Genomic DNA, 57,671 nt, shown 5'->3' on the forward strand with positions numbered 1-57,671 from the left:
GTTGGAACTTTAATATACCAAACATGCGAATGATATATACTATGAGGTATTAATCCAAATTTCTCTGGGCTATCCCTCTGTAAAAGGTAGATTGCATACGCGTTACGCACCCGTGCGCCGGTCTCAAAGGAGCAAGCTCCTTCTACCCCTCGACTTGCATGTGTTAGGCCTGCCGCTAGCGTTCATCCTGAGCCAGGATCAAACTCTTCATCGTAGATTTTTGATTTTTTTTGACTCGGGTTCTAGCTTAATTCTAATCTATTCAATTAGCCTTACTCTCTCTTATTTTGCTGTCAATCCAATATGTCTATGAACTTGTCTTCTCTTATTCATCCAACCTCTCTCGGTTAGCGGGTGCAAAAGTAAAACTCTTTTTTTAATTAGCAAATACTTTCGCAATTTTTTTTCGAAATCTTTTCTCTCAATCCCGAACCCCAATTCTTCCGTTTTGGGAGTGCAAATATAGAAACCTATTCCCTCTTATTCCAAATTTAAAATCACCTTTTTTTTATCTTTTTTTCTATCGGCTTGTTTCCAACTACTTACACCGCCACTTTTTTCTACCCATTACCGCAAAACAACCCTACTATGGGTTTATTCGCTGCTTTTAGCCTGCAATTCCTTTGAAAAATTCACTTGGAAAAAAGTACCTTTTGTTCATAACCGCGATTTTTTTCGTGAAATCAAGTCTGAAAAAAAGCGAACTTCTTCACTAGGTTGCCTAAAAAATGGCTTTAAAAATTGGTACTTCCCTCTTTAGCCCCGATCGAAGCGGCATCCTGAACATGGCCTCAAGCCATGGGCAGATACAGCGAAGAGCGGGAAGGTAATTCTTTAACACTATAAATGCGTGCTCCTAGAAAAAAAACTCTCCTATTATATATAAGGATATGGTTTTAATCGAATCGAATGGTTTTGGAAGGGACAATTCGGGTAATAATATAGGAAGGCAATAACAATACGATTAAACAAATGAGTATGGTCCCGACGTTGAGCGCAAGTATGTGAAGCGGATTAATGGCAACTGGAGCAACGGTGACATAATAACTTTCGGGGTTGAGATGAATGACTCCGAAAAATTTCTGTATAGACAACAGCAATAAGGCTACCCCATTCCCCCAAAGCAAACCGCGTACGATTAAATGAAAAGCATTGTAGAGGAAGATTTTCCGGATGGACCAATTGTTGGCGCCCATCGATTTTAGAATTCCAATCATTTGGGTTCGCTCTAAGATCAACACCAGTAAGGCCACCACCATATTAATGGTTGACACCACAATCATGACAATTAATATAATCAAGATATTGGCATCAAATAAGGTGAGCCAGTCAAAGATGTAATAGTATTTTTCGGTTATGGTTTCTGAATTCAAGGTAGAAGAGGTTTCGTCATAAACTTCTTCCCCTTTTTGGGCGATTTGGTCAAAATCGGATACAAACACTTCGAAGGCCCCTACTTCATCAGGACGCCAATGGTTGATGCGCTGCACCTGACGGATATCTCCAATCAAATAGGCCGAATCAAATTCTTTGACTCCCGAATTATAAATTCCCGAAACGACAAATCGGCGGGCTTTGGGCAATTTATTCTGTCCTTGAGCAAAAAAGAAGGTGTTGAATTTGCTCCCGACTTTCAATTGCAGTCGATTGGCTAGAAACTCGGAGATCAACACTTCATTGGAATAGGCGCCCGACATAGATGGAATTTTACCGGCTACTAGGTACTCTGACAACACATCCCAGCGGTAGTCTTTTCCTACTCCTTTATATATAATTCCTTCGAACGAAGAAGCGGTACGAATAATCCCGGCCTTGGCGGCAACAGCTTGGACATGATCGATGCCTTGTACATTTTTAAAACGGGGATAGAATTTTTGACGTATCGAAATCGGATCGGTACTTACATCCGACTCGTTCCCATTGAATCCAGAGATAATAATATGGCCGTTGAACGCTGCAATCTTATCACGGATTTTCTGTTGGAGTCCGACCCCCGTCGACACAGAAATCAGCATCATAAACATACCCAATGCAATTGCAATGGTTGCAATTTTTATAATTGGCGCGGAAATACTACTTTTATCCCTCTTGGAAGCCGTAAGTCGTTTTGCTATGAAAAATTCTAAATTCAATCCTATGTGTAATTGGGTGCTCAAAAATACTGTTTTATTCTTGGTTTTGCTAATGGTTTCGTGTGGTGGTATGCAGTCCAATTCACAAACAAGCAGTACAACCTCGCCAACCATAGAACAATCCAACGAACTTTTACTTACGGGAGCTGAAAACACAAAGGCTTATCTTTCGCTTTTAAAGGGAAAGAAAGTCGGAATAATTACCAATCCTTCGGGGATACTTTTTGCCAGCAATGCTGAAAATGACACCCTATCCAACGGGAAAATTATTACCGTTCATCAATTTTATCAACGTGATGAAACAGGTGGTTTTCAAAAATATAGTAAATCCATTGTTGACTTCCTTTTGGAATCCAACATAAATGTCCAAAAAATATTTGCTCCCGAACACGGTTTTCGCGGAACTGCCGATGCGGGCGAACACATTGTAGACGGCAAAGACACCAAAACGGGTTTGCCGATTATTTCTTTATACGGGAACAATAAAAAACCGAAACCCGAGCAATTGGCCGGAATTGACATTATGGTTTTTGACTTGCAAGATGTAGGCGCGCGTTTTTACACCTACATTTCCTCCTTACATTATATTATGGAGGCTTGTGCTGAAAACCATATTCCATTGCTTGTTTTGGACCGACCCAATCCGAATGGCGGTATTGTGGACGGACCTGTTTTGGAAAAAGAAAACACTAGTTTTGTGGGCATGCACACCATACCTGTTCTTCATGGAATGACCATTGGTGAATATGCCCAAATGATTAATGGAGAAAAATGGTTGAAAGACGGGAAACAATGCGAACTTACTGTGATTCCCTGCCTAAATTACAAGCGGGATATGGAATACAGCTTACCCGTTCGCCCTTCGCCCAATTTACCCAATGACCAATCCATAAATCTGTATGCAAGTTTGTGTTTCTTTGAAGGTACTAATGTAAGTGTGGGTCGGGGCACCGATTTACAATTTCAAATCTACGGTTCGCCCTTCCTCAAAAACATGCCTTTTCGTTTTACGCCTCAACCCAATTTGGGCGCCAAAGAGCCTATGCACAAAGGACAACTTTGTTATGGAGAGGATTTGTCGATGGTAAAAAAAGTGAGTCGCCTCGAATTAAAATGGCTTTTGAAAGCGTATGCGAACACGGAAGATAAAACCAAATTCTTCAATGATTTTTTCACCAAATTGGCTGGGACCAAAATATTACGCCAACAAATTGAAGCAGGACTGACCGAAGAGGCGATTCGGGCAAGTTGGAAAAAAGGTCTGGAAGCCTTCAAAAAAATACGTCAGCCTTATTTATTGTATTAGGCCAAGCGGCGTTCCATTAATTGTTTGAGGAGTTTAAAACTAAAAAACAGCGTGTAAAAAATACTAGTTAGCAATCCGAAGACGATAACCGACATGCAAAAAATTTCTAATCCAAAAGAGAACTTATTAGGATTGGGCGCATCGGTATCGATATAGGCTCCAAATAAAGTGAGTGCCAATCCTACCGCATAAATCCCAAGAAGGATAAAAACATGTCGCATAACTAAGAGTGTTTTTTACACAACGAAAACGACAGAAAAATATTACTTCGCCGGAATTCTTTTTTTCATTTCCTCGACAATATTGAAAGCAGCCGGACAAATGGACACGTTCTGCAAAGTCAAATTCGCGATTTGATAAAACTTCGTGCGATCCGTGTGCGGGTATTCCCGACAAGCTTTGGGACGCACTTCATAAATCATGCAATAATTATCCGCATCCAAAAACGTACACGGTACACTTTTCAACACATAATCGTTATCCTCATCAATGCGTAAATAGTGATCGATAAATTGCTGCGGCTTTTGGCGAAAATGCTTCGCAATTCGTTCGATATCGGCGGAAGTAAATAAAGGTCCCGTTGTTTTACAACAATTGGCGCATTGCAAACAATCCGTTTTTTTGAATTCCCGTTCATGCAATTCCTGCATTTGGTAATCCAAATCGCGCGGCGGATTCTTTTTGAGTTTATCAAAATACTTTTTGTTCTCACTCTGGCGCTCTTTTGCCAATTTCGCTAATTCGTGTAATGCTGGTTTCACCATTGTACGGTATCTTTGTGCAAAAATACAATCATGTTGGATTTATTCGGCCAAGCCATCCTCGATTTTTATACCCAAAACAATCCACAACCCTTACTTACGGAAACTTCGATTTCTGAAGAAGACGAAATGGACGTAGCGTATTTGTTTCGTACGTTTAAAAATATGCCCAAAATCGAGCAAAAAGCGCTCCAACTCGCAAAAGGTAAAATTTTAGATATTGGTGCGGGTGCGGGTTGCCATGCTTTGTATCTTCAACAAAAAGGAATGGAGGTAACGGCATTGGATCAATCTGCCCATGCTATTGAAGCTTGTCGTTTGCAAAATATTCAATCCTGCGTTCAATGTTCAGTACTCGATTACAAGCCCGAAACCCAATTTGACACGTTGCTATTACTCATGAACGGCACGGGAATTTTTGGCAAACTGAATCAAACCGCCACGTACCTCCAGAAATTAAAATCCCTTTTGTGTCCGGGTGGCCAAATTCTAATTGACAGTTCGGACCTGATTTACATGTTCGATGAAGACGAAGACGGCGGACGATGGATTCCCGATACCGGTTATTATGGCGAACTCGAATTTACACTCCATTACAAAGGGCAAAAAGAGCAATTCCCGTGGTTATATTTGGATTACAATACGCTACAAAACGCAGCCTTGGCCAACGGCTTCCATTGTGAATTGGTTGCCGAAGGCAAAAATTACGATTATCTAGCACGGTTGACGGTTTAATTTTTTGGGCAGCAATTCCGGCTTTCCGCTGTACCTGCCTGCCAGTAGGCAGGTCCCTCCACTTCGTTGCGGGGATGCCGCTTCAACCTGCCTGCCGGCAGGCTGGTCCGGGCTGCAAATCTATATTTCAATCAAATCCGTGGTTTGAATAATATCCCATAAGGCTGCATACAACGTATCCAAATCGGCAATCGTATTGTATGCATTAATTGAAAACCGCAAATACACACCATCATTCAACGGCATGACTGGAATTTGAATGTGGTATTTGGAATACAAGATTTCTTTCAACTCCATCGGTTTTGACGTACACACAGGAATACTCGCCATCTGACCCAAAAATTCTTCGGTTACGGGACAAAGGGGCTGACTATTTAACAACTTACAAAATCGCGGATATTGTTCGAGTACCATAGCACGACAGGCTTTGGCCTGCATTTCCCAATCGTTATCCTTTAAAAATTGTATCACTTGGGGCGTACATAAGTACGTTGAGTGATCATTGGTTCCTTGGTATTCGTGGTAATCCAAAAATTGACTTTCGCTAGGAAACAAACTTTCGTAGCCCCAACTCACAACCAACGGATCGAGGTCGGCTTGAAACTCCTTTTTTACATACAAAAACGAACTTCCTTTGGGGGCCAACATCCATTTGTGCAGCGTTCCTGTATAATAATCGGGGTTGAGTTCGCGCAAATTCAACGGAATATGACCCGGCACGTGTGCGCCATCAACGATAGTAATTAATCCGAGTTCTTGGGCTTTGTCACAAATTTCTTTGACGGGAAAAATGAGTGCGGTCGAACTCGAAATTTGATTGATAAAAACCACTTTCGTTTTGGAGGAATACCCTTTCCAGAAATCTTCCAGTAGTTGTTCTTTAGAAGTAATGGGTAGGGAAATGTTCTGGCGGATGTATTTCGCTCCTGATTTCTTACAATAAAAATTCCACGTACGATCCATCGCCCCATATTCATGATTGGTGGCTAATATTTCGTCACCTGGCTGCAATTGCAAACTGTGCATGATGGTATTGATGGCCTGCGTTGGATTAGGTGTAAAGAAAAAATCAGACGTATCACAACCAATGAATGCTGCCAAGGGTTCTTTGGCCGCTTTTAAATATACCGGGAGTTTCTTCTGAATAAAATGCACCGGATCGGCTTCCATCTCGCGTTGCAAATTGACTTTGGCCTCAAACACGGGTTGAGGCGTGGCACCAAACGATCCATGATTTAAAAAGGTAATCGCTGGATCCAATAAAAAGTGTGATTTCATAGCTTTTGGTCAAAAAAAATCCCAAACAAACTGTTCGGGACTTTCTTATTTTTCATGTCGTTATTATTGCATGTATTTCATCATTAACGCTTGCAAGTCCGTTTGAATATCCATCATACTCTCTTGCGACTTTTGGTTAACTTCACCTGCTTTGTCCTTCATTTTTTTACCCACTGGGCTGTTATAAAAAGCTTTCATTGCTTTGATATCTTCTTTGGTATATACTTGCATATATACTTCAGCTGTTTTTTCATTTACTTTTTTCATCAATGCATCAAATTCCACGATAAAAGCAGCGCGTTTTTCTTCAGCTACTTGGCCTACAATTTGATCACGGTATGAGTTTAACATATTTCCTGATCCGCTGGCTTCAATTACCGCTAAACATTCTTTTTTAAAAGCCTCGTCTACAGCTGGTTTGGCAGCCTCTTGAGAAAATCCTAAAGTTGATACGCAAACAAATGCGAAGGTGAAAACTAATTTTTTCATTGTATGTTTTTATTATTTGTTATAAATGTAGTGTTTTTACATTTAACTCTTTTAGTCGCTAAAAAATATTTTTTGTTACTTAATCAAATTAGATTTATCGCTTTTCTTTAAGTCTTCAATTTAAACTCAAATGGAAACTTTATTGTTATGCTTGTTGGATTCCCATTTTTTGTTGCAGGCTCCCATTTTGGCGAATTTTTTAAAACTCGTATCATCTCTGTAGCAGACTCAACATCAATAAGCTGTATGATTCGAATGTCTGTAACTTCGCCATTTTGATTAATCACAAAAGAAACCAGCATTTTCCCCTGCTTTTTTACTTTCCCAAAATCATAGTTTTGATTCACAAAATCATAAAATTTTTCAAGACCTCCTCCTTTAAATTTAGGATTAATTAGATCGCCTTGCAGATATACTTCACCATCCCCTTGAATTTGAGAAGTTACTGTAGTTGTAAACAACAATAAAATGAAAAACAAATATGGTCTCATGGTTTAATTAACCTCAATCTTAGTTGGAATAGTGATATTACCCTTTATTGTTAATTTTAATTGGAAGGGTATAACTGCAACGCACGGGCTTGCCCAATTGGTGTCCAGGCTTCCATAGCGGCGAGAGTTTTAAGACACGGATGGCTTCTTCCCCTGTTCCATAGCCAATATCTCGGAGTACTTTCAATTCGGTTAACGAACCATCTTTTTCAATCACAAAGGATACAATTACAGTGCCATTCAAACCCGGCACATCAGGAGTTCGGTAGTGCTTTGCAATCAACTTATAAAATTCATTGGGTCCACCTGGATATTCGGGTTTAGCTTCAATGCCACTAACATTATAAATGTCGTCGTCTTGTATAACATCTGTTTTTGGTACTTCATATTGGGGCATAAAAACCACTTTGCTCTGACTTTGTAATTCTGAACGATCAATACTTTCCAGTCTATACGACATCATTTTCGTTTTTACTTCCCATTTACCCGCTTTGAAGGTTAGCTTTTTTTCCACTTTTGTAATGAGGTCGGGAAACATTCCTTCTCTACTCCATTTGGGAGAAGTTGGAATAGTAGTATAAAGCTGTTGGGCAACAGCTTCGTGCATATTGTAAAGTACTATTGGATATTTGACCGAACCGTCTTCATCAATATAAAATTGAATAGTAAACCGGTATTCTAATGAAGTATCCCAAGCTACACCAGATTGTTTCTCTAAAAACTCTTCAAAGGTAGGCCAAGTCGTGGTGGGAAACACAGGCATCTTCGGCGGTTGCATCGGTTGAGCTAGGGTTACTCCCGTTACGATACACGCCAAAAACAACAATACATTTTTCATATTAGGGTATATTTAAATACTTATGTGTCTGTAAAGATACGCGCCATTTGGGATGTTGCATCACATAATCCACAATCATCGGCGTCACGATTTCTTTTTTGCTCCATTCGGGTTGCAAAAACAATACAGCATTACCATTGACTTTTTCAGCTTGTTCTTCGGCGAAAATGAAATCGTGTTTATTGTGAATAATCACTTTTAATTCGTCGGCTGCAGCATAAGCAGCATCAACCGGGAGTCGGTTTTTTTTGGGAGAAAGACAAAACCAATCCCAATCGCCTGTTACGGGATAACTCCCAGAGGTTTCAATATGCACCCGTAAATTCGCTTCTTTCAAACCTTTTGTTAACGCCGTCATGTCCCACGTTAAAGGTTCGCCCCCAGTAACCACTACCGTATCGGCATAGGATTTTGCGTTTGAGACAATCTGATCAACTGCTGTAGGCGGATGCAAATCGGCGTTCCAACTTTCTTTTACATCACACCAATGGCAACCCACATCACAACCGCCAATGCGTACAAAATAGGCAGCTGTACCGGTATGGAATCCTTCCCCTTGAATGGTGTAGAATTCTTCCATCAACGGAAGCATCAAACCTTTGTCTACGGCTTGTTGAATTTCTTTGGCTAACATAACAAACTATTTATCGCGGATGTAAATATCAATAGGCACGCCAGTAAAGTTCCAGTTTTCACGGATTTTATTTTCTAAAAATCGTTTGTACGGATCTTTTACATACTGGGGTAAATTGGCAAAAAATACAAATTGCGGCACCGGTGTGGGCAACTGCATGCAGTATTTAATTTTGATGTATTTCCCTTTTAATGCTGGTGGCGGGAAATTTTCAATTAAGTTCAACATGTATTCATTGAACTTTGACGTTTGAATGCGTTGTTTTCTGTTTTCGTAAACCTCGACAGTGGCTTCCAACGCTTTTAACAAACGCTGTTTCGTTAATGTCGAAGTAAACAAAATCGGCACATCGGTAAATGGCTCTAATTGTTTGCGAATGCGCAATTCGTATTCGCGCATGGTCATAGTTTCTTTTTCCACCAAGTCCCATTTGTTGACCAAGATGATGATTCCTTTACGGTTTTTTTGGGCCAACCAGAAAATATTTTGGTCCTGACTCTCAAATCCGCGGGTGGCATCGACCATCAATATACACACATCACTGTGTTCGATAGCGCGCACGGAACGCATTACGGAATAAAATTCCAAATCTTCTTTCACTTTGGCTTTACGGCGAATTCCGGCCGTATCCACTAAGTTAAAGTCGAAACCAAATTTGGTAAAACGGGTATCAATAGAATCGCGTGTTGTTCCGGCAATATCGGTTACAATGTATCGATCTTCACCAATCAAGGCATTGATAAACGAGGATTTTCCAGCATTGGGACGACCCACAACACAAAAACGAGGCAATTGTTCTTCTTCATCGGAAGTCTCTGGTAATTCGGGTAATACTTCTACCAATTTATCCAACAATTCTCCGGTTCCACTTCCGTTCATTCCCGAAAGGGTGAAATATTCGCCAAGCCCAAGATTATAGAATTCGTAGGCATCTTTTTCGCGGCTAGCCGAATCTACTTTGTTGACAGCAAGCAAAACGGGTTTGGTCACTTTGCGCAACAACTTGGCCACTTCTGCGTCCATGGGTGTGATTCCTTCTTCGACATCTACCACAAAAATGATGGCATCAGCTTCATCGATAGCTAATTCGACTTGTCGACGAATTTCTGCTTCAAAAATATCCTCAGAACCCTTGATGTAACCACCGGTATCGATAACCGAAAATTCTTTTCCGTTCCATTCGCTTTTTCCGTAGATACGGTCACGGGTTACACCGCTCACCGAATCAACGATCGCTTCTCTTCTTTGAATGAGTCGGTTGAAGAATGTAGACTTTCCTACATTGGGTCTTCCGACGATGGCAACAATATTGTTCATACGTATTCTAAATTGGGATGCAAAGGTAATAAAGTTGGGTGGAGCATTCTAATTTTTTGTATCTTAGTTCGTACCAATCAAACAAATAAACTATGGAAAACGAACATGCGGTCCAACTTCGGTTGCGATTTTATAAGGACGTTCCGGAGGCGGTAACGGAAATTCGCTCCAAATTTGAGCAATTCAAAACGGCATGTCCGGCCGATTATTCCATCAAAGTGAACGACACGCACATTTGGTTTCATATCGTGGGTGCGCAGAAACAATATTACTCACCCCATTTGCATTTGCAGTTAGAAGAACATCGAGAATCGGGCACGCATATTCGGGGATTGTTTGGTCCGGACCCGACATTATGGACCTTGTTCATGTTTTTGCATTTTGTGGTGGCGGGTATCTTTTTAATTTTTGGGATGATGGCGTATTCGAACTACACCATGAAATTACCCATTTTCTGGAATATCTTGACCATGGGAATAATGGTTGGCGTTTGGTTTATGCTGTATGTGGTTGCCCGACAAATACGGGAACGCGGCTTGGACCAAATGCACGAACTGGAAGCATTAATGGAAAAGGCACTTCAATAAAAAACAAAGTTTGAATTTTAGCCCCGACCCGCCTACCGGCAGGCAGGTACAGGCGAAAGCGGGAAGATACTTGAAAAATATGGGCACGTGTGCTCCTATTTTTGATTATAGCCAAAACGGCGCAATTGAAAAGCATTACTGCGCCAGTCCTTGTTGATTTTGACAAAGATTTCGAGATAAACTTGTTTGCCAAAAAACTTCTCCATGTCTTCACGCGCCATGACACCCACTTTTTTAAGGGCTGCGCCTTTGTGACCGATGATGATTCCTTTTTGGGTTTCGCGTTCGACCATGATTAAGGCTTTGATGCGAATGATATTTTCCTCTTCTTTGAATTCTTCCGTTTCTACTTCGACCGCATACGGAATCTCTTTATCATAGTTCAGTAAGATTTTCTCGCGAATGATTTCATTCACAAAAAAACGTTCCGGTTTATCGGTCAACGCGTCTTTGGGATAATACGGCGGCGAATCGGGAAGCAGGGTTAGTATGCGATCAAAGACTTCTTGCACATTGAAATTTTGCAAAGCGGAAATAGGAAAGATTTCGGCATTGGGCACTTTTTCTTGCCATAAAGCCACTTGTTCTTCGAGTTGCTCCTGATTGGATTTGTCAATTTTATTCAACAACAAAAGAACGGGGATTTTGGCGTTGATGATTTTATTGAAAAAGGCTTCATCTTTAAGTTCTTTTTCACCGATTTCGACCATATACAACAAGACATCAGCATCTTCAAAAGCGGATTTCACAAAGTCCATCATGGAATTTTGCAACTCGTAGGCGGGTTTGATGATACCAGGTGTATCCGAAAGTACGACCTGGAAATCGTCTCCATTGACTATCCCGAGAATGCGATGGCGCGTGGTTTGTGCTTTGGAAGTAATAATCGACAAACGTTCACCAATGAAAGCATTCATTAGTGTTGACTTTCCTACATTGGGATTTCCGATGATGTTTACGAAACCGGCTTTGTGTGACATGGTAATGGGATTAAATAAAAAAACCCAGCAGTTGCTGGGTTCTTAGTAGCGGGAACAGGACTCGAACCTGTGACCTTCGGGTTATGAGCCCGACGAGCTACCTACTGCTCTATCCCGCGCTGTTCGGGTGCAAATATACAACTTATATTTAAAATACAAGTCGAAATTAAAGATTTTAATTATATGATTTTTTTAAACGAACAAACCCCGTGAGACACAGGGTTTTTCGACTTGGAAATAGGGAAAAAAATTATTCTTCTTCTGCGATTGCAGTATCTCTATCAGCTTTGATGGACAAGTTAACCGCTAAACCTTGCTCGTTAATCATGGTCATGTTCATCATATCTTTGCTATACATTTTCTTAGTCACAAATCCATTGAATTTGTTGTAGGAAATATTCATAGCTGTAAGGTTGTTCATTTTTTCAATCTCAACTGGAATACGACCGTTCATTTGGTTGTCAAATAAACTCAAGGTTTCCAAAGAAGTAAGATTGGCAATTTCAGGTTTTAAGCTACCTGATAATTCGTTGCTGTTTAATTCTAGCGTACGTAACCCTTTCAAGTTGTATAATTCGGCTGGAATCTCACCAGTTAAACGATTGTTGTACAAAGAAACAATTTGCAACTGAGTTAATGTTCCGATTGAAGTTGGAATTGAACCAGTCAAATTGTTCATGAATAAGGTCAATTCTTTAAGAGAAACAGCTCCTGAAATTTCAGCTGGAATTTCACCCGACATTTTATTGAAGGACAAATTCAACACTTGAAGGTTTTTCAACTGCCCTAAAGTTGCAGGAATCACCCCTTCAATACTATTTTTAAACAACACTAAAGATTGTAAGTTTTTTAAGTCGCCTAATTTAGCCGATAAGGTCCCGGATAAATTATTATCAGAAAGATCAATGGCAACTACCTTATCATTTTCTACTTTTACACCGTACCAGTTGGCAACCGGTTTAGTCACATCCCATTTATTGGTCCACTGGGCACCATTGGTAGATTTGTTTAATTCTAATAATGCTTTTTTCTCAGAGTTGGAAACTTCAGCAAAAGCATTGACAGACAAAACTAATAAAGCAACAAGAGTAGATAATCGTTTCATGGTTATTTTGATTTGGTGATGTAAAAATACATTGTTTTGTCGTTTATAAGCAAATAAAATCGACGAAATGCATTTAAAGAATAAATTTTAATATTATAAATAGTCTTTTTCTTACAAAAATCGACAAACTACATCTTTTGTATTTTAAAATATTGTAGTTTTGGTATACTAATCAAAATCTAAACAAACTATGGAACTAGAAATGAATTGGCTAGCCATTCTATTGGCTGCTTTGTCAACACTTGTTATGGGATTTATTTGGTACAATCCCAAAACCTTTGGAAACATTTGGATGCGCGAATCGGGTGTGACCGAAGAAAAAATGAAAGGCGCCAATATGGCTTTAATTTTTGGCCTTTCCTTCATCTATGCCATTATGATTTCAATAATCCTCAACTTCCTTACTATTCACCAATGGGGTGCTGTAGGAATGATTGGCGGTAAATACAATGAAGCACTTCCTTCGTATGCCGCATTTATGAATGATTATGGAACACATTTTAGAACCTTCAAACACGGTGCATTACACGGATTCATGTCGGGCGTACTGCTTGCCTTTCCTTTGATTGCTACCAATGCCATGTATGAGCGAAGATCATTTAAATATGCATTAGTAACCAGTGGCTTTTGGATTGTGTGTTTCACAATTATGGGAGGCATCATCTGTGGTATGCCAAAATAAATCCTTAACATTTTATTATCAAACAATCGCTCTACATTTGTGGGGCGATTTTTTATTATGAGTTCGAAACTTCATTTTACTATTTATTCAAAAACAGCAGAATTGCCAACACATTGGGATGATGTGGCACAGCAGAATGCCTTCTTACAAACTCCCTATTTAAGTGTTTTAGAACAATCGGCGCCCACCAATATGGAATGTTTTTTTATTGGGATTTTTGAAGGAGAAGAACTGATAGGCGTTTCATTGGCTCAATATTTAAATGTCGATAAGCTGATTTCTTTTGGGGAACGATTGCATTGCATGAAAACCCGCGTTCGGAATTTCGCTTTTCGTCAATTTGCCTCCCATGTTTTGATTATTGGAAATAATATGATTACGGGACAAAATGGTTATGTGTTTTCCAAATCGATTGACTTCAATGACATCAGCATCCTTTTACGCGCCATGGCGGATGAAATCATTCAGTATTTTAAAAAGAAATGCATTCGCATCCATTTGGTGTCATTCAAAGATTTTTATGAAGAATGTGCAACAGAATTAAAGCAGCATCAATTTAAATCCTTGTTTGGGTTTACGGTTCAACCCAATATGATTTTTTCGTTGCGATCGGACTGGAAATCCATGGCTGATTATGTGGATTCGCTTTCCAAAAAATACCGCGACCAATACAAGCGTTCGCACAAAAAATATGAAGGAATTGAATGTGTGGAATTAACGTGGGAGCAAATTCAGCAAAATGAATCACGTCTCTACGAATTGTATTATTATGTTGCACTCAATGCCTCTTTCAATACGTTTTTCTTAGCCCCGAATCATTTTAGTACATTTAAAAAACAATGTGGCGATCGATTCAAATTATTTGGGTATTACTTTGAAGGTAAATTGGTAGGATTTCATACGTTATTGTTGAATGGAAAAACATTGGAAACCTATTTTTTAGGATATGACGCTTCCCTTCAAAAAGAGAAAATGCTGTATTTAAACATGCTCTACAACATGACCGAATTTGGGATTACCCATCAATTTGAACGCATCATCTATGGCCGTACAGCGATGGAGATAAAGAGTTCGATAGGCGCCTCACCCACACCTATGCACGGTTTTATGTACCACACCCAACCTTTAATCAATCGATGTGTGCCGCAATTATTCAAGAACTTAGAACCCCCTGTAGCTTGGGAGCAACGCCATCCGTTTAAAGAGGCTTAAGAAAAAGCCTCCAAATCCATTTGAATGGTTTCCCATTCTACTAGCAATTGATCCAATTCCCGTTTCTTTTTTTCATAGGCGCTAAAGAAATTGGCATCCTCTATATGTTTGTCATAATTATCAGCTAGTGCTTTATCATCGTGTTGAATGTCTTTCTCCAATTGCTGAATCATCGACTCTACTTTACTCAGACGATTTTGCAATGTTTTTGCTTTTTTCTGATCCTCATAGGAAAGACTCTTAACCGCTTTGATTTCGGGAGCTGGTTTGGATTCCACTTTCACCACATCTTTTTGTTCGAACTCCCGCATATTTTGTGCGTTGCGTTGTTCCAAGAAGAAATTAATATCTCCGAGATATTCTCTAATTTTTGTATCCTTGAATTCGTAAACGATATTCGCCATGCCTTGTAAAAAATCACGGTCGTGGGAAACGATCAGCAAGGTTCCTTCATAAAGTTGCAAGGCTGCCTTCAATACATTTTTGGACTTAATATCCAAGTGATTGGTGGGCTCATCCATTAACAAAACGTTAATCGGCTGTAATAACAAGCGGCATAAAGCCAAACGATTGCGTTCACCACCGGAAAGCACTTTGACTTTTTTCTCAACATCATCCCCGCGGAATAAGAAAGCCCCGAGCATGTCTCGCACTTTGGAGCGGTTAGCATCCGTGGCGGCTTCTAGCATGGTATCGAGAAGTGTTTTTTCACCATCCAAATGATCGGCTTGGTTTTGGGCAAAATATCCCAACTCCACATTGTGCCCTAATTTGATGGTTCCATCATAGGGAAACTCATCCACCATGGCTTTGATAAACGTAGATTTTCCTTGACCGTTTTGGCCCACAAAAGCAATCTTACTTCCGCGCTCCACCATTAATGAGATATCTTTCAAAACTTGCTTATCGCCAAATGCTTTAGAAACATTTTCGGCTTCAATGACCACACGACCTGGAGTTTTAGAAACTGGAAATGAGATGGCCATTACGGCATTATCGTCTTCATCGACTTCGATGCGTTCTACTTTATCTAACTTTTTTATCAGCGATTGTGCCATAGAAGCTTTAGTCGCTTTGTATCGAAAACGCTCGATTAACTTTTCTGTCTCTTCAATTTTCTTTTGTTGGTTGCGTTGTGAAGCCAATTGCTTTTCGCGGATATCTTCGCGCAATACCAAATACTGCGTATACGGTTTATTATAATCGTAAATTTTACCCAAAGAAATTTCAATGGTACGATTAGTCACATTATCCAAAAACATTTTATCGTGGGAAACAATCACAACTACTCCTGGAAATGTTTTTAAGAAATTCTCCAACCAAATGATACTTTCAATATCCAAGTGATTGGTCGGCTCATCCAACAACAACACATCATTGAACTGCAATAATAACTTCGCCAATTCAATTCGCATGCGCCATCCCCCAGAAAACGTTTCGGTAGGATTATTGAAATCTTCGCGTTTGAACCCGAGTCCGAGTAAAATCCGTTCCGTATTCCCTACATAATTGTACCCATCCAACAATTCAAATCTATGGGTATAATCCGAAAGGTCTTCTATTAATTGAGAATACCCTTCACTTTCATAATCGGTTCGTGTTGCCAACTGTTCGTTGATGGATTCTAGTTTACGTTCAACGTATTTTATCTCTTCGAATGCTTCATAAGCCTCTTCAAGCACGGTTCGTCCTTTTTCAAAATCAATATCCTGACGCAAAAATCCCAATTTAATATCGCGTTCTGTGGCAATGGTTCCGCTATCGGGTTTGATATCTCCAGAGAGAATTTTCAGCATGGTTGATTTACCGGCTCCGTTTTTGCCCACTAATCCGACGCGATCACCCGACCCTAATCGGAACGTTACTTCTTCAAACAAATAGGTTCCACCAAAGGAAACCGATAAATTATGGATATTGAGCATAAAAAATGTGACTTTAGTTACATGAGAAAGATAAGCGAAATCTTACCTTTGCTTAAAATTTTTGCAAATGTTAAAAAAAGGCTGGAAAATCAATAGTATTTTAACAGGAAGTTGTCCTCGTTGTCAAGAAGAAAATATGTATGTAGAGAAAAATCCCTACAAACTCAAGACAATTTATGATATGCATGAAGAATGCAGTCACTGCCATTTACATTATGAAATTGAACCTTCGTTCTTTTATGGTGCTATGTATGTTGCGTATGCCGTTTCGATAGCGTTTGGCGTTGCCATTTTTGTGATTACAAAATTATTTCTGGGATTGTCTACCAAAGTTTCATTCATTTCATTGGGTATTGGCATTTTGGTTTTAATGCCGGTAACCGCGCGAATTGCGAGAAACATTTATATCAATCTCTTTGTTAATTACGATAAGGATTGGAAGGAACATTCTTAACGCGCTTAATATCAATATAGGGATCCAATGGGGTCCCTTTTTCAATATGTTCAAATAAGGCTTTGGCCATGGCCGGACCCAACATGACACCGCGTGTTCCTAAACCGTTTAACACATGAAGGCGATCAAAATCGGGATGCGTCCCTACCAAAGGTCTGCGGTCTTTCACTGTGGGTCGTACGCCCGCATAGTGTTCGATAACTTCGTAATCGCATTGTAAAAAAGAATCCAAATCCTCCAGGAGTTCTTTTCTTGCTTCTTGTGTTTGGATAGCAGTTTTATCTTCCCAATTGTAGGTAGCTCCTACTTTGTATAAATCTTCCCCTACAGGTAAAACAAAAACTCCAGATTTGATGATTTGTTTTAATTTTAAATTAGGCGCTTTAATAAGCAGAAGTTCCCCTTTGGTTCCATCAAGCGGCAAATAATTGAAAAAGGGATTTTGTTGTACACCAAAGCCTTCTGCAAAAATAATGTGTTGTGCTTGTATTTCGCCATAGGTTACATCCTTTTCTCTAATTTGTAATTGAGAATAATCCAATCGTTTTGACCGGAACTGCTGGTTACTTTCTAATAATTTAATATACTCATTGACTAAAGTAGTCGTATCCACATAACCACAATGCAAGACATGACCAAATCCAAGGGGTGCATTAATATTTGAAATCTTGGTTTGTAGTAACGTTGTGGAAAGAAAAGGGGTCAAATTGGGTTTGTCAGCAGCAGTGAACCAATTGTTTTGTTCTTCAATGGAGTGAAAAATTCGAAATAATGGCAATGGAAAATCTACAGTAGTTAGTAAATCCGATTCTAATTGCTTGTAAAATGGAACCGCTAAATCAAGTTGCTCTTGCGCTTGCCAAACTGCGCTGAAGCGTTTTAAAACTACTGGATTATAGAGTCCGCCAGCTATACGCGATGAATTTTGAGATTCATCACTAATCACTATAAAGGTTTTATTATTTTGTCGACAAAACTGTGCAAAGGCGATACCCGCTAAACCTGCTCCTACTATGAGATAATCTACTTTCATGGTCAAAAAAAAACTCCCACCAAAGGTAGGAGTTTTCTATGTTGTTGATTGAAAAACTTTTTAGTAGTTCCACATATCTTGTTCAAAGTTGCGGATTTTTTCTTTCACACGTTCCGCTTCAAGAAGTTGCGTTTGTGCATTGTCTTTCATGTAATCTTGAATCGTACGGTCACCATACACGTTTTCTTCTTTGTAAATCACACCGTTAAATCGGCGCGTATTTAGCAAATGGTCAAACGTAATGGGCATTGCCGAATTTCGATCATTGAAAGCTTTTGCATCATGCAACAATCCACGTACAGATGGGAAGTATACCCAAAACAATTCGATAGGATCATTATTACCTCTCGCCTTATCACGTGCTTCTACTGCTAATGGACAAATGGCCATTAAACGGTATTTTAATTCACTCTGACGTTTGTCAAAATACCAAAATCCTTTTACTTTATAACCAGATATATCAGAGGCATCCAATTCAGTCTCATTAATAAACTGTTTATCTAATACCTTTCTACCTGATTTGTAATCATCGTAATAGTTGTTGATTTCGTCTTTACCAGCATCAGTAGTATCAATAAATTTGAACACTGATTCCATATCTTTCAACGTTTTCTTGGTATTGAAATAGTCATCACCGTAAACTTCGGTAATTTTTCCATCTTTAATACCTTTCAACAAGACAGCGAATAAAGAACGACGATCTTTACCTACGAAGGCTGTATCTACTGGATAGTATAAAGGGAAATTGATACGTTCATCCAAATCAATTTGTTCCCAAATCATTTTACCCATTAATACATCACGATCGTGAACATAACCGTAAGGTAGCGGTTTGTCATTATCGGATTCCAACTGAGCAGCCGTTTTTTTACCGATTTCATCCGGAGTTTTGGCATTCAATAAATTCGATTGCGCAGAAACTGTTGTTCCTAACACTCCGATGGCAATTAATAAAAGGTTTTTCAATTTCATTTTAATTCAGTTATTTATGATACAACGGCTTTAATCAAGCATTATTGTATTTCGTAGATTGCTGGAGCAGCAGTTTTAACATCAATTGATCCTGCACCATCTACTTTAGACTTGATATCTGAAATAGTAACTTGGTCACCTTTAGATACTCTTGCTAAAGCAGCAATACATTGTGGACTTAAACGATCACCATTAACTACGATAGAAGCTTGTCCTGGTACTTTGAATACAAATTGAGTTACACGGAATTTCAAGTCATATAAGAAGTCTGGCAATACTGCAGAAATCTGTGACGCTTGTAAACGTGATTTAGCACCTTTTTGAACACCTGGAGTACCTCCAATTGCACCTAGTGGAGCAGGGATGTTTTTGATACGGAATACTTTTTTATCTGTTACAGATTTACCGTCAGTCATTTTACCAGTAACATTGATAACTACTTCAGTTCCTGCACCTGGATTTAAATCGTATTTTCCTTTACCTAAATTTTTCAATCCAGCAGCTGTAGCTGTTACATTGTTATCCGAAATACCCGCGATAGAAATAGTCATTGGGTTAGGTAAACCACGGTAAACCACATTCATCTTATCTGCAGAAATGTTAGCATTGTTTGGACGAGGAACTACCACGTATTTCCCTTCGAAAGGTAAATTAACTGGTTTACCGTCTTCCATGAAGGTAAAGCTACCGTTTAAGTTTTGCTCACCAATGCTACCAGCTGTAGAACTGATTACTGCTTGACCGTTTACAATTTTACCAGGACCTTTGAAACTAGCTACTTTTACGTTTTCATCGTATTTACCGATAACCACTTTACCTGTAACTTGTTCTCCTTGGAAATAAACGTTTTTGTCTAAAGCAACAATTGCTTGGAAGTTTTTCAACGACATCGTTTCGATAGCCGCTTTACCTAACAAAATTTGATAGATATCTGCTTCTGCTTTTTTGATGTCATTTTGCGTTAACGCTAATTTTGATAAAGTTGCCACTGCTGGGAATCCTTTAAAGTGATAATCTAAATATTTTTTAGTTACCCCTTCACCATCTTTAACGTCTTTAGTGCTGAATTTAGCATCTAATTCGCGTACAATAGGAGTCAATTTTACATTTTCTCCCAATACCGCTTTCATGTCTGATAAATATTTAGCAAAAGCACCTACAATTTCATTTCCTTTTGGAGAATATCCATCACCTTTGAACCATTTCTCGTCAATGTTTGACTTATCCATAGCTTCATAAGGTAATTTACCTGTTTTCTCATCCAAAGGGAAATCTTTCGTGATTTCACCTTTCACAGTTTCTAAATATTCATAGAAAGTTTTTGAAATTTCCTTAACACGATTCGCTTGATCCAATGCTGCTTTAAAGTTTGCATTTTCTTCAGCTTTTGATGCTAAAACTTTCAACATATCTTCGTTGGCTTTTTTAGCACCTGCGTTAACTTCTTCAAATTTTTCGTCCATCAAACCGAACGCCGAAAGAACCTCTTTCGACATGTTCAATGCCAACATCGCGATGAAAACCAAGTACATCAGGTTAATCATCTTCTGTCTAGGGGTTAATTTTCCTCCTGCCATTTCTTCTAATTAGTTTTAATTCGTTAAAATAAATATGAGCGTTTAAAACTAATTATCGGTTGCTCATTGCAGTTAACATACCACCGTATACAGAGTTTAATGACTGTAAGTTGGATGCTAATGATTGCATTTGATCTTTTAATTTTAAGTTATTTTCAGCAACTTCGTTGTTGATTTGAGCATTTTTCTCAGCTGCTTGCAATTGAACTTGGTATAAGCTGTTCAATGTTTCTAATTGCGTAGCCGCTTTCGTCATTTCTTCAGCATATTTTTTAGTTGAAGCTACAGAATCAACTGTTGGAGAAATTGCTTTAGCAGCTCCTTCAAAGTTTTTGATACTGTTTCCTAAGCTAGCCATCAATTCACCATCGATTTTAGCTTCTTTTAATAAGTTATCCAATTTTTGAGATAACATTCCTTGAGCTTCAGTTGGGTTTTCTTTTTTCTCACGAGCTTTAGCTTGACCACCTGCTAATTCAGGATAAACTAAAGACCAGTCTAATTCTTTTTCAGGAGCATCAAAAGCAGAAAGACCGAAGATCAACGCTTCTGTACTTAATCCTACGATAAGCATCAAACTCGCACCTGGCCAGTGCATCAATTTGAATAACGCTCCAACGATTACAACAGCTGCACCCATACCATAGGTGAAATTCATAACTCTAGGTGGTAATAGTCCCATAATAATAATAATTTAGTTAGTTAAGTTTAATATAATTAAGTTAGTTAATATACAATTTTGATTAGCGTCTTCCTTTACCTGCGTTACCGGTTACTTGCGTACCCATGTAATCTTGTACTGTACGGAATCCGATGTAACTTCTGGCTGTATCTTGGTATTCGAAGTCACGTGTACCTACTTGTAGGAAATAAGCAACATCTTTCCATGAACCTCCACGAACTACCTTACGTTTGTTTGAAGTGTCCGGCACGTTAGGGTTCATCGTAGAAACGTATTCATAAGCAGCAGCATCATACGATGAATCTGTCCATTCTGCTACGTTTCCAGACATATTATATAAGTTGTAACCGTTAGGTTGGAATGATTTTGCTTCAACTGTATAAAGTGCTTGGTCAGCTGCGTAGTCTCCACGATTGGGTTTAAAGTTAGCCATAAAACAACCTCTGTCATTTTTAGCATAAGGACCTCCCCAAGGATAAGTCGCTGATTCCAGACCACCACGAGCAGCATATTCCCATTCTGCTTCGGTTGGCAAACGGAAAGAGTTTACTAAATCTCTTCCTTTTTTCTTTGACTTGATATACACATTCTTATTTAATGTTCTCCAAGCACAAAAAGCTTTGGCTTGCTTCCAGTTCACACCCACTACAGGATAATCCCCATACGCTTGGTGCCAGAAGTAGTCATTGTGCATTGGTTCATTATACGAATATGCAAAATCTTTAATCCAAGTAGTAGTATCTGGATAAACTGGCGTTTTCTCATTGCGGATGAACTTACTACGCTTACCCACTTTTGCTTTTGCAGCCGCTTGAATATCCATCCATGAATAACGGAAAACCAATTTATTCACATCGATAGTACGTAATCCATTATAAGATTCAGTCGCTGGCAAATACATAGAGTCCATTACTTCTACGTAATACTCATCTGGATATTTCTTAGTATCTGTGATTAATTTTACTTTACGATTTAGTCGTCTACCCGCATACGGATCATCAGGAGTTCCTACGCTGTAGTAATTCTCGTACATGTATTTATCGTATGGCGTCATTTTAGCAGGATCTTGATCGTTGAAAGCAAAGTCACCTATACTTCCACCGCCTTTACCTCCTTTACCAGCACCAGGCTTCACCCCTACTTCATCAGCAAGAATAGCTAAACGCACACGAATAATAGAGTCTTTAACCCATTCTACGAATTGACGGTACTCACTATTGGTAATTTCAGTTTCATCCATATAAAAGGAACGAACTGTAACCGTTTTAGTAGGCGCATCTTGTACATTGGCTAAATCGTCATCCGACTTACCCATGATATAAGCTCCACCTGGAACTAATGTCATTCCGTAAGGTTTCTCTGGATGCCATTTCTTACCCTTTACTCCTACTAATTCGCCCTTGTCACTGGACTTTCCACAGCTAGCTAACAGAGTTAATACAGATGCAAACGCAATGAACTTCTTCATATAATTTGGGTTAATTTATGTTATTTTTTTTGAGGCCGTAAACCTATCTATAATTTTTGAAAAAAACAATTATTTATTTCTTAAATTTTGATACGCAATCCAAAAATACAATTTAACTTGAATCCACAATGGGATTTTGTCGATAAAATGCATTTTTTAATCGCTAAATTGCAAAAAAGTGCTTTTTTATATTATTTTTCTTACAATTTTTATCTAAATTTACTACAGAATACTTTTTCGTTGTGCCTTCCACCAGCGTTCAGGGAATTCTTGGTTGCAAGCCGCCAAATAGTCTTCGTGTGTACAAGGCATTAACGTATTTTTATGAAGCTTATTGTGCACATTTGAAAAAAATGGAACTTCGATCCACCAACGGTCAGTTTTATTGCTTTTGAAAAACACAATTTCCTCTTCTTCGAAAGGCACTATATATTTTAAATAATGTTCTCTGCTGCCAAATGGGTACTCGTTTGATCGATAATTGGCACCTTCAATAAAATACCAAATAATTTGTGCAATCAACGGTGCTTCTTGTCGCGAAGCTTGATGATTAAAAATACCGAAAGCACTTACTTTATCGCTAATCCCCGCATAACGTGATAAGGCACAAATCTCTTTTCCATTAAATCCGTTGGGTTGGAAATTGATGAAATTTCCAGAATCAGCTGATTTCACTGCCGTCAAATCCAAACTTACCAAATCCGCATCTCTAAATACTGGCTCTGCAATGGCGATATTATTACAAACTTCGCCCAATCGATAGGCATCAAAATATAATTTTTCAACCAAATCAATTTCTTCCTGCGAATTATAATAGGTTTGAAACCCCACATTACTATAATTAAACAGATTTGTAGGTTCTTCAACAATCATTTTTGACAAATAGGATAACGCTGGAATAGTATCGTCTTGTTTTCCAAAATCGAAACGATTATCAATAGAAACCAAATTCACCATTTGTTCCAAATCGTCATACCCGCGGTAAACGGCATACGTAAGATCTTGTGAACCGCCAATTACAATGGGAATCACTTTATTCTTCAACAAACGAGAAACAACTTTACTTACCGCAAAATAGGTGTCCTCTGGAGAATTCCCCGGATTGATATCACCCATATCGGCAATGGTTTTGTTCCAATTCCCCGGAAAAAGACGGTACAACTCCATACGAATCTCCGACAAATCTTCGTGTTCTACATAAAACTGTGATCCTCTGTTTTCAGGAACTCCTACAATAGCAATGTCAACTTTTTGGATGTCGGGAAACTCTTCTTGGGTATGAAAAACAACTTTACTCGATAAATGTTGCGATGATAATCGTTTGATATCAATCACTAAATCAGTATCCAACGGAGAGAGAAAGTCAAATTCCATGTAATTTATTTCTTTTTAGCAGTTGTTTTTTTAGCTGTAGTCTTTTTGGCTGTCGCTTTTTTAGCGGGTGCTTTTTTCTCAATCATCTCTTTTACTTCTTCTAAAGACAACTTCGAAGCATCCACGTCTTTGCTTAATTCAATTTTGATTTTTCCTTTCAAAATCACAGATCGTCCCCAACGGGCTTTTTCAATACGAATGCCCTCAGCTGGCCAATCTTGCAACACCTTTTCTTCTTCTTTTTGAAGTTTGTCAAGAATTAACTCTTTAATATCTGCTGCAGATAAGTGATCAAAATTGTATTTTTTATTGACATTGATAAACATGCCATTCCATTTAATAAAAGGTCCGAAACGCCCTACTCCTTTCTGCACTGGCATTCCCTCATATTCTCCAATTGGAGCATCCGCTTGATTCTTCTCTTCAATCAAACGTTGCGCGATTTCAAATGTAGTATCCATCGGATCCATTCCTTTAGGTAAGGAAATGAATTGTTTCCCAAAACGAACATAGGGTCCGAAGCGGCCATTATTCACCTCTACCTCTTCTCCTTCATATACACCCAATTTTTTGGGAAGTTCGAATAAATTCAACACTTCTTCTAAACTCACGGTGCCAATATTTTGATCTTGACGTAAACTCGCAAACTGCTTGTTTTCATCTTCAGCATCACCAATTTGTGCCATGGGTCCGAATTTACCCAAACGAACAGAAACGGGTTTCCCTGATTTGGGATCAACTCCTAAAATGCGTTCCCCACTTTCGCGATCCGCATTTTGCTCTACATCCACTACATTGGGATGAAAATGATTATAGAAATCATTCATCATGGCTGCCCAATCACGATTACCCTCAGCAATGTCGTCAAAATCTTGTTCGACTTTAGCCGTGAAGTTATAGTCTAATATTGTATCGAAATTTTTAACCAAGAAATCATTCACAATCGTTCCGATATCGGTTGGCACTAACTTCCCTTTATCTGAACCTACATTTTCCGTTAAAGTTTGTGCCAATAGCTTCCCTTGCTTCAAGGTTAATTGCTGATAACTGCGCTCTTGCCCTTCAAAGCTTCCTTTTTCAACATAATTACGACCAATAATAGTTGAGATTGTAGGTGCATAAGTTGAAGGACGCCCGATTCCGAGTTCTTCCAGTTTTTTCACTAAAGAAGCTTCTGTGTAACGACTCGGCGGACGTGAAAAACGTTCCGTTGCTGTAATCCATTGATTCAACATGCGTTCCCCGACTTTCATAGCGGGCAACATGCCTTCTTGTTCTTCTTCATCGTCATCATGTCCTTCCAAATACACTTTCAAGAAGCCTTCAAACTTGATAACTTCCCCTGAAGCCACAAATTGTTCGGAATGGTTGTTGGCAACAATCTTAACATTGGTGCGCTCTAATTCGGCATCACTCATTTGTGAAGCCAAGGTGCGTTTCCAAATCAAATCATACAAACGGGCTTGATCGCGATCAATATCAACGGTATGACGCGACATATCCGTAGGACGAATCGCTTCGTGCGCTTCTTGAGCCCCTTTTGATTTGGTATTGAAATTTCGTGGTTTACTAAATTCAGGCCCATAAGAACGAGAAATTTCAGCTTTAGCTGCTGCCATCGCCTCTTGGGATAAGTTAACACTATCCGTTCTCATATAGGTAATCAACCCTGCTTCATACAAACGCTGTGCAATTTGCATGGTAATCCCCACCGGCAAATACAATTTACGGGCGGCCTCCTGTTGTAGTGTGGAAGTAGTAAATGGTGGTGCAGGTGATTTCTTAGCGGGTTTGGTTTCTAAGTCGCCTACTTGATAAGTGGACGCCATACTGTTTTGCAAAAACGCTTCCGCTTGTTGACGTGTAGCAAAATTTTTAGACAATTTCGCTTTTACTACTTTACCGTCTTCATTCGTGAATTCAGCGGAAATGCTATACGATGCCTCGGGTTTAAATTCTTGGATTTCGCGTTCGCGCTCCACAATCAAACGCACAGAAACGGATTGCACCCGACCCGCAGACAAACCGCTTTTCACTTTTTTCCAAAGCACGGGTGACAATTCATACCCCACCAAACGGTCCAATACACGACGTGCTTGTTGGGCGTTGACTAAATTATAATCGATTCCTCTCGGATTCTCAATCGCTTTTTGAATAGCGGTTTTCGTAATCTCATGAAAAACAATACGCTTGGTTTTGTTTTGGTCCAATTTTAATTCTTCCGCCAAGTGCCAAGAAATGGCCTCTCCCTCGCGGTCCTCATCGGAAGCCAACCAAACGACTTCAGCTGATTTAGCAAGATCCTTGAGTTTTTTCACCAATGCTTTTTTATCGGGAGAAACTTCATATTTGGGTTTGAATCCGTTACTCACATCCACCCCAATTTCCTTGGAAGGTAAATCGGCAATATGACCATAACTGGATTCCACTTGAAATTCTTTCCCGAGAAATTTTTCAATGGTTTTTGCCTTGGCAGGCGACTCAACAATCACTAAATTCTTTGCCATGCTATACTTTTATTTGGGGCAAAAGTAGCCCTTTTTTTTATAAATCTTAAAAGGCTACACGATTCAGGCCTTTTTTATTATGTGTGAAAACTAGGGAAACACCTTGAAAAACAGCATTTTTATGGTTGAAAAAATTATTATTCAAGGCTAAACATTCCTTTTTCAACTATAGAATTCAGACGGTTAAAAAAACCGAAACTAGATTTTTATTCAAAAAGATTTCCAAATGTGTCACACCTATTATATATATACAATCAAATATTAAATCGAGTTTAACACTGCCATCTTGTCATAAATTTTGATTTTAGTATTATCTTTGCAGTCCGTTTCACGCAATTGAACGGCACTACATTGATGGAAAAAGAAATTAATGAAAGCATCCAAGGTCAGAGCATGATTCTGGATGAACGAAAAGGCAACACTAAAAAAATGTTTATTGAAAGCTACGGCTGTCAGATGAATTTCTCTGACAGTGAGATTGTAGCTTCAATTTTGGCGAATGAAGGGTACAATACAACTCAGAATCTGGAAGAAGCTGACTTGGTATTGGTGAATACCTGTTCCATTCGCGACAAAGCCGAGCAGACCGTTCGCAAACGTTTGGAACAATACAATGCAGTAAAAAAAATCAATCCTTCCATGAAAGTGGGCGTTTTGGGTTGTATGGCTGAACGTTTGAAAGAAAAATTCTTGGATGAAGAAAAAATCGTAGACATGGTGGTAGGTCCCGATGCCTACAAAGATATTCCGAACTTATTAAAAGAAGTGGAAGACGGTCGCGATGCCATCAATGTGATTTTGTCCAAAGAAGAAACCTATGGCGATATTGCGCCTGTGCGCTTGAATAGCAATGGTGTGAATGCTTTTGTATCGATCACGCGCGGTTGTGACAACATGTGTACTTTCTGTGTAGTTCCTTTTACGCGTGGACGCGAACGCAGTCGGGAGCCCCAAAGTATCCTTGAAGAAATTCAGGATTTATGGAACAAAGGGTTCAAAGAAGTGACTTTATTGGGTCAAAATGTGGACAGTTATTTATGGTATGGCGGTGGCTTGAAAAAAGACTTTGTCAAAGCGACCGAAATGCAAAAAGCAACGGCTGTAGATTTTGCCCAACTCTTGGACATGTGCGCGACACAATTTCCAAAAATGCGTTTTCGCTTTTCCACCTCCAATCCGCAAGACATGCATATTGAGGTGATTGAAACTATGGCGAAACACCATAATATTTGCAAATACATTCACCTTCCTGTGCAAAGTGGAAGTACACGCATATTGGAAGCCATGAATCGCCAACATACACGCGAGGAATATATGTCCCTAGTCGATAGAATCTATGAAATCATCCCCGAAATTTCATTGTCGCAAGACATGATTTCTGGTTTCCCAACCGAAACAGAGGAAGATCATCAAGATACGCTTTCGCTCATGGAACACGCTAAATACGACTTCGGATTCATGTTTGCTTATTCGGAACGTCCGGGAACATTGGCCGCACGTAAAATGGAAGATGATGTGCCTGAAGAAGTAAAGAAACGCCGTTTGAACGAAATCATCGCGCTCCAACAAAAATTAGGTTGGGAACGCACCCGCCGTTTTGTGGGTCAAGAAGTCGAAGTTTTAATTGAAAAAGAATCGAAACGTTCCGATGCCCATTGGAGTGGAAGAAACTCGCAAAACACCGTAGTGGTTTTCCCCAAAGAAAATTACAAACCCGGCGATTTTGTGATGGTTAAAGTAACCGATTGTACTTCGGCTACCTTGATTGGTGAAGCAGTTGGCTATTCAGAAAAAATGCAATCCTAACTATGGAAATTCGCTTTAGTTATCAACCCGAACTCAAAGAAATGGCAGCCGCTACGCGGTATATGCTGTTCAACAAACCCTTGGTAAAGGTGTTGTTGGTCTTTGTTTTTGGAATGATTGGCCTGAGCGTTTTTTCAGCGATTTATTATAAAACCAATGAATACTGGGAATCGGCATTTCATGGCTTGATCTTAGTTTTTATTTGGTTAATCATCTATGGATATACCATGTGGAGTGTGAAACGCAATCTCACAGAAAATCCGAAAAACAGAGAAATACAGCATTTGACTTTTGATGAGAAAGGGATTGACCAAAAAGGAGATTCTTTTCATGTCTACCGCCAATGGTCTGAAATTCATAAAGTCAAAGAAACCAAAAGTTGGTTGTTTATTTACGTCCAACGCAATGCCGCGTTACCCATTTTTAAAAACAAATTACAACCGGAAGACATCATTGCCATTCGTCAATTGATTCAAGGGTTACCCATTAAAAAGAAATTGCTCTAATCCACTGAAGTATGGAAAGTGTTCAAAGTATAAAACAGCGTTTTGAAATTATCGGAAATGATCCGAAACTGAACCGTGCCTTAGAAAAAGCAATTCAAGTGGCGCCAACCGACATTTCTGTTTTGGTTGTTGGTGAAAGTGGTGTAGGAAAAGAAAGTATTCCAAAAATCATCCATTCCCTCTCCCATCGCAAACACGGGAAATATATCGCCGTAAACTGTGGAGCTATCCCAGAAGGTACCATCGACAGTGAATTGTTTGGACACGAAAAGGGTTCGTTTACCGGAGCTACCAATACGCGTGAAGGATATTTTGAAGTGGCAGATGGCGGAACTATTTTCTTGGATGAAGTGGGCGAACTCCCGTTAACGACGCAGGTTCGATTGCTGCGTGTATTAGAAAACGGTGAATTTATCAAAGTGGGGTCGTCAAAAGTTCAAAAAACGAATGTTCGCATCGTGGCTGCGACCAATGTCAACATGCATGAAGCGATTGAAAAAGGAAAATTTCGTGAAGATTTGTACTATCGATTGAGTACGGTCGAAATTGGACTGCCGCCTTTACGTGAACGTACCGATGACATTCATTTATTGTTCCGAAAATTTGCTTCTGATTTTGCCCACAAATACAAAATGCCGCCCATCAAATTGGAAGACGATGCGGTTCGCTATTTGGTGAATTACCGTTGGAGCGGAAACATTCGTCAGTTGCGCAATGCCGCCGAACAAATTTCGGTTTTGGAAACCAAACGCGACATCAGTGCTTCTACGTTAGCCTCTTACCTACCTTTAGACAATCGGAATTTACCAAGTGTAGTTTCAAAAAGTAAATCAGAAAGTGATTTCTCTACAGAAAGAGACATTCTTTACAAAGTACTTTTTGACATGAAAAGCGACTTAAATGATTTGAAAAAACTTACGTTAGAGTTGATGAAAAACGGGAAAAATGTGCAAGACATTAATCCGAGTTTGATTCAAAAAATATACGGCAAACCGGAAGACAATACGGTTTTTGCTGCTGAACCAGCGGTAGCGGTTTACCAACCGCATGTGGAACCCCAGCAAGAAGAATTTCATGACGACGATACGGAGCAAAACTACTTGTTTGCCGAAACCGTTGAAGAAGAGGAAGTTTTGCGCTTGGAACAAAAAGAAATCGAACTAATTAAGAAGGCTTTGGAGCGCAATAAAGGCAAACGAAAAGCCGCTGCAGACGAGTTAGGCATCTCAGAACGCACACTTTATCGAAAAATTAAGCAGTTTGACCTGTAAATTAGTGGGAATCGAAATCACTTTCTATTTTCGAAGTCCAAATCTATCTTAAATGAAAAATCTAATGTTACTTTTTGCGCTTGCAATAAGCTTTGTATCGTGTTCTAATGATGAAACTCCAATCACGCAAGAACCAACTCCTCAACTTGAAAAAGTAATCGTTTTTAAAAATACCGCTAACGAACAAACATGGAATTTTTCTGCAACGGGTCAGTTGTACGAATGTTTGAATAACGCGGGACAACGCATCGAATCGTATACCTATAACGATAAAAACCAAGTGGTGAGTTGGTCAAAATACACCAACGGTGCTGTAACGGCAACTTACAATTTCACCTACAACGCAGCAGGTATTGTTTCAAAAATCAACACCACAGACATCACATTTAATGCAAACACAGGCTACTATAGCTATACAAACAATGGCATTACGCGTGAAGTGACCTTAAATGCAGATCGCATGGCAACATTTGTAAAAGAAACCAACGGTACTGCAACCACAAATTACCAAATGCTATATACGGCAGGGAATTTAATGTCGTTTGCACGCACGTCTACTTCTTCAAATTTCACTAAAAATTACACCTACAATACAAGCGCTACTTATAAAACCAATTTAGGAGCTATGATTGCTCCTGTTGCACTTATCAAATCATTCATGGAACCTGATTTCCTTGCCAACGGATTTACTTCTATTTCTGTTCCTGAAGCTAGCCAAAACGGTAATCCAGCGGCGTTGCGTTATGAATACGGGGCCATTCCAAGCGAAAGAGCCATGTTGTTCATTGGGGAAGAATTTGTAAATAACAACCCTGGAAATTTAACATCGTACCAAGAGTATTATTACGCGAATTAATCGTTTTTTTTCAAAAAATCAACTATTTTAGCTGACTTATAATTTGACAATGAAAGCAGTTAAAATCGTCCTTTTCCTTCTACTATCGCTCAGCTTTTATGGCTGTGGGAGTTATAGTTTTACAGGCATTCAAACCGACGCAAAAACCGTTCAAGTCAAGTATTTTCAAAATACGGCTGCGATTGTCGAACCTGGAATTGAGCGTACATTTACCAACAAATTACAAGAGGCCATTCAGAATCAGACGAGTCTCGGACTCACGAATTCCAATGCAGATTTAGTGTATGAGGGAGAAATTGTGGATTACCGCATTTCGCCCATGACCGCAACAGCAAATTATACGGCATCCCAAAACCGTCTCACCATATCCGTTTTAGTCAAATTTTCCAACGCCAAAAAAGAAGAGGAAAATTTTGAAAAACGTTTTTCATTTTACCAAGATTACGAAGGTGATGCCCAACTTACAGGAAGTAAATTGACCGAAGTAGTGGACTTTATCTTTACCCGTATCACGCAAGACATCATTAATGAATCGCTAGCCAAGTGGTAAAATGAATACAACCGACTACACCTATTTAATCAACAAACCTTACGCGATTAACGAGCGTCAATTCCAAGAAATGGAGGCAATTTTGGAAAGTTTTCCTTATTTCCAAAGTGCGCGGGTGTTGCGGTTGAAACATTTGTACAATCAAGATAGTTTTCGCTACAATAATGCTTTGAAAGTAGCCGCGGCCTATACTACTGACCGTAGTGTGCTCTTTGATTTTATAACGGGAGATCATTTTGTCACGGTTGACAATACCCTTTATGATCGAAAAGTGGCCGAATTGTTAAATATGGATGTCATCGATTTGGAAATTGTCGAGCCGATTTCCATGCCTGAACAACCCCTAAATACGATTGAGCAATCTTTACGCACCTCAATTAAACAATCGGGTGAAACGGAAAAGGAAATTGCTGTATCACCGGAAGAAAAGTTAGGAATTGGAAAACCACTGGAATTCAACCCGTCGGAAAAACATAGTTTCCAAGAATGGCTACAACTATCGCGTTTAAAACCGATTGAACGGAAAGAAATGTCGCCACCAACGCCAATTCAGACTCCCGAAACGGACGAACGGAAAAAGAAATTGGACTTGATTGATAAGTTTATCGAAACGAATCCTAAGATTCCTGCAGTCTCAAAAGACAGTCTCCCTTCAGCTAAACTTGCTGAAAATGAAGATAAAAGCTACTTAATGACAGAAACGCTGGCCAAGGTGTATTTGGAACAAAAAAAATACCAGCGGGCAATTCAAGCCTATGAAATTTTAATTTTGAAATATCCAGAAAAAAGTAGTTTCTTTGCAGACCGAATTGAAGAAATTAAATTAATACAACAAAATAATAATTAATAAGTAATGAGCACATTTACAATCTTTTTGGTTTTGATTACGATCGTATGTTTTCTATTGATTATCGTAATTATGGTACAAAACCCTAAAGGTGGAGGATTATCTTCATCTATTGGCGGTGGTACACAACAATTAGGAGGCGTTCAGAAAACAACTGATTTCTTAGATAAAAGTACTTGGGTTTTAGGAGGAGCTTTGATTCTTTTAGTATTGTTATCCAGCTTAAGCTTCTCTGGAGCTGCGGGTGATAATGACAAAATTATCGATGCTAGCCAGTCGAAACCTACAACCGAAGCCGAAGCGACAGAGAAAAAAGCAGACGATAAAACTGCTACTCCAACGCAAACACCGGCCACTCCGGAGAAAAAATAATAAGAGTCCCGATTGGGACTTTTTTTTTACCCCATAATTAACTGTCAGTTCAACTGAAAAATTGACAGCCTTTTTTCCCTTGGCACAATTTCTGAAATAGGGAGGTCAAACTTAAAATTAACTTTTAAAAAATAAATTCATTATGGCTTTAAACATTAAACCCTTATCTGACCGTGTTTTGGTAGAGCCTGCAGCTGCAGAAACTACTACTGCTGCAGGAATCATTATTCCAGATACTGCAAAAGAAAAACCACAACGAGGAACTGTTGTTGCTGTGGGAAATGGTAAACAAGACCACCCAATGACAGTGAAAGTTGGTGATACGGTGTTGTATGGAAAATACGCCGGAACCGAACTCAAATATGAAGGCAAAGATTATTTGATCATGCGTGAAGATGACATCTTAGCGATTATTTAATGTAAGGTTTAACTGAATTCAACAAACAAATTTTAAAAACTATGGCAAAAGATATCAAATTTGACATTGAAGCACGTGACGGCTTAAAACGTGGTGTAGACGCTTTGGCAAATGCAGTAAAAGTAACTTTAGGTCCGAAAGGCCGTAACGTAATCATTTCGAAATCTTTCGGAGGTCCAACAGTAACCAAAGATGGTGTTTCTGTTGCAAAAGAAGTAGAATTGAAAGACGCTCTTGAAAATATGGGCGCGCAAATGGTGAAAGAAGTCGCTTCAAAAACCAATGATTTAGCCGGTGATGGTACCACTACTGCTACCGTATTGGCACAAGCTATCGTAAAAGAAGGTTTGAAAAACGTAGCCGCAGGTGCAAATCCGATGGATTTAAAACGCGGTATTGATAAAGCCGTAGAAAGCATTGTGGCGGATCTAGGTAAACAATCGCAAGAAGTAGGAAGCTCTTCTGAAAAAATCAAACAAGTAGCTTCGATTTCTGCGAACAATGACGATGTAATTGGCGATTTAATTGCAACCGCTTTTTCAAAAGTTGGAAAAGAAGGAGTAATCACTGTAGAAGAAGCGAAAGGAACCGATACTTATGTGGATGTTGTTGAAGGTATGCAATTTGACCGCGGTTATTTATCACCTTATTTTGTAACCAATGCAGAAAAAATGGAAGTAGACTTGGACCGTCCTTACATTTTGTTATACGATAAAAAAGTTTCTTCTTTAAAAGAATTATTACCAATCCTTGAGCCGGTAGCGCAATCAGGCAAACCTTTATTGATTATTGCAGAAGATGTAGACGGTGAAGCTTTGTCGACTTTGGTTGTAAACAAATTACGTGGCGCTTTGAAAATTGCAGCTGTTAAAGCTCCTGGTTTTGGTGACCGTAGAAAAGCAATGTTGGAAGATATTGCTATTTTAACGGGCGGAACAGTGATTGCTGAAGAAAGCGGATTCACCTTAGAAAATGCTACTTTAGAAATGTTGGGTACTGCTGAAAAAGTTACTATCGATAAAGACAATACAACATTAGTAAACGGTGCAGGAAATGCGGACATGATTAAAAATCGTGTGAACCAAATCAAAGCGCAAATTGAAACCACTACTTCCGATTACGATCGTGAAAAATTGCAAGAACGTTTGGCGAAATTAGCTGGTGGTGTTGCGGTATTGTATGTTGGTGCTGCTTCTGAAGTGGAAATGAAAGAGAAAAAAGACCGTGTAGACGATGCCTTACACGCAACTCGTGCTGCAGTTGAAGAAGGAATCGTTGCGGGTGGTGGTGTAGCTTTGTTACGCGCTAAAGCTGCTTTAGCCAACCTAAAACCTGACAATGCAGACGAAGCAACGGGTATTCAAATTGTATCGCGTGCGGTTGAAGCACCGTTGCGTACCATTGTTGAAAATGCAGGATTAGAAGGTTCTGTAGTGGTTGCAAAAGTCGCAGAAGGCAAAGGTGATTTCGGTTATAATGCCAAAACCGATGAGTATGTGGACATGCTGAAAGCGGGTATTATTGACCCGAAAAAAGTAACCCGTGTAGCTTTAGAAAATGCTGCTTCTGTAGCAGGTATGATTTTAACTACAGAATGTGCATTAGTAGAAATTAAAGAAGAATCGGCTCCAGCAATGCCTATGGGCGGCGGAATGCCCGGAATGATGTAATTCATCAACTGATAAAAAAAGAAAATCCGACTCTTTCAAGTCGGATTTTTTTATTTGCGTTTGCGAAGAATTTTTATCAAAACGGGAACTGTAGTGACCATCACAATTCCGATGACAATGTATTCGATATAATGCTTTAAATCGATATTGAATTTAATCTTAAAAAGTTCGTACAAATAATGTCCGGCAAAAATCATGACGATTGCCCATACAACCGAACCTAGTATATTGTAAAACATGAATTTTTTACGATCCATTTCTACAATACCCGCAATGACGGGTGCGAAGGTGCGTACAATCGGCAGGAAACGTGCAAAAACGACGGCTCTACTTCCGTACTTATCGAAAAAATCTTTGGATTGGTACAAGTATTTCTTTTTAAAGAACAAACTATCTTCTCTTTTGTAAAGGTATGATCCGCTTTTTTTTCCAAACCAATACCCAAACATATTTCCGAAAATAGCCATTAATGCAATTAATAAGGCCAAGAAAGTCACATCGAGAAAATCACTCCCCGTTGCAAAATCTTTCATGAGTAATTCGCTATAAATCCCGCAAAGAAAAAGCAAACTATCTCCGGGCAAAAAGAAACCGGCTAACAAACCTGTTTCAGCAAAGACGATAAACAACACTACATATAAACCGATTTTTATTCCGCCTACTTGAAGTAAAATATAAAACTCGGGATTGAAGAGTTGCTTCCAGTCAAAATGATTCATGTAGTCAATATTTCAGTTGGTGAAAATAGGCAATATTTTCGAAAGGACGTCTTAAATTTTTCACATTAAAAAAAAGAGACCGGTAACCAAACAGGAAGTCACCGGCCTCAAAACTAACACACTCTTTCTAATTTAAAAACACCTGATATTGGGCTACTAAAGCGCCCATGTGATCGGTCAGGTCACTGTTAGCTGTATATAACGGCCGATTTTGGTACGAAAAAGTCAATTTCGAATTGTGACCGGCCAACAACCAATTCACACCCACATCATAATAATTCATGGCGTCATGCAATCGGTCATAATTGGCATGTTGCACGGATGCATAGGGCATCAATGTCGTTTTACCCATTAAATTGTCTTTGAATTTATAACCAATTTGCGCATACAAAACCGTACCTGTTCCAAACATCGGGAAACCATTGCCCGATCCATTTAATAAATTGGTATTCGTTGTACCGTTGGTAGGATTCATTATTGCAGAATTTCGGATGTAATTTTGACCAAAGTTATAGCTTACCAAAGTTCCATAACATGAAACTGCAGCTCCTTTTGCCCCTATTGGCGCATCATAAAACACATCTATTGCAAAATGTGACATGTCTTCCCTTTCAATTGAGTTGGGATCTGCAGCATCGGTTAAATGCCACATTGCATCTTTTTGAAATATAAAACCTGCACCAACATTAAAGACTTTTTTCTTTCCTAAATAAGTACCTGTAGTATAGGGAGTCAAGTTACTTTCTTGATCCAAAAATTGGTATTGAACATAGCCATTCCATTGAATTTTGGGAGGCTCCGCAGAAAATGCTGTTGTAGTTGTTAAAGCTGTAGCTGCATTGTAAGAAGGGCTTTTTTGAATTGCCATGGGTTGTGCCCATTCAAAACGATAATCAACTTTACCCAATTTCCCTTTAACAAATACCGACAATTTTCGCAAAAACTGATCATTTACATCATTTGTAGATTGCAAAAAAATAGGTGAATCCAACCCCATTATCGAGGTTACTGAAGCCGCAGAAAAACGAGATAACCCACTCCATCCCGACAAACCAGTACCTATTTGAAGTTTAGTTTTGTCAATTGCATAATCAGCAAATGCATCGTGTACAAAAAACCCCTGTTTCCGATCGGCTATGTTGTTAAAATTATTTTCTCCAAATTGGCTGTAAAAAAACACGCGATCTGTGACTTGTGAAGTCAGTATTAATCGATAGCGTCGAATACCTAAATCTGTTCCTGAGTTCTTGCTATATCCATATATCGTAGAGCCAGGATTATATTCCATATTCCTTACCCAACCTTGAACAAGACCTGTTAATTTTATGTAATTACTTCCTGACTCGTTCAAGTTTAATTGATGATTTTTCCAATAATCTTGTGCAAAAATCAGATTATTAGTCATAAGTAACAGTAAACTTATAACCCCAAATAAACATTTTTTCATGTTAAGCTATTTTTTTACGAGCAGCTAATTTATGTTCCGACAATGGCTGATGGGATTCTAAACCAATTATCTTAACTTTTCCGCCATCAACCGCTTCATAATCGTGTTTGAAATGTTCCAAACTTTCCATGACCGAGTGATCGACCATTTTGGTTTTTTTCAAATCAATGGTCACATTAAACCCTGTTGGAATTTCTTCCAATTTGCGTTTGATTCCCAAGAAATTGGTAAATACCGCTGCTTTATTAATTTCTACTAAATATTCATCGCCTTCAAATGACACCACTGTTGGCGCTTTAAAAAAGGAAGACAACGGCGTTCCATTAATCATGTGAACTATCATTTTCAACAAGATACCTGCTGCAATCCCAACCAATAAATCTTCGTATAAGGTGAAGAAAATGGTGATTAAGAAAATCGACAATTGTTCTTTACCAATATGGAACGTATGCATGAATTCTTTGGGATGTGCCAAGCGAATCCCTACCGTAATTAACATGGCTGCCAAAGCTGTATTGGGTATCAATTCAATTAAATGGGATGCTAAAAGTACAAAGGCCAAAATGAAGAAACCATGATAAAAGTTAGCCCAACGTGTTTTAGCGCCATTAGCCACATTCGCAGATGAACGCGCTACCTCTGAAATCATGGGTAAACCCCCAAAAATTCCCGCGATGGTATTCCCTACTCCTACTGCAATTAAATCTTTGTTGGCATTGGATTTACGTTTGAACGGATCCATTAAATCAATTGCTTTTACGGTTAACAACGATTCTAAAGTTCCCACTAAAGCAAACATGATTACGTATTTGATGAAAAGACCCGTTTGCGCCATTCCGCCAAAATCCACATTCACTTTTACATTATCCAAAAGATTTCCAATATGCACCAAAGCGTAAGTCGGCTCTGTCGTTTGAAAATCCATCATCAATTCGGCTGGAATCGCCACAAACAAGACCATAAGAGGAGCCGGAATCATTTTGATGTATTTATTTTTAAGATAAGGCCAACCCAACATAATCGCCAAACTAATCACACCAATTCCCGTTGCTTTGGGATCTAAATGCGTAAAAAACTCGGGGATTTTAGCAAACAAACCTAAGGGACCTACTCCTTTTGTCATTGCAGGATCGACATCCAACAATACGGGAATTTGTTTGGCGATAATAATTAAACCGATAGCGGCCAACATACCGTGAATGGCTGACAATGGGAAGAAGTCAACTAATTTCCCGAATTTTAGAAGTCCGAATAGAATTTGAATCACACCCGCAACGACTATGGCTCCAAGCGCCAAATGCCATCCTTGTTCACCGCCTCCAAATTCAGCTACAGCACCCGCAACAATTACAATCAATCCGGCCGCCGGACCTTTGATGGTTAAACGGGAACCCATTAAAAAACTCACGACTAAACCACCAATAATAGCAGTAATCAACCCCATTAAAGGAGGAAATTCAGATGCTTTAGCAATCCCTAAACTTAGAGGTAATGCTAATAGGAAAACGATAAAACCGGAAATCGCATCGGTTTTGAAATATTCTTTTAAGCCGGCTAATCCGTCGGCAGGGATGTTTTTATATTGTGACATGATATTTATATTTAAGATGATTTATAGGGTAATTCATGATAGGTTTTCACGTGGGGACCAAGGAAAAGTCGGGCATACAAACGAATCCCTGCAATCCCTGAAACGATAAAACTTGAGGAGATTAAAAACGCAAGTATGTATTGATGACTTTCCACGTGACTAAAGATTAAGTCTTCTCCAATGAAAGTGGTTGTAATGGGAAATCCGGTGATCCCTAAAGTGGCCAATAAAAAGAAAAAGGCAAACTTCGGATGTTCATAAACGTGGCCGAGGTATTGACTAATCAAAATGCGTTTTTCCATTTTTTTCAACTTCAATAACGCCCAATAGCCCACCAATCCGGCAACTACAACACCTGATAAGTACACCGCAATTTCGGACCAATCTACTTTTTCATTGAAAGCAATGGCCAAGGCAATCCAAAAATGATTGAGCACCACTAAGGTCCAGGCCACAAACGGACTTTTTCTTTCTGAAAATGCTTTGAATACGAATATGAGTCCGAACAACCCAAATACCTCAGGCAAATTCCCCATAATTTGATACGGTAATTGGTCCCGGTAGAAAAAGCTGATCAGTCCTAATCCATACACAGGAAGAAAAACTAGGTATACCCGATTAAGGTTTAGGAAATCCAACACCTTCCCGATTTTCTTTAGTGGGTGCCATAAAAACACGCTTAGAAATCCTTCAAGGTTGAACTCTTTAATCCCTAAAACATAGAGGGAATTGTTCCATTTTTGAGGAATCCATCCTTTGTGAGTGGTGTCTTTGGGTTGGAACGTATAAAATTGCTCCCGAATTAAATAACTCACTACAGAAGGTGAAACCAATAACTGATAAGTTCTTAAAAAAGCATTTCCAGCAAAGTGAATCAAGGCCAAGGTATCCCATCCTAAAGCAATTTCAATAAAAATTAATCCGATTTGGGAAATGGAACTGTACGCCACCTGACTCTTCACTGTCGATTGCACATTCGCCATCACAGAAGCGGCAATACTTGTTACCAATCCCATCAAACCAATGGCAATTCGCATCGAAGTTTGGTGTTCCCAAAAAGGAAAAGTGCGCAACATCAAGAAAACACCCAAGTGAACGGACAAAGAGCCGTAGAAAATTGCACTGGAAGGCGTCGGACCTTCCATTGCTCTGGGCAACCAAGTGGAAAAGGGTACTTGCGCCGATTTTGCGGCAGCTGCACAAGCCAAACACAAGGCGATAAATGCCCCGATGAAGGTGTGACTTTGCAAATGTTCGCTCACCAAGTCGGCATTCGCCAATTTCATAAATGTAATATTTTCATGAAATAAATGATGGCTCGCCCACATCGCCAATATCAATCCCACATCGCCAATGCGGTAAACCGAATACACTTTGAAGGCATTGCGCACCGGCAAATAGCGCTCACGATAAAATCCAATTAATAAAAAGGACGAAATTCCGATGATTTCCCAGCCAATAAAAAGGGTTTCAAAATTTCCAGACAAAATCGCCAAATTATAGCCAAAAAAGAAAAACAAAACCGTATTGAAAAAACGTTTATATCCTTTTTCTCGGTGCAAATAATACCGACTATAAGTGGTAATCATTCCCGTGAGTAACGTACCGATAAACAAATAAACAGCCGTTACTTTATCAAAATAAAAATCAACAAAAAACTCGTAATTCGCCGTTTTCAACAACGTGATTTCATTCAGGTTTAAAGGAGAAAATCCCTTCAACAACCACACTACGATAAATGTTGTTAACCCTACCAATTGTAGAACTACCGTTCCAAAAGCCCATTTGGAAATTACTGCTTCATGACGTTCCGGCAAGACAAGACTTACAACGAAACCTACAAAAGGAAGCAGAATAAAATATTGCAATAACTCATTCATAACCTTCTGTATTAATTCATGATATAAACTGGTAAATTCTCAAGGGTCTCCACCACTTTTGGCATTTCATCTTGAATGACTTCCAATTGGGGAGTTAAGGGCTGATACAATTCAAATTGCTCGTTATCAAAATGAAAAATATCGTGCGTTTCTGGGTGTACCACAACCAACTTCACCCATTGATTCTTGAACCATTCATAGGTCGCCTGATTTTTGGTTATCGCATATTTCGCAATCTCAGGAAAATGTTCGACCACAATTAAAATGCGTACGGGATCGTGCACTTCAATCATCTGACTCGGTAATCCCGGACGTAAATCGCCGTCGATTCCATTGGCCACACCAATCAATCCCATGACATTGTGGGGAAGTTTAGTTCCGGCACCTAACTTGTGGTTGTCGACTCGAGAAAAATAATATTCCAAATTAATCCCACCGGCAACAGGCGCCACAGCTCCGAGAATTCCGGCTAAATAATCACCCGATGGATCCACTTCATAATCGTAGGAATTTAAAAACGAACGACGGTCCAAAAACAATTGTTTGGATAACGTTCGGCGGCCCACAATAGCCATAGCATTCGTGGCATGGTTCAATTCGGGACGCGGTTCAAAAAGCGATACCGAACGGCGTTTGATTTTTTCATGAATCGTTTTGGGATTCGCTTTTGAATCAATCAAATCAAAACGGCGGGAACGTTCAATGGCATTGGTTTCTAGCGCTCGTAAAAAAGTAAGTTCGTTGTGCTCGTGCAAATGACGATTGTGCTCTGTCAAGGTTTCTTCGTCATAAAATGTAATCTCATCGCGCGTAGTATCGTGCAAAGCCGGCAAGAATTGTGTGGTGAAAGGAATATGAATTCCACGTTTTTTCAACTCTTCTCGCACTTTAGGGTGATTGGCAGCAAAACAAGCTACTTTGGCATTCACCGAACTCGGACGACCGCTACATGCACCACAGTCGTAACCCGCATAATGCGTATTGTTAACACTGGTAGCACCATGACCTACAACATATACTATTGGCGCAAAATGATCGACTAATCCGATACTTTTTAAAAGTCCTTCAAGACGATTGGCCATTTCTTCTACGGTGAATCCCACTTGCAAACCATCCACTTGATCCTCCAAATTTTTATTTTCAATATGGAGTTGTGATTTTTTATGCAAATGTTTGAACGAGGCACTGGTTGCCGGAGTCATTTTTGGATTGAAAATATTCAAGAACAACTTCAAAGCGGCACTAAATCCGAGTGTTTGCGAAATTATCCAGCCAAAAAACAAATTGTGCGAACCTTTGTGATAGGTTAAATCCACCGCCTGCTTTTTCTTGCGGTCCATTTCTTTAATCAAATACTTTGGCGTAACGGGAGCGGGACACAGCTTGGTAAAAAACTTCCCGTTTACGGGTTGGTAAAAGAACTCGAAATTAAAGAAGGCCGCCGTACCAAAAGTCACAGCATTTTTATCCAAATGTTCAATATGACGTCGGAACGAACATTCGCGATCGTCCATACAAAACAAACCTTGGAACGTTGGATTTTCATTTTTGGGTTCGGGTGCAACTAACTTAATTCCGGCCAATACTTGATCGTACAAAGACCATTCAAAAGCTTCTTGCCAAAGTTGATAGACTTCAAATCGCTCGTCTTCCTTGACAACTTCAAATAAATCAAAAGGCGATTGTTTAATTTTAAACGATAAAGGCGCCCAGATTTCATCGAACTTGGAATCCAATGCATCAATTTCAAGCAACAATTCCAATTGAATAAACTCGGCTAAGGTAATGGATTTTTTATCCAACAATGAAGCTGGATTTTCTTCAATGGTAGCGACCATACCGCTCCAACCAGGATGTCCAAACTGTTGGTCAAACAAATATTGTTCGTAATAACGTTCATCACCCACGACAATATGGAGTAACTCGGTAATGGATGCTTTTTTGAAAAGTAATTTTCGAGCTCGAGGCGCGTTGAATATACTGACAGAACTATTGCGTTCCAACGCTATGAGTCCGTCTAAAAGTCCGGCGGCTTCTAACGGAAATGGGTTAATCGAAACGCCTTGATCGAGGTAACTGCACACCAATTTGAAAAGCAAACCATAGGTCATTTTTTCCAAATTGACGGTATATTCTTTACGCCAATTGGAACGTAAAGCGCCAATGCGAGAAAAAGAAGATTCATCGTAGGCCGCATGCAGCATTTTTGAAGTCCAAGCTTCTACTGCGGCTTCGCCTTTGTGTTTTTGTATTACACGCTGTAGAATATCGGGTCGAATTTCCCCTTTGGCAAATCGCGAACGGAAGTCGGCTAACGACAAATAGGTATGGTATCCAAAAATCGTAGCCGCTTCATGCAAAGCTTTATGAAAATTGCGATCCTGAAACGCATGCAAGGTATTGTGATGCACGAAATCCTTCAGCGGATTTTGCGCCGGTAAATAGTGCTTGAGGTGATGAAGAACATGTGATTCTTCAAAACCATGTGCGGTATGTTTCATGATGTATAAATAAAAGTTAAACGATTGACTTTAAAGCGGAAAGACCGCGAATCAATTCGTAAGCCCGGGGTGGGAGCATAAAACGTTTAAACTTTCTTTATACTAAGTGTATTTTAAGTTTACAGAAAAGAATATACAACGGTTGGGGTGAAGTGACCGTTGATTCTGTTGTCGTTTGAAGATAATCGGAGGAAGATTTGAAAAAATGAAAGATGCGTTCTTGGATACCAAAATCACAACAATCTAAAACATCATCACTTTCTGCTTCTTCAAAATCAGATTGATCATCATTTTCGGTCAAAACACTTCCTTTATATACCGAAGCATTAACCCCTAACTTTTTTAAGGAATTCTCTTGCTTTTGAAGGAATTTGGAATTGGAAACCGAATAATTAAAATTGAGCTGCGAGAATAAAATCGACAATAGAAAAAGTGCCGAAACAAAGTTTCGGTTCCAAAAGGAAACACGGTATCTTTTTGTCAATTTGCTCATAATCGGGAACAAAGTTATTGGAATTTCAACACGCCAACTCTTTTTTAAAGAAATTTTTACAAAAAAAATCCCGAAAACAATTTCGGGATTCGTCTATTATTAGCGTTCATACTTGCAACAGTGATGTAATTTATCATATACTGCATCGTCTGCTTTCATATCACCTACATCATGTCCCACGGCTACAATCGCTTTTTTCACAGCCGTAACATCTGTTTTTTCTTCATTAATGATAACATCCAACTGATGTGTTTCGATATTCCAAACCGCGGATTTGACGCCTTTTACACTATACGCCGCTTTTTCTATACGCTGTTTACAGGTTTCACAATTACCATTCACCTCAAAAGTGTAGGTCGCATTTTTATTTTTCTTTTCTTGTGCTTGGATTCCCACACTGAAAAGGGTTACTAAAAGAATTACTATTGTTTTCATTTGAATTAATTTTAATTATTTGATTTTATAACGGAGTCCGGCATACAGCATTCGACCAAACACTGGAGCATATACGATGGTGGCATCGAAATAATTACCAAAGGGATTATCGGTGCCTAAAACAGCGCGTTGTTGACGGTAATTCAACACATTTTCGCCTCCTAAATACATTTCAAAAGTGGGTGAAAATACGCGGGTAATTTGTGCATTAACTAACGAAAACGCCGGAGATTTTGCGCCCAACTGTTCACTTATGGGATTGTTTTGCGTATTGGGCAATTGCTGAGCTCCCAACCAATTGTAAGTCACATCCATTTTCCACAAACGGTTTTTATCTGTGGTTGCTGTTTCGTAGGCAACGTTACTAAAAAACCGATGTCGTGCTTGCAATGGACGCTGAAAACGACCCGATTGGAAGTCGGTTGCCAAATCATAATACTTATACGAATTACGAATGTTCAATCGGTGAATGGGTTCGATATTGAAATCCAACTGTACACTATTGGCGTAGGAACGTCCTTGCAAATTATAGAACAACACTTGTTGGGCATTTTGCATGACATCAACGACAACTTGGTTTTGAAAATCTGTGCGATAAACATCCAAAGTAACTTCTGAATTTTTATTGAATAATCGGAATTTCTGGGTAAAACTTACTCCATAATTCCACGCAATTTCAGGATCTAAACCGTACAATTTCCCACCGCTATTTTGAATAACAAATTGACGGGAACTTCCAAAATACTGTTGGTTTTCAGCAAAAATATTCGCAGCGCGTTTGCCTCGACCTATAGAAAATCGAAACACACCCAAATCCCACGGATTGTAGCGCACATGCAATCTTGGCGTCATAAAAATGCCCAAGCGATTATGGTAATCGACACGACCTCCGATGATATAACTGAAGGTTTTTCCATTGTCGAAAGTATATTCAAAAAAGGTTCCGATTGAATTATCGATCCGACTGAAATCGGTTGCATTCACCCATTCGGTGTAGCGATCCAACGTATAATTGAGTCCGGTTGAAAATTTATTCCGCGTATTTTGAATAATCGAATTAAAGATAAAATTGGAATAGGCACTTTGTTGTTTGATATGGTAGGTGCGTAATCCAAAATATGATTCCTGATTGTGGTACGAAAACGCATTTTGCCATCCCATACTTTGGTAGGGCATTCCCTTAAAAACATAGCCTGTTTTCGACGAAAAATCCAATCGCTCCGTATTGATCTCAGAACCCCAAAAAGTGGTTGTCCCTCGATGTTTATTGGGGTCAAAATCCACTTGACCGGATTGTTTACGATCATTTAAATATTTGACATTAAAAAAAGAAACCCAGCCTTTTTCAGCATTGGTGTATTGCCAACGATTGGTCACATTTATTTGCTTACCGAGTGGATTATCCAAAAACCCGTCGTTGTTCATGTCGTTTTTACCCACTCGGGTATTGCCATGAATGAACAAACTCGAGGCCCAATGTTTGCCTAATTTCCGATTAAAATGGGTATTTAACTCATACCGATTTCCCGAATCACCATAAGCATTCAAGAAAAACGGAATGTCTTTAAGTGGTTTAATTAATTCCGTATTGATTTGGCCAGAAATACTTTCGTAGCCATTTACCACACTCCCTGCACCTTTGGTAATTTGAATACTTTCTACCCAAGTTCCGGGCACAAAGGACAAGCCATAGACTTGTGAAGCGCCACGCACCATCGGAATATTCTCTTCAGCTATGAGTAAATAGGGACTTGTGAGTCCGAGCATTTTGATCTGCTTGGTTCCCGTCAACGCATCAGAAAAATTGACATCGATGGACGGATTGGTTTCAAAGCTTTCGGCGAGATTGCAACAAGCCGCTTTGAGCAATTCTTTGGACGACACGGTTGTCGTATTAACAGTAGTACTTAATGATTTTTGTAGTCCGCGATTGTTGTTTTTCACTTTTACTTCATCCAACTTTTGTTGTGAAAAAATAAATGTAGAAAACAACAACGTCGTGACTAACGTTATTTTTTTCATGAATAATAATTTAGAATTCGACAATTAAAGCATAAGGTCGAAAACTAAATCAGGCGTAAAAAACAAATTGGGAATAGAGTTGGTATAGCGGAGGCCCGTGGGCATCACAATAATACGCCAAAACTTGCGAAGAAATGGATGGCGTAGCTAGTACTGTTTGAAAATGATATCCCGGAATTTCAAATTTTACAAAGTGAAAATCGGGGGCTATATTTTTTACTAAAACTTTGGCAGAAGTGTCTTTGAAGGTCAGTTGCTTGTCGTCACAACAACTCATTTTTTTGGGCTTTACTTCTGATTTCCCACAACAACTTTGTTCTACATCTTTGAAGAATTCAGTACTGCCTACTACGGTTTCAACAGACGCGACTTCCCCGGCACAATAATGCACATGCAAGGCAATACCCATTTGGGCTACCAAAATTAATAGGGCAATAGTACCGCTAAACAACTTTTGAAATCGCATGAGGCAAAGGTAAAAACAAAAAATGGAAATTTTTATAAATTGCTGTTAAACAAACTATTTTGGGTGTTTAATCCGCTTTTGATAATAAAATGCAGGTACAAAAAGCAGGAGGAATAAGGGCTGAATCAAAAATCGGCGCAAATAAAACAACTCCACTTTGTGTGTATTTCCAAAATTGAATAAGACAACAAGAAAAGCGACAAACAAAACAAGCCCCAATACAGTGTATAAGAAAGAGGCAAATTTATTCATTCTCCGATCTTTGAAAATAAAATGAATAATGCCTAGAGACAATACGGAATTGATGATATAGCGAAAAGCAATGTTTAGACTAAAATTAAAATGATCCAAATGCGGAATGGGTTGGTTTTGAAAATCCCCTTTAAAATAAACTGTCAACGGATCATAAAAAAATACGGTTTCCCCAGCACGAACAGCAATGAGAAGCAGAAGCAATATCCCGAGGATAAAAATTTGCAGTTTACTTTTGAGTAGTTCCTTTGGCATATTTAGAAAAACGATTGACCCAAATCATCCACAAAATAAAAACTATTCCGTAAATCAATAAGGGAAATAAAACCCCGTGCAAGAGATGTTCTGCCTTTGGAAAATGGTACAACGCTACCGCTAATAAGGCAATTCGTAGGATATTGGCGATATGAATCACCGCAATCCCGAAAGGTAAAAACCAAACCATGGCTTTTAATTTTCCTTTAAAAGCGATGACAAAACTGACAAAAAGTATCATGACACTAATGGCATTACACCCTTCCACTATTCGGGCGATCCATCGGTGATGAAAGAATAATTTTACACCAGCCTCTTTGGGATTGGGGTCTATGTAGGCTTCTGAATCGACGAGTTGCAACACGCATTTAGATTGTTCGGCAACCCATTGAGTGATACCGTCAACTTCTTTCCTTTCAACCGAAAACTGCTCTAAATAAAGGGCATAACAATACGCAAGCACCACATACGTCAATGCAAATCGAAGCAAAAAAAAGAGGAATGGACGGTATTGTTTGAAGTATGAGGTCAATTATTCTTTTAACAAATTTTAGGTAAAAATACGAAAACGCATTGGTTACTTTTGCAAAAATAGTTTGAAATATGAGTTTTGAAGGATTACAATCGGGTGTGGTTTCCATCTTGCAACAGGAAAACAAAACCCGTGATGAAAAATTACAAGAATTGTGTGCGTATTTAAGCAATAACGTAGCGTATTACAATTGGGTTGGCTTTTATTTTGCCAATCACGAAACCAAAACCTTGCATTTGGGACCTTATGTTGGCGCACCGACCGATCACACTGTGATTCCCTTTGGAAAAGGGATTTGTGGACAAGTCGCTGAATCCAATGCCAACTTTGTCGTGCCTGATGTATCGGCCCAAGACAATTACATCGCTTGCAGCTTTACTGTAAAATCAGAAATTGTGGTACCGTTGTTTGTAAACGGTGTAAACATTGGTCAGATCGATATTGACAGCCATGTTTTGGATCCGTTTAGCGAAGTGGACGAACGCTTCTTGGAGTTTGTAAATCAAGAAGTTGCTAAATTATTCTAAAAGGAAAGTTTTTATTTGTGCAATCCAAAAATAAACTTACCTTTGCAACCGAATTGGGAACGACCCAATCTACATAATAATTATTTAAAGAAATATTAGCATGTACTTGACTAAAGAAGTTAAAGAACAAATCTTCGCTAAACACGGAGGAGCTGCTGCAAACACTGGTTCAGCAGAAGGACAAATTGCTTTGTTCACATTCAGAATTAACCACTTAACCGAACACTTGAAAAAAAATCGTCACGATTTCAACACTGAGCGTTCGTTGGTGAAATTGGTAGGTAAACGAAGAAGCTTACTCGATTACTTGAAAAATAAAGATATCAACAGATATCGTGAAATCATCAAGGAATTAGGTATTAGAAAATAATACAAAACTAAAGAGGTGCCTGCGCGCCTCTTTTTTTTAAATAAAAATAGAAAAAAGTTTCAGTTTTTCATTGGGTTACAACAACTAACAACAACAGCAACAACACAACTAACCTTAATGTTTAAATGAATTGAATTTTTATGATTCCAAAAGTAACCCAAGAAACGATTACTTTGGTGGATGGAAGAACCATCACCATTGAAACCGGTAAATTGGCAAAACAAGCGGATGGATCTGTTGTAGTACGCATGGGTGACACTATGTTATTGGCTACAGCGGTTTCTGCACGCACTGCTAATCCCGGTATTGATTTTTTACCATTAACGGTAGATTACCGTGAAAAATTTGCCGCTGCAGGACGATTCCCAGGTGGTTTCTTCAAAAGAGAAGCGCGTCCAAGTGATGCAGAAGTATTGACCATGCGTTTGGTTGACCGTGTGTTACGTCCGTTATTCCCGGATGATTACCACGCAGAAACCCAAATCATGATTCAGTTAATGTCGCATGATGAAGAGGTTATGCCGGATGCTTTAGCAGGTTTAGCCGCTTCAGCAGCATTGGCGGTATCTGACATTCCTTTCTACAACTTGATTTCTGAAGTACGTGTGGGTCGTGTGAACGGCGAACTCGTAATCAATCCTAGCCGTGCACAATTAGAATTATCGGACATCGACATGATGATTGGTGCTTCTAAGGATTCGGTATGTATGGTGGAAGGTGAGATGAAAGAGATCTCTGAGAAAGAAATGGTAGACGCGATCAAGTTTGCACATGATGCAATCAAAGTGCAAATTGAAGCACAAGAACGTATGCGTGCTGCTATCGGAAGTCCTGCCTACCGTGAATACGAAGCAGAGAAAGAAGACAAAGTGGTTTACGAGAAAGTTCGCGCCGCTTGTTATGACAAATACTACGCAATCGCTCAAGAAGCCTCTTCAAAACAAGAGCGTGGCGAGAAATTTGGTTTAGTAAAAGAAGAAGTTGTCGCTTTATTCACCGAAGAAGAATTGGCTGAAAACGGTGATTTAGTGAGCAAATACTTATACAAATGTCAAAAAGAAGCCGTTCGTAACGTGATCCTTGATTTAGGAATTCGTTTGGATGGTCGTAAAACGACAGAGATTCGTCCGATTTGGTGTGAGGTGGATTACTTACCAAAAACACACGGTTCAGCGATCTTTACCCGAGGTGAAACACAAGCTTTAGCAACTGTAACACTAGGAACTTCTCGCGAAGCAAACGTGATCGATTTGCCTTCAGAACAAGGAGAAGAGCGTTTCTATTTACATTACAACTTCCCTCCTTTCTCAACGGGTGAAGCGAAACCGTTACGCGGTACGTCACGTCGTGAGGTTGGACACGGAAACTTGGCACAACGTGCTTTGAAAAATATGATTCCCGCAGATTGTCCGTATACTGTTCGTGTGGTATCTGAAGTATTAGAATCGAATGGTTCTTCTTCGATGGCAACCGTTTGTTCAGGAACTTTGGCTTTGATGGATGCTGGTATTCAAATGATCAAACCTGTTTCAGGTATTGCGATGGGATTGATTACTGACGGTGACCGTTTTGCGGTTCTTTCAGACATCTTGGGTGATGAAGATCACTTGGGTGACATGGACTTCAAAGTGACGGGTACTGCTGATGGTATTACCGCTTGTCAAATGGACATCAAAATTGACGGTTTACGTTATGATATCATGGAACAAGCCTTGGATCAAGCCCGTGAAGGTCGTATGCACATTTTGGGCAAATTGACTGAAACTTTGGCTACTCCAAGAACGGATGTGAAAGCACATGCTCCAAAAATCATTACACGTACTATTCCAGGCAACTTCATTGGAGCGTTAATCGGACCAGGCGGAAAAGTAATTCAAGAATTACAAAAAGCTTCGCAAACGACAATCGTTATTAACGAAGTGGACGAGCAAGGAATTGTGGAAATCTTGGGTACAAATCAAGACGGTATCGATATGGTATTGGCGAAAATCGATTCGATTATCTTCAAACCACAATTGGGTGAAACCTATGAAGTTCGCGTTATCAAAATGCTTGATTTCGGTGCGGTAGTAGAATATACTCAAGCGCCAGGAAATGAAGTATTGTTACACGTATCAGAATTGGCTTGGGAACGCACTGAAAAACCATCTGATGTTGTAAACATGGGTGATGTTTTTGAAGTGAAATATTTAGGTATCGATCCAAAAACGCGCAAAGAGAAAGTTTCGCGTAAACAATTGTTACCACGTCCTCCAAGAGAAGACAAACGTCCTCCAAGAGAAGATAAGCAAGATACGCCCAAGGGTTAATTAGGGCAAACAAATGAATAGAACTCCCGTTTCAATTATTAGAAGCGGGAGTTTTTTATTTAAAATTTTAAGAAAAAATTATATATTCGGCTTGATTATTGTTGTATCTCTCATCTAAATTGTAAAGTATATGAAAAAATTAGTTCTACTCCTTTGTGTATTTTTAACGACAACTATCGTATCATGTGAATCAAATTCGAGTTCAGTGGCAACCGAAAGTACTATGAGTTTGGTAAAAAAAATCACCTTACAAACCTATTCGCAAACCCCTCAAGACAACACTAAACGTATTCAGTATTATGCAAACAATCAAGTCATAGCCGACACAACTTTTAACCATTTAAATCAGTGGATTAGTCGAAATGTAATTACAGAAAACGGCAATACAAAATCGTATAAAACCTTTAATAATAGTAATCAATTAATTTTTCAACAAGACTTAATTCATGATGCCTCTGGTCGATTGATTGAAAAGAGAGATGTTTTACCCAGCACATCATCCAAGACTTATGTTTATAATGATGTGGAGGGAACGGTAACGATTTATACAACTTTTTTAAATCAACCAGGCAACCCATCCTTTTACCTTGCAACCTTTTACTATCATTCCAACGGGCTATTTTTTAAAGAATCCGTAGGACAAGACAACCCTGACATTAGAACAGTAGTCTACAACAATTTACAACCTGTTTCTTACCAAAGTACAAACAACCCAAGTATAAACTTAACTTATGCTTTTTATCCATTCCCAAAACCCTCCAACTTTACGACCTCAATTTTAGAAATGAATAATATCATGCTTAAAGATTTAACGATAAGAAATATTAATACCATTTGTAATTTTTATCCCCAATATACCAATACCACTAGTGGAAATTTCACAACCACTCATCAAGCTACTTTTAACAGCTCAAATTATATTACTAATCGCACAAGAACTCAAGTAAACAACAACAATAGCGGTACTTTTACTGAAGAACTCATTTATTTTTACAATTAATAGCGGGTCCTTCGTGAAGTCATAAAAAGTTCCCCTAAATTACCGAATGAAAACTTAATCTTTATTTCGAAAAAAATTAAAAAAAATACTTTGATACTCTTTTCACATAGCAAACCATGTAGTTATTTAAATATATTATGAATGCTAATGTCTTAAATTAGTCCACCTTTCAGTACTATAAAAGCTATCTTTCATCAGAGTAAGGTATAATAGTGTAATGAAAGCCTTAGTTAAATTTAAAAATTTGATTTTCCATATAGCATCAATAGCTAGTTTAGGAAGTAATTCTAATGAGCCTGATTAGCGCTACCAATTGACCCCGCAAACCGTTTCACAATAAAGGTGAAAACAACCAAAATCAAGAAGGTTAATCAGTATTGATTTAATAATAAGCATCCCCAATTCGGTTGAATTGGGGATTTTTTTGTCTAATAGGTTAGGTATTCTAAATTGGAATTATTGCCTTTACATATCAAAAACAACTTACATGAATGAAGCAGCTTTGCGCTAGGGGTAGCAGCGGTATCCCGCACGTACGTTAGGGAGTGCGGATATAGCGGATGACCCGCCCCAGTTGGGTTTACACATTAAGACCATTTGAACTTGGAAAAACCAACGGGGGAGCGCCCAAATCAGAAACCGAAAGACTCAATAGGAAATTCGCTATATTTGAGTTCTTATCACCAACTTATGGAAGTTATCGTTTTTAACTTTTTGTCCATTTGGTTTATGGTTTTCTGAAACAACAAAAGGGCAATGACCTTTTTATGGGTGTTGGAAGCATTGGGCTTATTGGTTTTGAGCATTACCTTAAAAGAAAAATACTACCGATATGTCTCTCTTTCTGTAGTGGGTTTGTGTATAGTACGGTTAATGTTTTTTGACCTTTCGAATACCGACTTTTTGATACGCGCATTGGTGTTACTCGGAGTCGGAATCGTGTTGTTGGTGATGAACAGTTCATTCAAAAATTACAAGGATCGATTGGATTAATTCAAAAGGGAATGCTTTTTAAAAGGAATGCCTTTTCGAATTAAATAAGCATGATAAGCGCTCGGAACATCATGAGTCCATTTCGGTAGTATCAAAATAATGAGGTATACATCCAAATGGCTAATCACGCCGAAAATTATAGCCAAGGCAAACGGAACACCTGCATGGGCAAAGCCAATTAAGGAGACAAAAACTACCAATAATGTTATTCCCCAAAGTTTGGATAAAAACGCATGAGTACACGTTTCACGACCAAATTTGAGAAAACTATACACATAAGTTAGTGCTTCCATTGCCAAAACGGTGAACACAGCCAGTCGATTTTCGGCGATTAATTCTGGATTTAATAACCAAGCACAAACGCCAATGCAAACCCAAAATACCATATCAGTTTGACTGTCCATGCGGCGTAATTTGGCAGATGCGACACCTGTTTTGCGAGCGATTATACCATCTAAAATATCACTTATAAATCCGAGACTTAAAAGAACCAACAAAATTGGTCGAACATGAGAGATGTCCCATACAACTAAAGTAATCGCTATGGGACCTAATAACAATCGAAACAGGATAAGGAGTAAGGGGATCTTTTTCATTTTATTTATTTTTTAAGTAATTCATTAATTGAAATAAGAGGTACTTTATTTGCTTTCGTAAAAGGCTTTCGGGTTCATACCATTCAACCCCTTTTCGATAGATCCAAGACAAAAACAAGAGTGCCTTTTTTTGCATGATCATTCGTTTTATAGAGAATATTAAAATCCGTTTGGATTAAAACCGCGTCACCATTCCACAAGAAATGAGTGTTCCACCAAAATGCGCTTCATTTTTTTTATAAAAAAGGGTATACGGTTGTAGTGAACCTGTGACATAGAATCCTATACGATTCCAATTGACTTTTACTGTTTGGGATACAAAAAGGGTATGTAAGTCCGTTTTTTTATCCAAATCATGTTGGAATTGATCGGGATATTGGGATGACACTTTATAATAGAGTGCCGCCCATCCTAGACCGGAATTGGACTCTAGGGAAAACCTGTCAGGATTTGAACCTTTGCACCAAACTAAACTGTACCGAAAACCCAATTTCAATCCCACTCTAGACGATTCAAACTGAATAAGGGAATCGGCATAGCGATAAGCAATAGCGCGCGGTTTTTCTAGAAAATTTAATTCTAAACCATAATCCAGATAGTTGTTTTTGGCTAATCGATTGCGCAACCAATAGCCTACTTCAACGCCATGTACAAACTTGTTGCTTAAATTTCCTTGTGGATAGTTAAAACCTATTTCCACATAATTTCTTCGGAATGTATCCGGGGATTTTACAAAAATGGTGTCCTGTGCTTGACTAATTTGAAAGCCTAAGATTACGAGTAGGAGTATTTTTTTCATCGTGAAATGGATTTAAAAATGGAATAATACGAACCGGAGTTACCTGCTCCCATTATAAAGAGCATTCCGCTATGATCAAAGGATTTCAGCACTACTAAACTTGCGTCTGGTTGCCGATACAATTGAAATTTAGTTTTTTGGGTCATTATTAATAAAGGCGGAAAATTCAACGTCTCATATTCGGTGTAGAATTCAAAACAATGCCGTTTTAATTTTCCTTCATACTGCAAAAAATGATTGCTTCCTAATCGATCTCTAAAGTGAATTACCAAAGCTTTGGTGGTGATTTCTAAATGATAGATCGAATCGGCATTGTAGCGATTCAACTCGAGTAATTCAATTAAATTTCTTGATTTGGTAACCGAATCGATGGATTGGATAGCATAATTGTCTTTCCAACCGTTCCCTTTTGTTTTTACTGTTTCGATAGCGTTAAATTTCTGCTGTGTCACCGAACATGAAGTCGCTAAAGCACAAAAAACAAACATGAGTGTAAAGGATACTAATGATTTCATAGGGGTAAACTTTAAATTATAGCCCAAAATTAATTGTGATTATCACGATTATAATTGTGATTTATATTAATTTTGAAAATAATATTTGCGATTTTCACAAATGAATAGACAAGACTTATTATTTTCGAGTATCCGAAAAAAAATTGGAAACCGTTCTTTACATGATGCGTTGACCGAAAGTTTACACATTAGTTATGATGCTGCCCACCGCAGGATTAGTGGAAAAAGCAAACTGTCCCTAGATGAAGCCATGACCTTGAGTCAGTTTTTTGGAATCGCATTAGATCAATTGGAACAACACCAAAACCATTTGATTTGTAAAAAATCAACTGCGGTGACCTCGCAATCGGAATTGGCGGCTTATCTTAAAGATGCTTATTTTCACTTGAAAGATTTTTCGAAAGATGGTACCTTTTATTATTCGGCCAAAGACATTCCTTTGTTTTATACGTTGGAGGGAAGTGTGCTCACGAAATTCAAATGGTATGTATGGTTGAATTTATTGGCCCAACCTGAGGAAATTAAACCTTTTGACCTATTTTACATCGAACAATCTTTGGCTGAGCATGCGCAAAAATTACAACAGCTTTATCAAAATGCAACGGTTCATGAATTGTGGAATGATTCGACATTGAATAGCACCTTATACCAAATCGATTATTATTATGAGTCGGGTTTATTACAAAGCCATCAAGCGTTGTTGCTTCTGGAAGACCTATTACAATTAATCGAAACCGTTGAAAGAAAAATGACTGTAAAGTCCAATTTCTATATGTATTATCACGAATTATTGCTGATGAACAATAATGTTTTGGTCCAAAATAAGACCACTGCCAAATTATTTGTACCGTATACGATGATCAGTTATTTAATTACCGACGATTCACAAACCACTAAGGAATCCGAAGTATATTTTCAACGCCAACTTCTGAATGCCAAATGTTTGAACACTTCTGGACCGAAAGATCGGTTACAATTTTTTGCACGTAATCGCCAAAAAATTGCTTGGTATGTAACAAAATTTAATTCCTTTTTATAAAAAAAAGGATAATAGACGCAACCTTTTCTATTCTTCAAGACTATTTTAAAAAAAACGTTGGAACTCCCACTTCAAGATATCATCACAGGGTGTCAAAATTTTGACCTCAAAGCCCAAAGGCAGCTCTTTGATCGCTATGCTAAACTATTGTTGAGCATCAGTTTAAAGTACTGTAATTCCATGGCTGATGCTGAAGATAATGTTCAAGATAGTTTTATTGAAATTTATCACACGATTAATTCATTCAAAAATAAAGGGTCATTTGAAGGTTGGATGAAACGCATTGCCATAAACAAAGCCATTACAAAATTCAAGAAAAACTGTAAAGTAGTCCCTTTGGATACGGCTAAAAATTTATATCCAATTACTGAAGTTGTAATTGAGGCTGAGGAAATCGAGATGGACATCGTACTTCAATGCATTCAAAATTTACCCCCTCAATACCGAATGGTTTTTTCACTTTTTGAACTCGACAATTACAACCACAAAGAAATTGCCGAATTATTGGGAATTTCTGAAGGAACCTCAAAATCGAATTTGCATCGCGCCAAACTCATTTTAAAAGAACAAATCATACACTATCGTCAAAACCGTCACCATGGAGCATCCTAAAAAAGATATTGGAACCGTTTTCAAATCCCATTGGGAACAGATGGACATTACTCCATCAGAGGCATTATGGCATAAAATTGAGCCCGAACTTCCACGCAAAAAAAAATCTAACCGCATATTTTTTTGGTGGTTTTTCGTCATGGTAAACTTGGGCGGTGTACTATTCTATTTTGGAGAAAAAAATACGGCTCATAATTCAATACAACACAATTCTACTCCAAAAAAAGTAGAAAATAATAGCAAGCATAAAAATGCTAATTATAATTCTCATGAAAATTCCTTTTCGCTTATACATAAAGTAAGTGGAAAAGGAAAACAGGAAAAAATAGAAACCAACAAAACCACAAGCAGCTATTTCAACAAAAAGAGAAAGGAGCCTCTTAAAAAGTTTGATTCGGAGTCCAGTTCCGAAATTAACAACTTCACTCCTAGTTGGATTGTTAATTCTGAACAAACCTTTGAACACAATGAACAAACGAGTGATAATACAAATGTTGACGATTTTAATAGTGTCGCTCTCGCTTGTGATACATTACAAAAAATTGTAAAACGACAAAAAAAGACACAAGAGAAAGACACCTCTAAGACAAAAGAAAAAGCAGTATTTTGGGTTGGAAGTTTTAGCAAAATCTATCTTTCCGACTTCAATTCTAATGCGTCAATGTTCATCAATTCGGGCGCAACGAGTGAAAACAAGAAACTCAATTATGGCTATGGTTTACTTTTAAAATGGCAATGGAATTCTGATTGGAGTGTACAAATGGGTTTAGGTATTCTCAATCAACAGGAACAATTAGAAATTCAAAATGCACCAAATATATTCAACACACAGAATGTAGCTTTAAACCGTTCTTCACAAGAGATGAATGATTTATTGGTTAACGAGACTTCATTTGATATGATTCACACCACGCGCTATTTGGAAATTCCTGTAGAATTCTCTAAACAATGGCCATTAAAACGAATAACACTCAATGCAACAGCGGGAATTAGCAATTGGATACTCCTTAACAACGAAATTACAGTTCAATCGTCACGTTTATCAAAACAATACATTGGAAAACTAGACGCTCAAAATAAATTTACTACTTCGTTAAATCTTCGCGCTGGATTGCATTTTAAAATTTGGAAACAATTTACGGGAGGTATTGAACCGGGGCTTCAAATTCAAATTTTACCTACCAAAGCAAAAGATTCCAGATTGTATTACCATTACCTAATTCAAACTGGATTGTATTACAAACTGTAAGTGAAATCGACCACGGATTAAAAAAAAACAGAAAAAAGTAATTTTATGTAACTTTTTAGAAATTCATTACGTAGAAGTACCTGAACACTTTAATTTAATAAGGAGAGAACGTAATGAGACAGCTCAAAATCACCAAGCAGGTAACCAATCGTGAAACTGCTTCCTTAGACAAATACCTACAAGAAATCGGTAAGGTAGATTTGATCACCGCCGACGAAGAAGTGGAATTGGCACAGC

General features: G+C 38.7%; 57 protein-coding genes, 1 tRNA gene and 1 rRNA gene (1 of these 59 running past the window's edge). 24 read left to right on the forward strand and 35 right to left on the reverse strand.

What is annotated here, in order from left to right; all coding sequences use genetic code 11:
- Both EQG61_RS00005 and EQG61_RS00010 read right to left on the reverse strand, forming a co-directional pair.
- Nucleotides 1-214: ribosomal RNA gene (locus EQG61_RS00005) — 16S ribosomal RNA — on the reverse strand; the annotation flags it as partial.
- 682 nt (nt 215-896) lie between these two features.
- Nucleotides 897-2,132, reverse strand: a complete 1,236-nt coding sequence (locus tag EQG61_RS00010) for an ABC transporter permease (RefSeq protein ID WP_129459829.1) — start codon at nt 2,130-2,132, stop codon at nt 897-899.
- Here EQG61_RS00010 and EQG61_RS00015 point away from each other — a divergent pair.
- Nucleotides 2,113-3,438, forward strand: a complete 1,326-nt coding sequence (locus tag EQG61_RS00015) for an exo-beta-N-acetylmuramidase NamZ family protein (RefSeq protein WP_235829002.1) — start codon at nt 2,113-2,115, stop codon at nt 3,436-3,438. The two genes, EQG61_RS00010 and EQG61_RS00015, sit on opposite strands and share 20 nt — an antisense overlap.
- Here EQG61_RS00015 and EQG61_RS00020 read toward each other — a convergent pair.
- Both EQG61_RS00020 and EQG61_RS00025 read right to left on the reverse strand, forming a co-directional pair.
- The gene (locus EQG61_RS00020) at nt 3,435-3,659 is read right to left on the reverse strand and encodes a hypothetical protein (protein WP_129459830.1); all 225 of its coding nucleotides are present in this window, start codon (nt 3,657-3,659) and stop codon (nt 3,435-3,437) included. The two genes, EQG61_RS00015 and EQG61_RS00020, sit on opposite strands and share 4 nt — an antisense overlap.
- 42 nt (nt 3,660-3,701) lie before the next feature.
- A complete protein-coding gene (locus tag EQG61_RS00025; protein WP_394345554.1) occupies nt 3,702-4,202 on the reverse strand; it encodes a YkgJ family cysteine cluster protein in 501 nt (166 codons plus the stop codon).
- Nucleotides 4,203-4,232: 30 nt separating this feature from the next.
- Here EQG61_RS00025 and EQG61_RS00030 point away from each other — a divergent pair, with 30 nt between their 5' ends.
- Nucleotides 4,233-4,934: a class I SAM-dependent methyltransferase gene (locus EQG61_RS00030; protein ID WP_129459831.1), complete on the forward strand. Its 702-nt coding sequence runs from the start codon at nt 4,233-4,235 to the stop codon at nt 4,932-4,934.
- Nucleotides 4,935-5,054: 120 nt separating this feature from the next.
- Here the strand turns inward: EQG61_RS00030 and EQG61_RS00035 are convergent, their stop codons facing one another.
- The 6 genes from EQG61_RS00035 to der all read right to left on the reverse strand — a co-directional run bounded on the left by EQG61_RS00035 (nt 5,055) and on the right by der (nt 9,981).
- Entirely contained in the window at nt 5,055-6,212 is a 1,158-nt protein-coding gene (locus tag EQG61_RS00035) for an aminotransferase class V-fold PLP-dependent enzyme (RefSeq protein ID WP_129459832.1), read from the reverse strand.
- Nucleotides 6,213-6,275: 63 nt separating this feature from the next.
- Entirely contained in the window at nt 6,276-6,701 is a 426-nt protein-coding gene (locus EQG61_RS00040; protein WP_129459833.1) for a DUF2059 domain-containing protein, read from the reverse strand.
- Between the two features lie 107 nt (nt 6,702-6,808).
- Nucleotides 6,809-7,192: an energy transducer TonB gene (locus tag EQG61_RS00045; protein ID WP_129459834.1), complete on the reverse strand. Its 384-nt coding sequence runs from the start codon at nt 7,190-7,192 to the stop codon at nt 6,809-6,811.
- Between the two features lie 37 nt (nt 7,193-7,229).
- Nucleotides 7,230-8,030: an energy transducer TonB gene (locus EQG61_RS00050; RefSeq protein WP_235829003.1), complete on the reverse strand. Its 801-nt coding sequence runs from the start codon at nt 8,028-8,030 to the stop codon at nt 7,230-7,232.
- 1 nt (nt 8,031) lies between these two features.
- Entirely contained in the window at nt 8,032-8,664 is a 633-nt protein-coding gene (locus EQG61_RS00055) for a 7-carboxy-7-deazaguanine synthase QueE (protein WP_129459835.1), read from the reverse strand.
- Nucleotides 8,665-8,670: 6 nt separating this feature from the next.
- Nucleotides 8,671-9,981: a ribosome biogenesis GTPase Der gene (gene der / locus EQG61_RS00060; protein WP_129459836.1), complete on the reverse strand. Its 1,311-nt coding sequence runs from the start codon at nt 9,979-9,981 to the stop codon at nt 8,671-8,673.
- 92 nt (nt 9,982-10,073) lie between these two features.
- Here der and EQG61_RS00065 point away from each other — a divergent pair, with 92 nt between their 5' ends.
- Nucleotides 10,074-10,568 carry a hypothetical protein gene (locus tag EQG61_RS00065; RefSeq protein WP_129459837.1) on the forward strand — a complete coding sequence of 165 codons (495 nt, stop codon included), beginning with the start codon at nt 10,074-10,076 and terminating at the stop codon, nt 10,566-10,568.
- Nucleotides 10,569-10,663: 95 nt separating this feature from the next.
- Here EQG61_RS00065 and era read toward each other — a convergent pair whose 3' ends face one another.
- The 3 genes from era to EQG61_RS00080 form a co-directional block, all read right to left on the reverse strand.
- Nucleotides 10,664-11,548: a GTPase Era gene (gene era, locus EQG61_RS00070; RefSeq protein WP_129459838.1), complete on the reverse strand. Its 885-nt coding sequence runs from the start codon at nt 11,546-11,548 to the stop codon at nt 10,664-10,666.
- Nucleotides 11,549-11,594: 46 nt separating this feature from the next.
- Nucleotides 11,595-11,667 (reverse strand) — tRNA-Met (locus tag EQG61_RS00075).
- Between the two features lie 131 nt (nt 11,668-11,798).
- The gene (locus EQG61_RS00080; RefSeq protein WP_129459839.1) at nt 11,799-12,653 is read right to left on the reverse strand and encodes a leucine-rich repeat domain-containing protein; all 855 of its coding nucleotides are present in this window, start codon (nt 12,651-12,653) and stop codon (nt 11,799-11,801) included.
- A gap of 190 nt (nt 12,654-12,843) precedes the next feature.
- Here EQG61_RS00080 and EQG61_RS00085 point away from each other — a divergent pair, with 190 nt between their 5' ends.
- A complete protein-coding gene (locus EQG61_RS00085) occupies nt 12,844-13,335 on the forward strand; it encodes a DUF1761 domain-containing protein (RefSeq protein WP_129459840.1) in 492 nt (163 codons plus the stop codon).
- A gap of 57 nt (nt 13,336-13,392) precedes the next feature.
- Nucleotides 13,393-14,547: a GNAT family N-acetyltransferase gene (locus EQG61_RS00090; protein WP_129459841.1), complete on the forward strand. Its 1,155-nt coding sequence runs from the start codon at nt 13,393-13,395 to the stop codon at nt 14,545-14,547.
- Here EQG61_RS00090 and EQG61_RS00095 read toward each other — a convergent pair.
- Nucleotides 14,544-16,469, reverse strand: a complete 1,926-nt coding sequence (locus EQG61_RS00095) for an ABC-F family ATP-binding cassette domain-containing protein (protein WP_129459842.1) — start codon at nt 16,467-16,469, stop codon at nt 14,544-14,546. The genes EQG61_RS00090 and EQG61_RS00095 overlap by 4 nt on opposite strands.
- 67 nt (nt 16,470-16,536) lie before the next feature.
- On the opposite strand from EQG61_RS00095, the gene EQG61_RS00100 reads away from it, so the two are divergent.
- Nucleotides 16,537-16,923: a DUF983 domain-containing protein gene (locus EQG61_RS00100; protein ID WP_129459843.1), complete on the forward strand. Its 387-nt coding sequence runs from the start codon at nt 16,537-16,539 to the stop codon at nt 16,921-16,923.
- On the opposite strand, the gene EQG61_RS00105 is transcribed toward EQG61_RS00100, so the two are convergent.
- The 7 genes from EQG61_RS00105 to topA all read right to left on the reverse strand — a co-directional run bounded on the left by EQG61_RS00105 (nt 16,889) and on the right by topA (nt 26,536).
- The gene (locus EQG61_RS00105) at nt 16,889-17,956 is read right to left on the reverse strand and encodes an NAD(P)/FAD-dependent oxidoreductase (protein WP_129459844.1); all 1,068 of its coding nucleotides are present in this window, start codon (nt 17,954-17,956) and stop codon (nt 16,889-16,891) included. The two genes, EQG61_RS00100 and EQG61_RS00105, sit on opposite strands and share 35 nt — an antisense overlap.
- 60 nt (nt 17,957-18,016) lie before the next feature.
- Entirely contained in the window at nt 18,017-18,928 is a 912-nt protein-coding gene (gene porN, locus EQG61_RS00110; protein WP_129459845.1) for a type IX secretion system ring subunit PorN/GldN, read from the reverse strand.
- 41 nt (nt 18,929-18,969) lie between these two features.
- On the reverse strand, nt 18,970-20,505 hold the full coding sequence (porM, locus tag EQG61_RS00115) for a type IX secretion system motor protein PorM/GldM (RefSeq protein ID WP_129459846.1): 1,536 nt from the start codon (nt 20,503-20,505) through the stop codon (nt 18,970-18,972).
- Nucleotides 20,506-20,557: 52 nt separating this feature from the next.
- On the reverse strand, nt 20,558-21,187 hold the full coding sequence (porL, locus tag EQG61_RS00120; protein ID WP_129459847.1) for a type IX secretion system motor protein PorL/GldL: 630 nt from the start codon (nt 21,185-21,187) through the stop codon (nt 20,558-20,560).
- Nucleotides 21,188-21,248: 61 nt separating this feature from the next.
- Nucleotides 21,249-22,655, reverse strand: coding sequence for a T9SS ring complex lipoprotein PorK/GldK (gene porK, locus EQG61_RS00125; RefSeq protein WP_129459848.1), 1,407 nt, complete (start codon nt 22,653-22,655; stop codon nt 21,249-21,251).
- A 222-nt stretch (nt 22,656-22,877) separates the two neighbouring features.
- Nucleotides 22,878-24,029, reverse strand: coding sequence for a formimidoylglutamase (locus tag EQG61_RS00130; RefSeq protein WP_129459849.1), 1,152 nt, complete (start codon nt 24,027-24,029; stop codon nt 22,878-22,880).
- 5 nt (nt 24,030-24,034) lie between these two features.
- A complete protein-coding gene (gene topA, locus EQG61_RS00135) occupies nt 24,035-26,536 on the reverse strand; it encodes a type I DNA topoisomerase (protein ID WP_129459850.1) in 2,502 nt (833 codons plus the stop codon).
- 354 nt (nt 26,537-26,890) lie between these two features.
- Here topA and miaB point away from each other — a divergent pair, with 354 nt between their 5' ends.
- The 9 genes from miaB to groL all read left to right on the forward strand — a co-directional run bounded on the left by miaB (nt 26,891) and on the right by groL (nt 34,832).
- A complete protein-coding gene (gene miaB / locus EQG61_RS00140) occupies nt 26,891-28,342 on the forward strand; it encodes a tRNA (N6-isopentenyl adenosine(37)-C2)-methylthiotransferase MiaB (protein ID WP_129459851.1) in 1,452 nt (483 codons plus the stop codon).
- A gap of 2 nt (nt 28,343-28,344) precedes the next feature.
- Nucleotides 28,345-28,848 (forward strand): YcxB family protein, encoded by a 504-nt coding sequence (locus EQG61_RS00145; RefSeq protein WP_129459852.1) that lies wholly within the window; start codon nt 28,345-28,347, stop codon nt 28,846-28,848.
- Between the two features lie 11 nt (nt 28,849-28,859).
- Entirely contained in the window at nt 28,860-30,119 is a 1,260-nt protein-coding gene (locus tag EQG61_RS00150) for a sigma-54 interaction domain-containing protein (RefSeq protein ID WP_129459853.1), read from the forward strand.
- A gap of 52 nt (nt 30,120-30,171) precedes the next feature.
- Entirely contained in the window at nt 30,172-30,975 is an 804-nt protein-coding gene (locus EQG61_RS00155; RefSeq protein WP_129459854.1) for a hypothetical protein, read from the forward strand.
- Between the two features lie 49 nt (nt 30,976-31,024).
- Entirely contained in the window at nt 31,025-31,525 is a 501-nt protein-coding gene (locus EQG61_RS00160) for an LptE family protein (protein WP_129459855.1), read from the forward strand.
- Between the two features lies 1 nt (nt 31,526).
- Nucleotides 31,527-32,372, forward strand: coding sequence for a tetratricopeptide repeat protein (locus EQG61_RS00165; protein WP_129459856.1), 846 nt, complete (start codon nt 31,527-31,529; stop codon nt 32,370-32,372).
- A 6-nt stretch (nt 32,373-32,378) separates the two neighbouring features.
- Nucleotides 32,379-32,744 carry a preprotein translocase subunit SecG gene (gene secG, locus EQG61_RS00170; RefSeq protein WP_129459857.1) on the forward strand — a complete coding sequence of 122 codons (366 nt, stop codon included), beginning with the start codon at nt 32,379-32,381 and terminating at the stop codon, nt 32,742-32,744.
- A 142-nt stretch (nt 32,745-32,886) separates the two neighbouring features.
- Entirely contained in the window at nt 32,887-33,162 is a 276-nt protein-coding gene (locus tag EQG61_RS00175; RefSeq protein WP_129459858.1) for a co-chaperone GroES, read from the forward strand.
- A 41-nt stretch (nt 33,163-33,203) separates the two neighbouring features.
- A complete protein-coding gene (gene groL / locus EQG61_RS00180; RefSeq protein WP_129459859.1) occupies nt 33,204-34,832 on the forward strand; it encodes a chaperonin GroEL in 1,629 nt (542 codons plus the stop codon).
- A gap of 50 nt (nt 34,833-34,882) precedes the next feature.
- Here the strand turns inward: groL and EQG61_RS00185 are convergent, their stop codons facing one another.
- The 11 genes from EQG61_RS00185 to xrtF all read right to left on the reverse strand — a co-directional run bounded on the left by EQG61_RS00185 (nt 34,883) and on the right by xrtF (nt 47,425).
- Complete coding sequence (locus EQG61_RS00185; RefSeq protein WP_129459860.1) at nt 34,883-35,551, reverse strand: DedA family protein; 669 nt, start codon at nt 35,549-35,551, stop codon at nt 34,883-34,885.
- Nucleotides 35,552-35,678: 127 nt separating this feature from the next.
- The gene (locus EQG61_RS00190) at nt 35,679-36,998 is read right to left on the reverse strand and encodes a hypothetical protein (RefSeq protein ID WP_129459861.1); all 1,320 of its coding nucleotides are present in this window, start codon (nt 36,996-36,998) and stop codon (nt 35,679-35,681) included.
- Nucleotide 36,999: 1 nt separating this feature from the next.
- Nucleotides 37,000-38,589 carry a SulP family inorganic anion transporter gene (locus EQG61_RS00195; protein WP_129459862.1) on the reverse strand — a complete coding sequence of 530 codons (1,590 nt, stop codon included), beginning with the start codon at nt 38,587-38,589 and terminating at the stop codon, nt 37,000-37,002.
- 11 nt (nt 38,590-38,600) lie between these two features.
- A complete protein-coding gene (locus EQG61_RS00200; RefSeq protein ID WP_129459863.1) occupies nt 38,601-40,469 on the reverse strand; it encodes a proton-conducting transporter transmembrane domain-containing protein in 1,869 nt (622 codons plus the stop codon).
- Nucleotides 40,470-40,480: 11 nt separating this feature from the next.
- Complete coding sequence (locus tag EQG61_RS00205) at nt 40,481-42,970, reverse strand: YbcC family protein (protein ID WP_129459864.1); 2,490 nt, start codon at nt 42,968-42,970, stop codon at nt 40,481-40,483.
- Between the two features lie 97 nt (nt 42,971-43,067).
- Nucleotides 43,068-43,463 (reverse strand): hypothetical protein, encoded by a 396-nt coding sequence (locus EQG61_RS00210; protein ID WP_129459865.1) that lies wholly within the window; start codon nt 43,461-43,463, stop codon nt 43,068-43,070.
- Between the two features lie 99 nt (nt 43,464-43,562).
- Entirely contained in the window at nt 43,563-43,898 is a 336-nt protein-coding gene (locus EQG61_RS00215) for a heavy-metal-associated domain-containing protein (protein WP_129459866.1), read from the reverse strand.
- A 15-nt stretch (nt 43,899-43,913) separates the two neighbouring features.
- A complete protein-coding gene (locus EQG61_RS00220) occupies nt 43,914-45,920 on the reverse strand; it encodes a TonB-dependent receptor plug domain-containing protein (RefSeq protein WP_129459867.1) in 2,007 nt (668 codons plus the stop codon).
- Nucleotides 45,921-45,969: 49 nt separating this feature from the next.
- The gene (locus EQG61_RS00225) at nt 45,970-46,386 is read right to left on the reverse strand and encodes an HYC_CC_PP family protein (RefSeq protein ID WP_129459868.1); all 417 of its coding nucleotides are present in this window, start codon (nt 46,384-46,386) and stop codon (nt 45,970-45,972) included.
- 54 nt (nt 46,387-46,440) lie between these two features.
- Entirely contained in the window at nt 46,441-46,893 is a 453-nt protein-coding gene (locus tag EQG61_RS00230) for an exosortase F system-associated membrane protein (protein ID WP_129459869.1), read from the reverse strand.
- On the reverse strand, nt 46,868-47,425 hold the full coding sequence (gene xrtF, locus EQG61_RS00235) for an exosortase family protein XrtF (RefSeq protein ID WP_129459870.1): 558 nt from the start codon (nt 47,423-47,425) through the stop codon (nt 46,868-46,870). The genes EQG61_RS00230 and xrtF overlap by 26 nt, the downstream gene beginning before the upstream one ends.
- A gap of 71 nt (nt 47,426-47,496) precedes the next feature.
- Between xrtF and EQG61_RS00240 the strand changes: the two genes are divergently transcribed.
- The 5 genes from EQG61_RS00240 (at nt 47,497) to EQG61_RS00260 (ending at nt 52,624) form a co-directional block, all read left to right on the forward strand.
- Complete coding sequence (locus tag EQG61_RS00240) at nt 47,497-47,952, forward strand: GAF domain-containing protein (RefSeq protein WP_129459871.1); 456 nt, start codon at nt 47,497-47,499, stop codon at nt 47,950-47,952.
- 100 nt (nt 47,953-48,052) lie between these two features.
- A complete protein-coding gene (gene rpsO / locus EQG61_RS00245; RefSeq protein WP_073363115.1) occupies nt 48,053-48,322 on the forward strand; it encodes a 30S ribosomal protein S15 in 270 nt (89 codons plus the stop codon).
- 140 nt (nt 48,323-48,462) lie between these two features.
- Entirely contained in the window at nt 48,463-50,631 is a 2,169-nt protein-coding gene (locus tag EQG61_RS00250) for a polyribonucleotide nucleotidyltransferase (protein ID WP_129459872.1), read from the forward strand.
- Nucleotides 50,632-50,761: 130 nt separating this feature from the next.
- A complete protein-coding gene (locus EQG61_RS00255) occupies nt 50,762-51,631 on the forward strand; it encodes a hypothetical protein (protein ID WP_129459873.1) in 870 nt (289 codons plus the stop codon).
- Nucleotides 51,632-52,387: 756 nt separating this feature from the next.
- Nucleotides 52,388-52,624 carry a DUF2339 domain-containing protein gene (locus tag EQG61_RS00260; RefSeq protein ID WP_129459874.1) on the forward strand — a complete coding sequence of 79 codons (237 nt, stop codon included), beginning with the start codon at nt 52,388-52,390 and terminating at the stop codon, nt 52,622-52,624.
- Here EQG61_RS00260 and EQG61_RS00265 read toward each other — a convergent pair.
- From EQG61_RS00265 to EQG61_RS00275, 3 genes are all read right to left on the reverse strand, one after another.
- Nucleotides 52,621-53,220 (reverse strand): CDP-alcohol phosphatidyltransferase family protein, encoded by a 600-nt coding sequence (locus EQG61_RS00265; RefSeq protein ID WP_129459875.1) that lies wholly within the window; start codon nt 53,218-53,220, stop codon nt 52,621-52,623. The genes EQG61_RS00260 and EQG61_RS00265 overlap by 4 nt on opposite strands.
- Nucleotides 53,221-53,395: 175 nt before the next feature.
- Nucleotides 53,396-54,019, reverse strand: a complete 624-nt coding sequence (locus EQG61_RS00270; RefSeq protein WP_129459876.1) for a hypothetical protein — start codon at nt 54,017-54,019, stop codon at nt 53,396-53,398.
- Nucleotides 54,016-54,534, reverse strand: a complete 519-nt coding sequence (locus EQG61_RS00275; protein WP_129459877.1) for a hypothetical protein — start codon at nt 54,532-54,534, stop codon at nt 54,016-54,018. Before EQG61_RS00275 ends, EQG61_RS00270 begins: the two co-directional genes overlap by 4 nt.
- A 100-nt stretch (nt 54,535-54,634) precedes the next feature.
- Here EQG61_RS00275 and EQG61_RS00280 point away from each other — a divergent pair, with 100 nt between their 5' ends.
- The 4 genes from EQG61_RS00280 to EQG61_RS00295 form a co-directional block, all read left to right on the forward strand.
- Nucleotides 54,635-55,573 carry a hypothetical protein gene (locus EQG61_RS00280; protein ID WP_129459878.1) on the forward strand — a complete coding sequence of 313 codons (939 nt, stop codon included), beginning with the start codon at nt 54,635-54,637 and terminating at the stop codon, nt 55,571-55,573.
- 57 nt (nt 55,574-55,630) lie between these two features.
- Nucleotides 55,631-56,185, forward strand: a complete 555-nt coding sequence (locus EQG61_RS00285; RefSeq protein WP_235829004.1) for an RNA polymerase sigma factor — start codon at nt 55,631-55,633, stop codon at nt 56,183-56,185.
- A complete protein-coding gene (locus EQG61_RS00290) occupies nt 56,172-57,434 on the forward strand; it encodes a hypothetical protein (protein WP_129459879.1) in 1,263 nt (420 codons plus the stop codon). The genes EQG61_RS00285 and EQG61_RS00290 overlap by 14 nt, the downstream gene beginning before the upstream one ends.
- Before the next feature lie 113 nt (nt 57,435-57,547).
- Nucleotides 57,548-57,671, forward strand: the start of a protein-coding gene (locus tag EQG61_RS00295; protein ID WP_073363102.1) for a sigma-70 family RNA polymerase sigma factor. 740 nt of this gene lie beyond the right edge of the window; only the first 124 of its 864 coding nucleotides appear in the window; it begins with the start codon at nt 57,548-57,550; the stop codon falls past the right edge of the window.

The organism is Flavobacterium stagni, assembly GCF_004122105.1.
Taxonomy (GTDB): domain Bacteria; phylum Bacteroidota; class Bacteroidia; order Flavobacteriales; family Flavobacteriaceae; genus Flavobacterium; species Flavobacterium stagni.

Coding starts and splice junctions, on each gene's coding strand:
- EQG61_RS00015 (WP_235829002.1), top strand. CDS start 2,113: ATGAAAAATTCTAAATTCAATCCTATGTGTAATTGGGTGCTCAAAAAT.
- EQG61_RS00020 (WP_129459830.1), bottom strand. CDS start 3,659: ATGCGACATGTTTTTATCCTTCTTGGGATTTATGCGGTAGGATTGGCA.
- EQG61_RS00025 (WP_394345554.1), bottom strand. CDS start 4,202: ATGGTGAAACCAGCATTACACGAATTAGCGAAATTGGCAAAAGAGCGC.
- EQG61_RS00030 (WP_129459831.1), top strand. CDS start 4,233: ATGTTGGATTTATTCGGCCAAGCCATCCTCGATTTTTATACCCAAAAC.
- EQG61_RS00035 (WP_129459832.1), bottom strand. CDS start 6,212: ATGAAATCACACTTTTTATTGGATCCAGCGATTACCTTTTTAAATCAT.
- EQG61_RS00040 (WP_129459833.1), bottom strand. CDS start 6,701: ATGAAAAAATTAGTTTTCACCTTCGCATTTGTTTGCGTATCAACTTTA.
- EQG61_RS00045 (WP_129459834.1), bottom strand. CDS start 7,192: ATGAGACCATATTTGTTTTTCATTTTATTGTTGTTTACAACTACAGTA.
- EQG61_RS00050 (WP_235829003.1), bottom strand. CDS start 8,030: ATGAAAAATGTATTGTTGTTTTTGGCGTGTATCGTAACGGGAGTAACC.
- EQG61_RS00055 (WP_129459835.1), bottom strand. CDS start 8,664: ATGTTAGCCAAAGAAATTCAACAAGCCGTAGACAAAGGTTTGATGCTT.
- der (WP_129459836.1), bottom strand. CDS start 9,981: ATGAACAATATTGTTGCCATCGTCGGAAGACCCAATGTAGGAAAGTCT.
- EQG61_RS00065 (WP_129459837.1), top strand. CDS start 10,074: ATGGAAAACGAACATGCGGTCCAACTTCGGTTGCGATTTTATAAGGAC.
- era (WP_129459838.1), bottom strand. CDS start 11,548: ATGTCACACAAAGCCGGTTTCGTAAACATCATCGGAAATCCCAATGTA.
- EQG61_RS00080 (WP_129459839.1), bottom strand. CDS start 12,653: ATGAAACGATTATCTACTCTTGTTGCTTTATTAGTTTTGTCTGTCAAT.
- EQG61_RS00085 (WP_129459840.1), top strand. CDS start 12,844: ATGGAACTAGAAATGAATTGGCTAGCCATTCTATTGGCTGCTTTGTCA.
- EQG61_RS00090 (WP_129459841.1), top strand. CDS start 13,393: ATGAGTTCGAAACTTCATTTTACTATTTATTCAAAAACAGCAGAATTG.
- EQG61_RS00095 (WP_129459842.1), bottom strand. CDS start 16,469: ATGCTCAATATCCATAATTTATCGGTTTCCTTTGGTGGAACCTATTTG.
- EQG61_RS00100 (WP_129459843.1), top strand. CDS start 16,537: ATGTTAAAAAAAGGCTGGAAAATCAATAGTATTTTAACAGGAAGTTGT.
- EQG61_RS00105 (WP_129459844.1), bottom strand. CDS start 17,956: ATGAAAGTAGATTATCTCATAGTAGGAGCAGGTTTAGCGGGTATCGCC.
- porN (WP_129459845.1), bottom strand. CDS start 18,928: ATGAAATTGAAAAACCTTTTATTAATTGCCATCGGAGTGTTAGGAACA.
- porM (WP_129459846.1), bottom strand. CDS start 20,505: ATGGCAGGAGGAAAATTAACCCCTAGACAGAAGATGATTAACCTGATG.
- porL (WP_129459847.1), bottom strand. CDS start 21,187: ATGGGACTATTACCACCTAGAGTTATGAATTTCACCTATGGTATGGGT.
- porK (WP_129459848.1), bottom strand. CDS start 22,655: ATGAAGAAGTTCATTGCGTTTGCATCTGTATTAACTCTGTTAGCTAGC.
- EQG61_RS00130 (WP_129459849.1), bottom strand. CDS start 24,029: ATGGAATTTGACTTTCTCTCTCCGTTGGATACTGATTTAGTGATTGAT.
- topA (WP_129459850.1), bottom strand. CDS start 26,536: ATGGCAAAGAATTTAGTGATTGTTGAGTCGCCTGCCAAGGCAAAAACC.
- miaB (WP_129459851.1), top strand. CDS start 26,891: ATGGAAAAAGAAATTAATGAAAGCATCCAAGGTCAGAGCATGATTCTG.
- EQG61_RS00145 (WP_129459852.1), top strand. CDS start 28,345: ATGGAAATTCGCTTTAGTTATCAACCCGAACTCAAAGAAATGGCAGCC.
- EQG61_RS00150 (WP_129459853.1), top strand. CDS start 28,860: ATGGAAAGTGTTCAAAGTATAAAACAGCGTTTTGAAATTATCGGAAAT.
- EQG61_RS00155 (WP_129459854.1), top strand. CDS start 30,172: ATGAAAAATCTAATGTTACTTTTTGCGCTTGCAATAAGCTTTGTATCG.
- EQG61_RS00160 (WP_129459855.1), top strand. CDS start 31,025: ATGAAAGCAGTTAAAATCGTCCTTTTCCTTCTACTATCGCTCAGCTTT.
- EQG61_RS00165 (WP_129459856.1), top strand. CDS start 31,527: ATGAATACAACCGACTACACCTATTTAATCAACAAACCTTACGCGATT.
- secG (WP_129459857.1), top strand. CDS start 32,379: ATGAGCACATTTACAATCTTTTTGGTTTTGATTACGATCGTATGTTTT.
- EQG61_RS00175 (WP_129459858.1), top strand. CDS start 32,887: ATGGCTTTAAACATTAAACCCTTATCTGACCGTGTTTTGGTAGAGCCT.
- groL (WP_129459859.1), top strand. CDS start 33,204: ATGGCAAAAGATATCAAATTTGACATTGAAGCACGTGACGGCTTAAAA.
- EQG61_RS00185 (WP_129459860.1), bottom strand. CDS start 35,551: ATGAATCATTTTGACTGGAAGCAACTCTTCAATCCCGAGTTTTATATT.
- EQG61_RS00190 (WP_129459861.1), bottom strand. CDS start 36,998: ATGAAAAAATGTTTATTTGGGGTTATAAGTTTACTGTTACTTATGACT.
- EQG61_RS00195 (WP_129459862.1), bottom strand. CDS start 38,589: ATGTCACAATATAAAAACATCCCTGCCGACGGATTAGCCGGCTTAAAA.
- EQG61_RS00200 (WP_129459863.1), bottom strand. CDS start 40,469: ATGAATGAGTTATTGCAATATTTTATTCTGCTTCCTTTTGTAGGTTTC.
- EQG61_RS00205 (WP_129459864.1), bottom strand. CDS start 42,970: ATGAAACATACCGCACATGGTTTTGAAGAATCACATGTTCTTCATCAC.
- EQG61_RS00210 (WP_129459865.1), bottom strand. CDS start 43,463: ATGAGCAAATTGACAAAAAGATACCGTGTTTCCTTTTGGAACCGAAAC.
- EQG61_RS00215 (WP_129459866.1), bottom strand. CDS start 43,898: ATGAAAACAATAGTAATTCTTTTAGTAACCCTTTTCAGTGTGGGAATC.
- EQG61_RS00220 (WP_129459867.1), bottom strand. CDS start 45,920: ATGAAAAAAATAACGTTAGTCACGACGTTGTTGTTTTCTACATTTATT.
- EQG61_RS00225 (WP_129459868.1), bottom strand. CDS start 46,386: ATGCGATTTCAAAAGTTGTTTAGCGGTACTATTGCCCTATTAATTTTG.
- EQG61_RS00230 (WP_129459869.1), bottom strand. CDS start 46,893: ATGCCAAAGGAACTACTCAAAAGTAAACTGCAAATTTTTATCCTCGGG.
- EQG61_RS00240 (WP_129459871.1), top strand. CDS start 47,497: ATGAGTTTTGAAGGATTACAATCGGGTGTGGTTTCCATCTTGCAACAG.
- rpsO (WP_073363115.1), top strand. CDS start 48,053: ATGTACTTGACTAAAGAAGTTAAAGAACAAATCTTCGCTAAACACGGA.
- EQG61_RS00250 (WP_129459872.1), top strand. CDS start 48,463: ATGATTCCAAAAGTAACCCAAGAAACGATTACTTTGGTGGATGGAAGA.
- EQG61_RS00255 (WP_129459873.1), top strand. CDS start 50,762: ATGAAAAAATTAGTTCTACTCCTTTGTGTATTTTTAACGACAACTATC.
- EQG61_RS00260 (WP_129459874.1), top strand. CDS start 52,388: ATGACCTTTTTATGGGTGTTGGAAGCATTGGGCTTATTGGTTTTGAGC.
- EQG61_RS00265 (WP_129459875.1), bottom strand. CDS start 53,220: ATGAAAAAGATCCCCTTACTCCTTATCCTGTTTCGATTGTTATTAGGT.
- EQG61_RS00270 (WP_129459876.1), bottom strand. CDS start 54,019: ATGAAAAAAATACTCCTACTCGTAATCTTAGGCTTTCAAATTAGTCAA.
- EQG61_RS00275 (WP_129459877.1), bottom strand. CDS start 54,534: ATGAAATCATTAGTATCCTTTACACTCATGTTTGTTTTTTGTGCTTTA.
- EQG61_RS00280 (WP_129459878.1), top strand. CDS start 54,635: ATGAATAGACAAGACTTATTATTTTCGAGTATCCGAAAAAAAATTGGA.
- EQG61_RS00290 (WP_129459879.1), top strand. CDS start 56,172: ATGGAGCATCCTAAAAAAGATATTGGAACCGTTTTCAAATCCCATTGG.